42 protein-coding genes and 3 pseudogenes (1 of these 45 only partly in view) are annotated in these 43,195 nt (G+C 55.9%); 14 read left to right on the top strand and 31 right to left on the bottom strand.

Going from position 1 to position 43,195, the window contains the following annotated elements:
• Positions 1-788 (top strand): hypothetical protein (locus tag IPM58_09610; GenBank protein ID MBK9307320.1); only part of this gene is annotated, 788 nt, incomplete at its 5' end.
• An 874-nt stretch (positions 789-1,662) separates the two neighbouring features.
• Here IPM58_09610 and IPM58_09605 read toward each other — a convergent pair.
• The 11 genes and pseudogenes from IPM58_09605 to IPM58_09555 form a co-directional block, all read right to left on the bottom strand.
• Positions 1,663-1,980: a hypothetical protein gene (locus IPM58_09605; protein MBK9307319.1), complete on the bottom strand. Its 318-nt coding sequence runs from the start codon at positions 1,978-1,980 to the stop codon at positions 1,663-1,665.
• Between the two features lie 1,185 nt (positions 1,981-3,165).
• Entirely contained in the window at positions 3,166-3,348 is a 183-nt protein-coding gene (locus tag IPM58_09600; protein ID MBK9307318.1) for a hypothetical protein, read from the bottom strand.
• Complete coding sequence (locus IPM58_09595; GenBank protein ID MBK9307317.1) at positions 3,338-3,712, bottom strand: hypothetical protein; 375 nt, start codon at positions 3,710-3,712, stop codon at positions 3,338-3,340. The genes IPM58_09600 and IPM58_09595 overlap by 11 nt, the downstream gene beginning before the upstream one ends.
• Positions 3,713-3,834: 122 nt before the next feature.
• Positions 3,835-4,284 (bottom strand): annotated as a pseudogene (locus IPM58_09590) (D-tyrosyl-tRNA(Tyr) deacylase).
• A 9-nt stretch (positions 4,285-4,293) separates the two neighbouring features.
• Complete coding sequence (locus IPM58_09585; GenBank protein MBK9307316.1) at positions 4,294-4,812, bottom strand: methylated-DNA--[protein]-cysteine S-methyltransferase; 519 nt, start codon at positions 4,810-4,812, stop codon at positions 4,294-4,296.
• 13 nt (positions 4,813-4,825) lie between these two features.
• Positions 4,826-6,439 carry a murein biosynthesis integral membrane protein MurJ gene (gene murJ / locus IPM58_09580; GenBank protein MBK9307315.1) on the bottom strand — a complete coding sequence of 538 codons (1,614 nt, stop codon included), beginning with the start codon at positions 6,437-6,439 and terminating at the stop codon, positions 4,826-4,828.
• Between the two features lie 226 nt (positions 6,440-6,665).
• The gene (locus tag IPM58_09575) at positions 6,666-7,976 is read right to left on the bottom strand and encodes a hypothetical protein (protein ID MBK9307314.1); all 1,311 of its coding nucleotides are present in this window, start codon (positions 7,974-7,976) and stop codon (positions 6,666-6,668) included.
• A gap of 804 nt (positions 7,977-8,780) precedes the next feature.
• On the bottom strand, positions 8,781-9,284 hold the full coding sequence (locus IPM58_09570) for a polymer-forming cytoskeletal protein (protein ID MBK9307313.1): 504 nt from the start codon (positions 9,282-9,284) through the stop codon (positions 8,781-8,783).
• A gap of 120 nt (positions 9,285-9,404) precedes the next feature.
• On the bottom strand, positions 9,405-10,067 hold the full coding sequence (locus IPM58_09565; GenBank protein ID MBK9307312.1) for a TPM domain-containing protein: 663 nt from the start codon (positions 10,065-10,067) through the stop codon (positions 9,405-9,407).
• The gene (locus tag IPM58_09560) at positions 10,054-10,896 is read right to left on the bottom strand and encodes a TPM domain-containing protein (GenBank protein ID MBK9307311.1); all 843 of its coding nucleotides are present in this window, start codon (positions 10,894-10,896) and stop codon (positions 10,054-10,056) included. Before IPM58_09560 ends, IPM58_09565 begins: the two co-directional genes overlap by 14 nt.
• Positions 10,897-10,962: 66 nt before the next feature.
• Positions 10,963-11,565, bottom strand: a complete 603-nt coding sequence (locus IPM58_09555) for a LemA family protein (protein ID MBK9307310.1) — start codon at positions 11,563-11,565, stop codon at positions 10,963-10,965.
• A 98-nt stretch (positions 11,566-11,663) separates the two neighbouring features.
• Here IPM58_09555 and IPM58_09550 point away from each other — a divergent pair, with 98 nt between their 5' ends.
• Positions 11,664-11,969 (top strand): hypothetical protein, encoded by a 306-nt coding sequence (locus IPM58_09550; protein ID MBK9307309.1) that lies wholly within the window; start codon positions 11,664-11,666, stop codon positions 11,967-11,969.
• Between the two features lie 15 nt (positions 11,970-11,984).
• On the opposite strand, the gene IPM58_09545 is transcribed toward IPM58_09550, so the two are convergent.
• The 7 genes from IPM58_09545 to IPM58_09515 all read right to left on the bottom strand — a co-directional run bounded on the left by IPM58_09545 (position 11,985) and on the right by IPM58_09515 (position 19,890).
• A complete protein-coding gene (locus IPM58_09545; GenBank protein MBK9307308.1) occupies positions 11,985-12,506 on the bottom strand; it encodes a PilZ domain-containing protein in 522 nt (173 codons plus the stop codon).
• A 167-nt stretch (positions 12,507-12,673) separates the two neighbouring features.
• Entirely contained in the window at positions 12,674-13,462 is a 789-nt protein-coding gene (locus IPM58_09540) for a succinate dehydrogenase/fumarate reductase iron-sulfur subunit (protein ID MBK9307307.1), read from the bottom strand.
• Positions 13,463-13,511: 49 nt separating this feature from the next.
• Positions 13,512-15,425, bottom strand: coding sequence for a fumarate reductase/succinate dehydrogenase flavoprotein subunit (locus IPM58_09535; protein MBK9307306.1), 1,914 nt, complete (start codon positions 15,423-15,425; stop codon positions 13,512-13,514).
• Positions 15,425-16,102, bottom strand: coding sequence for a succinate dehydrogenase cytochrome b subunit (locus tag IPM58_09530; protein MBK9307305.1), 678 nt, complete (start codon positions 16,100-16,102; stop codon positions 15,425-15,427). Before IPM58_09530 ends, IPM58_09535 begins: the two co-directional genes overlap by 1 nt.
• Before the next feature lie 134 nt (positions 16,103-16,236).
• Positions 16,237-17,487, bottom strand: a complete 1,251-nt coding sequence (locus IPM58_09525; protein ID MBK9307304.1) for a diguanylate cyclase — start codon at positions 17,485-17,487, stop codon at positions 16,237-16,239.
• Between the two features lie 43 nt (positions 17,488-17,530).
• Positions 17,531-19,402, bottom strand: a complete 1,872-nt coding sequence (locus tag IPM58_09520) for a response regulator (GenBank protein ID MBK9307303.1) — start codon at positions 19,400-19,402, stop codon at positions 17,531-17,533.
• A 41-nt stretch (positions 19,403-19,443) separates the two neighbouring features.
• Positions 19,444-19,890 carry a hypothetical protein gene (locus IPM58_09515; GenBank protein ID MBK9307302.1) on the bottom strand — a complete coding sequence of 149 codons (447 nt, stop codon included), beginning with the start codon at positions 19,888-19,890 and terminating at the stop codon, positions 19,444-19,446.
• A gap of 578 nt (positions 19,891-20,468) precedes the next feature.
• On the opposite strand from IPM58_09515, the gene IPM58_09510 reads away from it, so the two are divergent.
• The gene (locus IPM58_09510) at positions 20,469-21,401 is read left to right on the top strand and encodes a UDP-3-O-acyl-N-acetylglucosamine deacetylase (GenBank protein ID MBK9307301.1); all 933 of its coding nucleotides are present in this window, start codon (positions 20,469-20,471) and stop codon (positions 21,399-21,401) included.
• A 293-nt stretch (positions 21,402-21,694) separates the two neighbouring features.
• Here IPM58_09510 and IPM58_09505 read toward each other — a convergent pair whose 3' ends face one another.
• The gene (locus IPM58_09505) at positions 21,695-22,210 is read right to left on the bottom strand and encodes a winged helix-turn-helix domain-containing protein (protein MBK9307300.1); all 516 of its coding nucleotides are present in this window, start codon (positions 22,208-22,210) and stop codon (positions 21,695-21,697) included.
• A gap of 245 nt (positions 22,211-22,455) precedes the next feature.
• Between IPM58_09505 and IPM58_09500 the strand changes: the two genes are divergently transcribed.
• The 3 genes from IPM58_09500 (at position 22,456) to IPM58_09490 (ending at position 24,007) form a co-directional block, all read left to right on the top strand.
• Positions 22,456-23,232 (top strand): inositol monophosphatase, encoded by a 777-nt coding sequence (locus IPM58_09500; protein ID MBK9307299.1) that lies wholly within the window; start codon positions 22,456-22,458, stop codon positions 23,230-23,232.
• Positions 23,233-23,335: 103 nt separating this feature from the next.
• A complete protein-coding gene (locus IPM58_09495) occupies positions 23,336-23,617 on the top strand; it encodes a hypothetical protein (protein ID MBK9307298.1) in 282 nt (93 codons plus the stop codon).
• A 57-nt stretch (positions 23,618-23,674) separates the two neighbouring features.
• A complete protein-coding gene (locus IPM58_09490) occupies positions 23,675-24,007 on the top strand; it encodes a carboxymuconolactone decarboxylase family protein (GenBank protein ID MBK9307297.1) in 333 nt (110 codons plus the stop codon).
• Positions 24,008-24,083: 76 nt separating this feature from the next.
• Here the strand turns inward: IPM58_09490 and IPM58_09485 are convergent, their stop codons facing one another.
• From IPM58_09485 to IPM58_09475, 3 genes are all read right to left on the bottom strand, one after another.
• Positions 24,084-25,937, bottom strand: a complete 1,854-nt coding sequence (locus tag IPM58_09485; GenBank protein ID MBK9307296.1) for a RiPP maturation radical SAM C-methyltransferase — start codon at positions 25,935-25,937, stop codon at positions 24,084-24,086.
• Between the two features lie 37 nt (positions 25,938-25,974).
• Complete coding sequence (locus IPM58_09480; protein ID MBK9307295.1) at positions 25,975-26,325, bottom strand: 4a-hydroxytetrahydrobiopterin dehydratase; 351 nt, start codon at positions 26,323-26,325, stop codon at positions 25,975-25,977.
• An 80-nt stretch (positions 26,326-26,405) separates the two neighbouring features.
• Positions 26,406-27,404, bottom strand: coding sequence for a chromosome partitioning protein ParB (locus IPM58_09475; protein MBK9307294.1), 999 nt, complete (start codon positions 27,402-27,404; stop codon positions 26,406-26,408).
• A 23-nt stretch (positions 27,405-27,427) separates the two neighbouring features.
• Here IPM58_09475 and IPM58_09470 point away from each other — a divergent pair, with 23 nt between their 5' ends.
• Positions 27,428-28,117 carry a hypothetical protein gene (locus tag IPM58_09470; GenBank protein ID MBK9307293.1) on the top strand — a complete coding sequence of 230 codons (690 nt, stop codon included), beginning with the start codon at positions 27,428-27,430 and terminating at the stop codon, positions 28,115-28,117.
• Positions 28,118-28,619: 502 nt separating this feature from the next.
• Here IPM58_09470 and IPM58_09465 read toward each other — a convergent pair.
• The 3 genes and pseudogenes from IPM58_09465 to IPM58_09455 form a co-directional block, all read right to left on the bottom strand.
• The gene (locus IPM58_09465) at positions 28,620-29,060 is read right to left on the bottom strand and encodes a hypothetical protein (protein ID MBK9307292.1); all 441 of its coding nucleotides are present in this window, start codon (positions 29,058-29,060) and stop codon (positions 28,620-28,622) included.
• A 49-nt stretch (positions 29,061-29,109) separates the two neighbouring features.
• Positions 29,110-29,891, bottom strand: a pseudogene (locus IPM58_09460) (polyphosphate kinase 2 family protein).
• Positions 29,892-29,995: 104 nt separating this feature from the next.
• Positions 29,996-30,691, bottom strand: coding sequence for a formylglycine-generating enzyme family protein (locus tag IPM58_09455; protein MBK9307291.1), 696 nt, complete (start codon positions 30,689-30,691; stop codon positions 29,996-29,998).
• 445 nt (positions 30,692-31,136) lie between these two features.
• Here IPM58_09455 and IPM58_09450 point away from each other — a divergent pair, with 445 nt between their 5' ends.
• Complete coding sequence (locus tag IPM58_09450; protein MBK9307290.1) at positions 31,137-31,586, top strand: hypothetical protein; 450 nt, start codon at positions 31,137-31,139, stop codon at positions 31,584-31,586.
• 9 nt (positions 31,587-31,595) lie between these two features.
• A complete protein-coding gene (locus IPM58_09445; protein MBK9307289.1) occupies positions 31,596-32,438 on the top strand; it encodes a mechanosensitive ion channel family protein in 843 nt (280 codons plus the stop codon).
• 72 nt (positions 32,439-32,510) lie between these two features.
• Here the strand turns inward: IPM58_09445 and IPM58_09440 are convergent, their stop codons facing one another.
• Entirely contained in the window at positions 32,511-33,551 is a 1,041-nt protein-coding gene (locus IPM58_09440; protein ID MBK9307288.1) for a c-type cytochrome, read from the bottom strand.
• A gap of 320 nt (positions 33,552-33,871) precedes the next feature.
• On the opposite strand from IPM58_09440, the pseudogene IPM58_09435 reads away from it, so the two are divergent.
• Together IPM58_09435 and xth are read left to right on the top strand one after the other, a co-directional pair.
• Positions 33,872-34,780, top strand: a pseudogene (locus tag IPM58_09435) (LysR family transcriptional regulator).
• A gap of 84 nt (positions 34,781-34,864) precedes the next feature.
• Complete coding sequence (xth, locus tag IPM58_09430; GenBank protein ID MBK9307287.1) at positions 34,865-35,638, top strand: exodeoxyribonuclease III; 774 nt, start codon at positions 34,865-34,867, stop codon at positions 35,636-35,638.
• A gap of 74 nt (positions 35,639-35,712) precedes the next feature.
• Here the strand turns inward: xth and IPM58_09425 are convergent, their stop codons facing one another.
• Positions 35,713-35,868 (bottom strand): hypothetical protein, encoded by a 156-nt coding sequence (locus tag IPM58_09425; protein ID MBK9307286.1) that lies wholly within the window; start codon positions 35,866-35,868, stop codon positions 35,713-35,715.
• 351 nt (positions 35,869-36,219) lie between these two features.
• Between IPM58_09425 and IPM58_09420 the strand changes: the two genes are divergently transcribed.
• Positions 36,220-37,497: an NAD(P)/FAD-dependent oxidoreductase gene (locus IPM58_09420; GenBank protein ID MBK9307285.1), complete on the top strand. Its 1,278-nt coding sequence runs from the start codon at positions 36,220-36,222 to the stop codon at positions 37,495-37,497.
• Positions 37,498-37,552: 55 nt separating this feature from the next.
• Here IPM58_09420 and IPM58_09415 read toward each other — a convergent pair whose 3' ends face one another.
• Both IPM58_09415 and IPM58_09410 read right to left on the bottom strand, forming a co-directional pair.
• Positions 37,553-38,377: a hypothetical protein gene (locus tag IPM58_09415; protein ID MBK9307284.1), complete on the bottom strand. Its 825-nt coding sequence runs from the start codon at positions 38,375-38,377 to the stop codon at positions 37,553-37,555.
• Positions 38,378-38,710: 333 nt separating this feature from the next.
• Positions 38,711-39,007, bottom strand: coding sequence for a hypothetical protein (locus IPM58_09410; GenBank protein MBK9307283.1), 297 nt, complete (start codon positions 39,005-39,007; stop codon positions 38,711-38,713).
• 247 nt (positions 39,008-39,254) lie between these two features.
• On the opposite strand from IPM58_09410, the gene IPM58_09405 reads away from it, so the two are divergent.
• Complete coding sequence (locus IPM58_09405; protein ID MBK9307282.1) at positions 39,255-39,476, top strand: LPXTG cell wall anchor domain-containing protein; 222 nt, start codon at positions 39,255-39,257, stop codon at positions 39,474-39,476.
• Positions 39,477-39,536: 60 nt separating this feature from the next.
• On the opposite strand, the gene IPM58_09400 is transcribed toward IPM58_09405, so the two are convergent.
• Both IPM58_09400 and IPM58_09395 read right to left on the bottom strand, forming a co-directional pair.
• Positions 39,537-39,902: a hypothetical protein gene (locus IPM58_09400; GenBank protein MBK9307281.1), complete on the bottom strand. Its 366-nt coding sequence runs from the start codon at positions 39,900-39,902 to the stop codon at positions 39,537-39,539.
• 709 nt (positions 39,903-40,611) lie between these two features.
• Positions 40,612-42,276 (bottom strand): hypothetical protein, encoded by a 1,665-nt coding sequence (locus IPM58_09395; GenBank protein MBK9307280.1) that lies wholly within the window; start codon positions 42,274-42,276, stop codon positions 40,612-40,614.
• 516 nt (positions 42,277-42,792) lie between these two features.
• Here IPM58_09395 and IPM58_09390 point away from each other — a divergent pair.
• Positions 42,793-43,195: the beginning of a glycosyltransferase family 4 protein gene (locus IPM58_09390; protein MBK9307279.1), read on the top strand. Its footprint extends 686 nt past the window's final position; 403 of the gene's 1,089 nt are visible here — the first part of the coding sequence; the start codon lies at positions 42,793-42,795; its stop codon lies off the right edge, out of view.

Raw genomic sequence — 43,195 nt, 5'->3', positions numbered from 1 at the left:
GGAGCGGCTCGGCTTCGACGAGGCCAAGATCGACGGGCCTGGGCAACGTCCTGGGACGAGTCGGCAGCGGCCTGCCCGTCGTCGCGCTCGACGGCCACATGGACACCGTCGGCGTCGGCGACCACTCCAACTGGACCTGCGACCTTCCAGGGCGAGGTGCGGGCGGTGTCGCCCACGGCCGCGGGTGTGCCGGCGACCAGGAGGGGGCTTGGCGGCGGCGGGTCCACCGCGGGGCGCATCCCCAAGCATCTCGGCTTCGACGGCGACCTGCGCCGGGTCACCGCCACCGTCATGGAGGAGGACTGCGACGGCCTGTGTGCTGGAAGTACCTCCTCGAGGGAAGGCGGCCTGCGCCTGACCTCGTGGTGAACACCAGGCACCGACCAACCTCGGCGTCTACCGCGGCCAGCGCGGCCGCATGGAGATGGACGTCGCCTACCAGCGGCCTTCCGCGCACGGACTCGATGCCCGAGCGCGGCGTCCAGCGCGGTCTACAGCATCGCACACGTGCCTGGAGTCGAAAGCCTGAACCAGTATCTGGCCAGCGGCCTGATCGTTCTCGGCAAGGGCAACGTCACCATCTCCGAGATCCGTGCCGACGTCCCGTCGCTCTGCGCGGTCGCCGATTGCGGCACCCTCCACCTCGACCGGCGGCTCACCGTCAGGGGAGACCACGACGCGTCGGCCGTCGCCGAGAGATCGAGGCGCCCTGGTGCGCGGGCACCGGCGCCAAGGTCACGGGTGCTCGCCTACGCGGGTCGCGGCCTGCACCGGCCTGCGTTACCTGATGGAGAAGTACTTCCCGACCTGGGTGCTCCAGGCGACCGTCCGGCGGTCGCCTCCGCGGGACGTCGCCACCGATGCGCTTCGGCGCCGCACCCGTGTTCGCGGTGGACCTTCTCGACCAACGGCATCGCCATCGGCGGGCTGCCGGCGTCCCGACGTCGGCTTCGGCCCGCGCGACGAGATCTGGGCCCACACCCCGACGACCAGGTGCCCATCGCCCACTCGAGCCCGCCTCGGCCGTCTACGCCCTCTCCGGGCGCTTCCCGCCGCGCAAAGGGCCGACGGCGACCGCATGAGCCATTGGCGGACCTGCCGTCGACCGGTTCGCGTCGCGCCCGGCTCTCCACGGACGCGACTTCCTGCTCACCTGGCGGACGGTCGCGACGACTGCTCCGCCCGCGCTCGCCGTCGCCGGGGCCCTGCGGAGATCCACCGCGTCGGCCTCGCCGCGCTTCTTCGACAGCGGCCTCGCCGTGTCGCAGTTCCGCGACAAGTCGACCCGCACCTGGCCTATCTCGTTCGCGTCGGCCGCAACCTGCTCGGCCTCGAACGGAAGACCTCGACGGGGTCGAGTCGCAGATCGCCCACGGCGACCGCGCACGAGACCTCGGTCATGATCGCGTTCCCTCTGCGACGTGCTCTGCATCCGGGACGACATGTACCTCGGCGCAGGCCACGCCCTCATCGCGCGAGGTCGCGGCATCGCCCTCGACAGCCACCTCGCCGCCGCGTTCTGCCCAGCGGCCGCCGGTGGTCAACCTCCAGTGCGACCTCGACCACCCGACCCGGTCGCTGGCCGACCTCTCGCACCTGGTGCGGATCTTCGGCAGCCCGCGCCCCGCCGGCAAGCGGCTGGCGATGACCTGGCGCACTTTCCTACGGCAAGCTGCTCTCGGTGCCGCAGGGCGTCGTCGCCTTGATGACCCGCTTCGGCATGGAGGTCGCGGTCGTCCACCTCGCAGGCCATGAGCTGGTCGGGAGAGGCTGCCGGGGCGGCGTTGCCGCTTCGCCGCCGAGAGCGGCGGTTCCTTCACGGTCACCCACTCGATGGAGGAGGCCTTCGGCGCTGACGTGGTTCACCTGCCGGAGCTGGGCGCCGATGGCGCAGGGATGTGCGCGAGCGCCCGAAGCTGCTCCGCGCCGGCGACCGGGCGGCGCTCGCCGAGCTCGAGCGCGAGGCGCGCCCGCCAACAACGCGCGCCACGTCTCCTGGGAGTGGGACGAGAAGAAGATGGTGCCTTCACCCGCGGCGGCTCGGCGCACTACCCGCACTGCCTCCCCGCCGACGTCAGCGACGTCTCCCGCTCCGCGGGCGAGGTCAGCAAGGCGGTTCCTCGAGGGCGCGCGGCTCGACACTCATCGCGAGGCGAGCCACAAGCCGTTCGTCATCGCCGCGATGGATCTCGCCACCCGCTTCGCCGACTCCGGCCGGCGTTCTCGCCGGAGTCGTCGAGCGCGCTGCGCCGCGGCGCCGGAACTGGACGCGCCGGCTCAGGCCTCGCCGCCGAGCGCCTTGTGGTGAGCTGGATCTGGCTGGCCTGCCCGTCAGGCGGAGCTCGACGCTCGACTGCCGCGCCCGGTAGAGCGCCTGCTGCGCGACGAGGACGCCGAGGTAGTCGTCGATGCTGGCGCGAAGCGGAGCTCTGAGAGCCGCAGCGTCTCCCGGAGAGCGCCGCCACCAGGGCACTTCTGCGCCCCGCGCTGCGCGGCGAGCGTGCCTCGAGCGCCAGGGCGTCGGCGACCTCGGCGAACCCGGACCGGATCGCCTCTTGCGGGCGGCCACGGCCATCTCGCGCTCGATCTTGGTCGCTTCTTCAATCAAGGCGCGGGGCCAGCGTCGCGAAGACCGGCATTCCGACGAGCGGCGCGAAGGTCCAGCTCAGGGTGCCTGAGGCGAACAGGCTCTCGACAGCTTTCGGGCGACAGTGTGCCGAGCGCCGCGGTGAGCGAGATGCGCGGGAAGAAGGCGGCGGAAAAGCGCGGCGCTGATGTTGGCGTTGGCGGCGCAGCAGCCGGTGCCCGCCGCCAGGATGTCGGGGCGGCCGCTGAGCAGGGACCTCCGAGGGAAGGCCGGCGGCGATCTCGGCGCTGCGGCGAGCGCCCCGATGCCCTCCGGTTCGAGCCTGGCGCGAGCGGCCGCCGAGCAGCAGCTCGAGGGCGTGGCGGTCGACGGCGAGCAGGCCCGCGATCTGCGCGCGGTTCACCCGCGCCGCCCCGACCTGGCCTCGGCCTGGCGCAGCTCTCGAGGTCCGACCCGATGCCGGAGTCGCGGATCGACCGGATCAGGTCGAGCGAGGCGCGCTGCAGCCTCGCCTGTCGCCCCGGCCAGGCGCAGACTCCGGGCGTCGGCGGCGAGCCGCAGGTAGCTCGACGCGGTCGTCAAGCCACCAAGGCCGAGCGCGCCGCCTGGGCTCCCCCTCGGTGGTGGCGAGGTACTGCCTGAACGCGCTCGCCGAGAGGCTGCGCAACCGCCCGAAGAGGTCGATCTCCCCAGGCGAGAATCCGAAGTCGACTCGCGTAATGCTCGGCGATCTCGGCCTCCCCGAGTCGGTCATCTTCCATACCCGGGCGCGCGTCCTGCTCGCCTGCAGGCCGAAGCTGGCGAGAGATCGGCGCGCTGGATGCGATAGAGCGCGGACACCTGCCTGACGTTGAGCGTCGCGAGGCGCAGATCGCGGTTGCCGGCGAGCGCCTGCTCGACCACCGCGCGCATCCGCTCGTCGCAGATCCACGACCGTATCAACTGGTGATTCTGCTGGCTTCTAATCTTATAGAGCTGATCCGTATGGGTAAATTCCACCAGCAGATTGGAGACATAGGAGGCGACCTTGGCGTCAGGCCAACCGAGATGTTCCGTAAAACTTTTCTCGGTCAACGCGCCGAAGAGTTGCCGGAGTGGATGACGTGGAGGAACTGGAGTACCCATCGCCACTCCTGCGAGTCCGATCTGATCTGCGGTCAGTATACCAGATCTCGACCTCGAACCAGTTCTCATCCTTGTGGATCGTATGAACGTATCGGAGACGCGCGGCTCAACCTTGAGTCGATCTAACGTCCCGGCCGACTGTCTACCATAAAGGTGACCGGGCCGTCGTTCACTACGCCGACCTGCATATGGGCCGCAAAGACTCCCATGTCGACTTTTATCCCACCTTCACGCAGCCTCTGCGCAACCTGGTCATACAACTGCTTGGCCTGATCCGGCGCGGCAGCTTCGTCGAAACTCGGGCGACGCCCATTCGCAGTGCTACCCAGCAGCGTGAACTGTGAGACCAGCAACACAGAACCACCTACGTCCGTCAGGGATCGATTCATCTTGCCGTGATCATCCGAGAAAATGCGGAGGTTTCTGATCTTGTCGACCACGAATCGTGCGTCCAATTACTGATCACCTTTCGCGACACCCAACAGAACCATTAAACCACCTTGAATCCGTCCAACAGCGGTGCCATCGACCGTCACCGACGCCGTCGTTACACGCTGCAGGAGTGCCTTCATCGTTTCGGATCACCCTCGTAACAGCTGAGTCAATGTTCCTTCAAGAGATAACAACTTCCGTTTCATGGGAAGCCCTCCGGAAAATCCACCAAGCGAGGCATCGTGTGCGACGATCCGATGACAAGGAATCATGATCGGTAACGGGTTCGCCCCGACCGCGTTCCCCACCGCACGGGCATAGTGCGGTCCACCCACTCGCGCGGCAATCCATTGATACGATCGAAGCTTGCCGTAGGGCACACGTTGCAAGGTCCGCCACACCTGACGTTGAAACATCGTACCGTAGGAGAGATCGAGTGGTACATCAAACGTGTCACGTTTCCCAGCAAGATAGTCGAGTAGCTGCCAACGGGCAGCTTCCAGTTGTGGAGACACTCCTTGTTCCCATGCCCCAGAGAACTGTGCCCTGAGGTCAGACTCGGCGGCTCGCTTTGACCGTTTAGGCAATACGATGGCCTGAATCCCCTTGGGAGATTCAGCAAGCCCCATCCACCCCCAAGATGATTGAAAGATCATCGCGCGCTGCATGCTTCGCTCCTCGTTATTTCGCCAATCTGCCGAGCTTTCTCTGCACCATGCTCCATACGACACCAAGTTCCTCCGATCGAAACCAGGCATGCACTCCAAGATACCCGATAACACTGAATCCAATCCCGACCACAAGCATCGCAGATTTCGCGATCCATTCGGCTGGATGACTCCATATCTGTGCATCCGCCACCCACCAACAGGCTACTACGATCGGGAGACAGCCCACCAGTACCCGTCCAGCTGAGTTGACGACCGATTTCCACTCCACGCCACCCAGTCGCCGATTTAAAATAACCACGAGAATTCCGCCGTTGATCATCGCGGCCAGAGCTGTGGCGAGGGCCAGTCCTCCCGCCCCAAGATGTGTCATCAGGACCACTGACAGCACAATATTCGCCACCACGGCAATCGCCGCCGAGATTGCCGGTGTGGTCGTATCTTTCATGGAATAGAAGGCCGACACAATGATACGCACCCCGGCGAACGCCCAGAGGCCCACGGCATAGCACAGAACGGCAAAGGCCGTTTCAGCCGTGTCATGCGCTGTAAACGTCCCATGCTCGAAGAAGAGGTGCACGATCGGCGTTCGTAACAGGATCAACCCCACCATCGCTGGGAGGATGATGAAAAAAATCATCCGCAAACCAAACCCAAGGGTCGCACGCAGTTCATCCAGGGCGCCGCGTGCCGCTTGCGCCGACAGAGTCGGCAGGATCGCTGTCGCCAGGGCCACGCCGAAAATTCCGAGAGGAAACTGGATCAGCCGCATGCCATAAAATAAGTAGGTTGGGCCGCCGGCAAAAAACGACCCCAGAATCGTACTGACAGTGATATTAATTTGGGTTACCGACAAGCCGAGTAGCGATGGAATCATCAGCCGGCCGACCTTCCGCACACCTGGATGACCAGGATTGAACTTGAACCCGAATAGCATCCGGCGAGTCTTGAGCCCCGGCAACTGCATCGCAAACTGGGCCGCCCCACCGGCGACGACACCAATGGCCACCCCAAGGATGGGTTCAGGCATAGTTGGCGCGAGAAACATCGCACATCCGATGATGAAGATATTGAAAAAAACCGGAGAAAACGCCGGGGCCGCAAAGGCTCGCAGAGAATTCAAGATCCCCATCGCCAAGGCAGCGAGACTAATGAAAATGAGGTAGGGGAACATGACTCGCGTCAGGACGACGGTCAAGGTCATTTTCTCCGGATCATCGTGAAACCCCCACCCAATGAGCCACGCAATCCAGGGAGCCCCAAGAACCCCGATCAGGGTGACGCCGGTCACAATCGTCAGCAGCGTCGTAAAGGCCGCACTCGCCAGCTCCCAGGCATCCTGTTTCGACTTGATCGTGTGATATTCGGTAAAGACGGGAATGAAGGCAGCGGACATCGACCCCTCGGCAAAGAGTTCGCGGAGCAGGTTTGGAATGCGATAGGCGACAAAAAAGGCGTCCGCAGCCGGAGTGGCACCGAAAAGCCCGGCAAGGACCATGTCACGAATGAACCCAAGGATACGGCTAGAAAACGTGGCAACGCCGATCATCCCAGCCGCTTTGACGACTGATTGATTCTCATCCTGGAGCTTAGGTGGAGCACCGGACGTCACGGTGGGTTCTGACATGGGCCGGATTCTAGCGGAACGACAGCGAGCCGTCTATCCACTAGCAAATACATTATATCGGATGAGCTCCCAGACTCTCCAAAAACACTTCTCATACACTCATTGACGCTTTACCCTAGTCTATTGAACAGGGTTGGTATCTACGATGGGGCACGCCTGTATGCGCACCACAAGCAGACCATGTAAAATTGGAATCCTGTTCCAGAATCCTCTACCAGTCACCCCATCATCTTTTTATGACCCGAACGGAAAAGTTTGAGGGAGCGACAGAGGGAGTCTTCCGAGAGAATCCTTGTATCAATGGGTGAGGATAGGCATAGGGAGCATACCCAGGTTTAGACAGGTAGAGAAAGTCTCGCCCCTCTCGCACCACTGATGGAGCACGAGATATTGCTTTGACCACCTCTGTATTGATTTGATTGTTCCAGATATAGATCGGATCAGCTTGGTGCCTTGGCCAACCAACCGGCTCTGCAGAAGCGCCTGAAAGTAAGACTCCTACGCCCACCCCAGGTTGATCGATACATCGTGTTGCGTTCAAATCCCATACAGTTGGGCATTTCCCCCATGGGTGATAGCTGCCAGTATTGCGGTGATATCGAAGCTCAACGATGTTTGGAACGCTCCCGTTCGTGATCGTAGCGCTATTGTTGAAAACAACCCCGGTTCCACCACGGATCGTAATGAGCGCAGGATACGCGTTTCTCAGGATATGTGGGGTCGCGGGACTGTACATATCCCACACCCACGTATTGTTGTAGTATTCAAACTGCCGTGCGCTCCGCCATCGGCCACTAGTTTCAGTCCCGTGATTCCCCACCTTCACAGCGTTGAATTGATTGTACCGCACCACAATACGATGCCCAGACCACCCATCGATGGCCGGGTAGAAATACCCCTTTGTTCGATCCTGCGTAAAGGTATTGTTTTCAATAAATACGTTCCGTTCGGTGCCGAGCGATGATTCTGCTGCCCATGATTGATCCCCATATCGTTCGTGATGAACATAAATCGCATATCCGTTCCTCGCTGATAGATCGAAGTGATTGTGATCCACCACTCCCCATAAATCGCCGAGTAGTCGTAAGCCCGGCGTTTGTGTAGGAATAAACTTGTTATTATCGACGCGAAATGAATGCGATGCACCATCCAATACGACGATTCCTTTCACAGCAGAATCAGCGAGTGTTCCTCCTTGGAACGTAAAACCCGTGAGCCGAGCTAGTCCGCCACTTGGAGGCGTCCACCACAGGAGTTGAGGGACATTTGGATAGCGGGCTTTACTGATTCCATCGATGATAACGGTCCTACGGAATCCTTCACCACGGAGCGTGAAATATTTTCCCTCAATTCTTAGGTTTGTTCTCCAGGTGCAGCGACCAGCCGGAACGAGCACGGTGTCGCCGTTACGTGCCAGGTTCACGGCATCACCAACATGGGTCCGTGAACAGCTTGCTGCACGAATAGTGGCCGCAACGGAGGGAACAGTAGTCACTACCAATAAAACTGTTACGACAACCGCCGATAGATACACCATGCCTCCTCCATGCGTTGAAGTACTCCCACAGCTGAACGAACATTCGCACACATTACATAGTGTTCCTAGCCATACAGGCTATATTGAGCCACATTCAATACCTGCTCGAGTCCTCAAGGAACTGTATGAGAAAGGCTGCCGCCGTTCCCCTAACTTAACCTACAATGGTTTTATGTCTTTTGGCGCAGAGGAGCACCCGATCAGCCACTATAGATAGCGCGATAATTTACGTATGTTGCACTATAGCTGTGTGCTCGATACCGTCGACCATCTGAATCTGGATCGGCATCAGATCTCTTCACAAACTTTTTGGCTTTCAACTAGCTATTCATAAGCACGATTCGTACCACAACAATTGTGACGAACCAAATCAGTGCCGTGATTATAGGATCAATCTTAAACCAACACCTTAGGCCTGCGGCAGCAAGCATGGCGCAGCTCGATAGAAGAGGTATAAGTGGAAAACTGTACTACTTTCCATTCAACTGAATTCATCTGTTAGAGAATCCATCGAGGCCTAGTGGAATAACCTTGGTGCATGAAGACCGATTTTGAATCAACTCGCTTCTGTACTTGATACCCTGAAGTGAGCGCCCACCGGTGGAGCACTGGACGTCACGGTGGATTCTGACCTCGACCGGATTCTTGCCGGAGCAACAACAAGGCGTCTATGGAGTAGGAATATTGCGGAAAGGCTACCGGCTGACCACCGAGAAGGGCCACAGACAATGAAGGTTCAAACAGAAAGCCACCAACTCCCGGCGCGTATTGCATCTCGCGCCAGGAGTTTTTCAACAAAGCCGTCTATGCCGCGAGTCTGATCTGAGGGCGATTGGACGCCGTGCCGACATACGGTCCCACTTCACGCAATCCCTCGGCCTTGGCCTGGGGTTTCATCTCCAGGGTACCGTTAAACACGACGCCTTCCTCCATCGACAGCACGGGGGCCGTCAGGCTGCCTTGCACGACAGCCGGAGCACAGAGCACGATCTGGTTCGTTGCGACAATGTCCCCGGTGATACTTCCATGACAGACTACGGTTCCGGCCGTCACCTTGGCCTTCAGCACCGCCTCAGGCCCAACGAGCAGACCGCCATCGGTATTGATTTCACCGTCTAACGCACCATCGATCCGAACGGTTCCGGAATAGGTGATCACACCCTTGAACTCAACATCTTTTCCGACGAAAGCCACCTCATCTGGAAGCGTCGGACCACCCTTCAACGGACTGCGCTTGTTCTCCACCCACCGTTCTCGTTCCCGCTCTCGTTCCTCGTCCGCCCCAACCACCTCGTCCTGCTTCCACATAGTATGACTCCCTTCTTATCTGTATAGGGCCACCCTAGCCGAACAGTCACGCCGAGTCTCTTATCTATCGGTTGGAGCAGGATTTTTATTGAGTGTCTTGGCGGCGTGGAAGGGAAATTCCTACGGCTCGTGGACTAATTCATTCGACAATTCATTGGGATTGTCACCTGGACGACCAGGGCAGACTTCAGCAAGCAGCACGCCACATGCCAGAATACCCTGGCATAACCCTCCGACAATATCGCCTGTTTTCAATCGGTTGACAGCAGCCTCGACGACTGATGACCACCGTTCGACCGGAACTCGTTGAAACAAGGGTTGATCCGCCAACACATAAATCTGGTGTTCTAGCAGCGACACCATGATCAACACGCCGGTCCCCTCACGAGTCTGCCCGACCGTATGTTTGATGAACGCCCGTTCAGCTCGAAGCTGTACTTTGTGTCGCATCCTATGCGTCGATGTGAGCCGGCGGATGACCGAGGCCCGCGTCCCGAACCATGCCCCCACGCCGTAGGCCAGGATGGTCGCCAGGACCAGCCAGGCCGCATTGGAAGCATGCCATGCCCAGGGAAGCCACGCTATTTCAGTGGAGAGCAGGATCGTAAGCGTCGATAACGCGAAGAGCAATCCGGCTCGATGCTGTGCATCCCGATAGAACCCAGATCGGCTCACAATCATAGGAACAATCTCGGCATTGGTACCTTGTTCCGCCACGTGCACGGCGTGGCTGACCTGATCACGCTCCTCAGCCGTGAGTTGCAGTCTCTCACCAGTTTCCACTCGCACCCCCTCCCCCAAAATCGCCTCCTCCACCGCCGAATCCTCCACCGCCTCCGAATGATCCTCCTCCCCACCCACCGCCCCGGCTACTGTACCAAATCCAATCATCCATCCCTCGGGACCGCGTTGTCCTTCCTCCTGCACCCGATACACCGATGGCCAACAGCAGAAGAAAGGTCACACCACTTGCAACAAGCGCCGGTACGAGCCAGGGAGCCAGCACTGTCGAGATCCCTGCCCCGGCCACCGGTCCGACGAATTTATGAACGTTCGTGAAGATGAGTCCAACGACGAGTCCGGCCATGACGGCCGCCACGACCTGCCCCAAAACGTCGTTCTCGAGCTGAGGTGCCGTGCGATCGGAGGCTTGGTAGGTCCCTTCAATGGTCTTCACAATGGCATTGAGCCCCTCCGCCACTCCGCCCGGAATATCACCCGCACGGAAGCGAGGGACAATTTCATTTCTGATGATTTGTGCCGACCGAGCATCGGTCAATACTCCTTCGAGACCATAGCCGACTTCGATTCGAACTTTGCGTTCTTTGATAGCCACCAACAAGAGCACGCCGTTGTCCGTGCCTTTCTGACCGAGTTTCCAGGTCGTGGCCACACGGTGGGAAAATTCTTCGATCGGATCACCTTGAAGCGAAGGAACGATTAGAACGGCCGCTTGGTTGCTCGATTGCGCCTCATGCGCGGCCAGTCGAGCCGTCAAGGACTCCACCGTGGACTTCGGTAGGATGTGGGCAAGATCGACCACCCGCCCAGTCAACTGAGGTACGTCGAGCGCAGCGGCAGGGAGTGTGGATAAGAACGTCGTGCCTGCCAGGTAACAGGCCCATGCCACGCGGCTGGCTCCTCGTCGTGTCAACGTCTCCTCTACCTCACCGTTACGTCAAAACTTCACTTCCGGCGGCTTGGCTACTGCACTCTCATCGGCCACCGTAAAGTTTGGCCGTTCGGCCAAATTCAGCAAGAATTTGGCGGTGAGGTTAGTTGGAAAATATCGGACCATCTTGTTGTACTCCGCGACCTGATCGATATATCGCTTCCGAGCCACCGTAATCCGATTCTCCGTTCCCTCGAGCTGACTTTGAAGATCTCTGAAGTTTTGATCAGCCTTAAGGTTCGGGTAATTTTCGGCGATCGCGATCAATCGCCCCAACGCCGAGGTCAGACCGGCTTGGGCCGTTTGAAAGGCCTCGAACGCCGCAGGATCTTTCAGCACCTCTGGCGTCACTTGAATACCCGTGGCTTTGGCTCGGGCGTTCACGACTCCTTCAAGGGTCTCTTTTTCATGCGCTGCGTACCCTTTGACGGTCGCGACAAGATTGGGGATAAGATCCGCGCGACGCTGGTACTGGTTGATCACCTCACTCCACGCCGCCTTGGTATCCTCGTCTAATCCTTGCAGATCGTTATAGCCGCAACCTGACACCGATACCGCGCTGATCATTCCTAGGGCAATTGCCGCTGTTGTCCACCACCTACGCTCCATCATCCCCTCCTTGAGACAAGCCGGATGCCGTGTCCCTTCATTGAACGATCATGCTACCATGGGCATCATCATTTAAGATATGCTGGTCAAGAGGTGTTATGCCTAGAAGAAAGTTCCACGAGAGAAGCGGCGGGTTTCAAGTTCGCCATCGAACGCTTGGAGTCTATCAAGGCAGCGCGATCGACCTGGCTTTCTGGCACCCATCATCGAACATGCCGGAACATGGCCTATGCCGGTTTGCGACCAGAGAGAGCGCACAGGCGTTGATCGACGTACTCTGTTCTTCGGAGTGTCTCGATCCGATGGCTGAACAAGACTTCACGATCGAGCCGTTCGATATCACCGAACATGATCGCTTGACGACCGACTACCCGCTGCCGTCTGCGTGGGAAACACCGACATAGGCGATGAGACAACAACTAGCCGGCAATCGTCGGTTCGACGGCTTTGGGAAGCGGAGAAGAGATGGATCCTGAGCGTGACTGGATAAATGTCAGCAGCCGCTTGTTCTCTTGAGCCTTACGCAGGAACTTGAATGCAATCCCGCGTGCACTGACCGACCGAACCATCGCGGCGACCTCAATGGGAGGCTCGTTTTGAACGATGATGATCTCCAAATAGAAAATGTCGTCAACATGCACGCGGGTCTCGCTCTTGATCACGCAGCCGCTTAGAGACAGATCCATCACGATACCCTCACCCTTGACCTTTCCGCCCGAAAACGAGAGACAGAGCTTGACGGGGATACGGAGATGTTCGCGACGTTCTCGCGAGTGGGAGCTCCCCATGCCCATACGCCGAGCCAAAAACCGATGAAGGCAGTGTTGACACTCGAACGGCGCCATCCAGATCAGGGCGGCAATAAACTCGCTCGGTGATTGTGGCAGTACACAAATCGCCCCACCCTCTCGGCATTGTGGACAGGCTACCTGGCGGCGCATGCCGTATGATCTCCCTTGCCCCTAGGCGGACACGGCTTCTTCTAGGCACTATAAAGGCCTTTCTCGGACAGTCAAGTTGATTGCCATCTGGAACAATCAGCCCCCATGGCCGCTTCACGCCATGGGGTGGTTGGAAGAGAATGCCCCCACACTATAATACGGGTCCGCTAGACGGACTCCGCATGTGGAGACTCTGAATCACTCGGAAGGGCGGATTCCACGATACCGGCACGAAGATATTCGCGATTGAGGGTAGCAATGAAGCGGACACTTATCCGTTTTGGGCAGACCGCCTCACATTCGTATTGATTGCCGCAGGACCCGAAACCCTCTCGGTCCATGGCCTCGATCATGGCGCCCACACGGCCTGTTCGTTCAGGCTTCCCTTGTGGTAGGAGAGCGAGATGGGAGACCTTCGCCGCAACAAACAGCATCGCTGACGCATTCTTACAGGCTGCGACACAGGCGCCACAACCGATGCATGACGCCGCATCCATGGCAGTCTCCGCTTGATCCTTCCCGATGAGCAACGCGTTCCCATCCACGGCCCCACCAGTGTTGACGGAAATATACCCACCGGCTCGCATGACTCGATCGAGGGCACTGCGATCAACCACCAAGTCTTTGATGATAGGGAAGGCCTTGGCCCGCCATGGCTCGATCGTGATGGTGGCCCCGTCCGGAAATCTTCGCATGTACAGCTGACACGTCGTGATGCCATGGTCCGGACCATGGGGGATGCCGTCGATGACCAGCGAACAACTTCCGCAGATACCCTCGCGACAATCATGTTCGAATGCTACAGGCTCTTCCCCGTTGACCAACAATTTCTGATTCACGCCGTCGAGCATTTCAAGGAACGACATACCGGGATTTACATCGTGCGCCTCATACGTCACAAACCTGCCTCCCTCATTCGCGCCCTTCTGCCGCCAGATTCTTAACGTGAAATTCATGACCTAGTCGGACATCTCCTTTTGCGCCTCACGAAATACGTTTCACGCCCTATTGATAACTTCTCGTCGTCGGCTGCACGAATTCAAAGGCCAGCGGCTCCTTGTGCAAGATAGGACTCGCTCCTTCCCGGTATTCCCATGCCGCAACGTGCGCGAAGCGGGTGTCATCCCGTGTTGGCTCACCGTCTCCCGTCTGATACTCTTCGCGAAAATGAGCCCCGCACGACTCCTGACGATGCCACGCGTCGTGGCAGAGCAGTTCGGCGAACTCCAGGTAGTCCGCCACTCGTCCGGCATACTCCAGCTCCTGGTTGAAGCAGTCCCCTGTTCCCGGAACGACGACGTCACGCCAAAAATCCTCCCGAAGCGTCGGGATCGACGAGAGCGCCAGCTTCAACCCTATTTTAGTCCGAGACATGCCACAATAATTCCACAAGAGGCTGCCGAGCTCTCGGTGAAATGAGGCCGCTGTTCGACGACCTTTCGCAGCCAACAGGCGCGCCATACGATTCAACACACGATGATGCGCCTTGCGGGCTTCTGTGTGATCTTCCGTAACAGGTGGGAGCTTCGCCGTCGCCAGGTAATGACCGATCGTATACGGTAGGATGAAATAGCCATCTCCCAGTCCTTGCATCAGGGAACTGGCTCCCAACCGATTCGCTCCATGGTCCGCGAAGTTGGCTTCCCCGATCACAAACAGTCCGGGAATCGTGCTCATCAGATTGTAATCCACCCAGAGCCCCCCCATCGTGTAATGAGGCGCCGGATAAATCCGCATGGGTGCATGATAGGCATCTTCCCCTGTAATGCGGTGATACATTTCAAAGAGGTTGCCATACCGTTCAGACACGACATCGAGCCCGTGTTGCTCGACCACACCGGCGAAGTCGAGGTACACACCGTGCCCGTTCGGACCGACGCCACGCCCTTCGTCGCACACGGCCTTCACCGCACGTGACGCGATGTCCCTCGGAGCAAGATTCCCGAATCGCGGATACCGACGCTCGAGGAAGTAATCGCGTTCTCCTTCAGAAATCTCACGCGGAGCGCGGGTATCGCCCGGCATTTTCGGCACCCACAAGCGTCCGTCGTTCCGGAGTGACTCGGACATGAGCGTCAACTTCGCCTGATAGGCATCACTCGGAGGAATTGCCGTCGGGTGAATCTGGGTAAAACATGGATTGGCAAAGGCCGCGCCTTGTTTCCAGGCGCGATACGTAGCCGTGACATTACTCCCGCTCGCATTGGTCGAGAGATAGTACACATTGCTGTAGCCTCCCGTCGCAAGCACGACGACATGAGCGGTATGGATACTGATACGTCCGGTGACCAAATCCCGAACCACAATGCCACGAGCCTGGCCGTCGACCACGATCAAGTCGAGCATTTCCGTACGTGGACGCATCGTGACTTGACCACGTTCAATCTGCCAACAGAGTGCGGAATAGGCGCCTAGGAGTAATTGCTGCCCAGTCTGCCCTCGACAGTAAAAGGTACGGGAGACTTGAACGCCACCAAAAGACCGGTTCGCCAGCTGCCCGCCATATTCTCTGGCAAACGGGATGCCGAGCGCGACACACTGATCGATGATTTGCCCACTGATTTGAGCGAGCCGATAGACGTTGGCTTCGCGCGAGCGAAAATCTCCTCCTTTGATCGTGTCATAAAACAATCGCCCCACGCTATCGCCGTCGTCTTGATAGTTTTTCGCCGCATTAATGCCTCCTTGAGCCGCAATACTGTGCGCGCGACGCGGGCTATCCTGGAAACAAAAGCATTCCACTTGATAGCCAAGTTGTCCCAAGGTTGAAGCCGCGCTCGCACCGGCCAACCCGGTCCCGACGACAATAACGGTGAGCTTCCGCTTGTTGTGAGGACTGACTAATTTCTCACTGAACCGATGCCGGTCCCATTTGCTTTCCAATGGCCCGGATGGAATTTTTGAGTCGAGTTTCGTGATCACCGCACGATCCTCAGGAAGACGGCAAGGATAATGGCAACATTGCCGAGCACCACTAAGAGCGCAACGGAAGGACCAGCCGCCTTGAATAGGCGATTCAGCGCCGCATGTTCAAGCCCAAGGGTCTGTATGCTACTGGACACGGCATGGCTCAGGTGAAAGACGAGCCCGATCTGTCCCGCGAAGTAGATCAAAACAATGACGGGGTTTTGAAAGGCATGAATCAGCTTGCCGTAGACATCGCGGTAACCGTCCGCATCGATACGATCGGGGGGCGAAGGCCCGACCACACCTGCCGTCAGATGCAGCAGATGGAAGACAAGAAAGAGCAGCACCACACTGCCAGATACCGCCATCGTTCTCGAGGCGATGGATGCTTGGCGATACCCATGGGTCGCGTACGCGATCGGACGAGCACGACGATTACGCAGGCTGAGACGGATCGCCAGTACGACATGAAGGACCACGATGCTCAACAAGCCAATGCGAGCTGTCCATAGCACGATCGGCATATCGCGGAGAAATGCCGCGTAGCTATTGAGCGCCCGGGGTCCTTCGAATACTTGGAGATTTCCCAACATGTGGAAGATGATATAGCTGACGAGGCCGAGCCCGCTCAGAGCCAACAACACCTTACTACCGACCGAGGATTGGAAATGGCTAAAGAGACGCGTCATCCGTCAGCCATTATACACTTCTCGGATTCAAGAAGAGGATGAGAAGTCCTGCCGTAGCAGCCAGGATCAAACGAGGGGCTGTATTCGATTCCTCTCGGACTCGTCCATTTCAACAGGCGTAGTAGGATGGCGTATCATTCCGCCGGTGAACTTGAGCGTGGAGTAACCCGCCGGACTTGGAGTTCAAGTTGCTCGGAAGGATGAAGCCCTGGGACCAACACGTCCATCGCCATGACACAATTCCGTCCTGCCTCTTTGGCCGCATACAGCGCCTTATCAGCTTGGTCGATCAACTCCAAAGGAGTCCGTGCTCCTAAGGCACTGGTCGATATTCCAATACTCACGGTCAGTGTCAAACCAGACGTCATTCGCACTCTGCTGCCTGCCTCTATGGCGATCCGAATCCGCACCCGTTCCGCCAGGTCAGCGGCCTCGGCCAACGTCGTACGCGCGAACATGAGGCAGAACTCTTCTCCTCCGTACCGCCCAACGGTGTCAGTCAACCGCAACCCTGCCGAGAGACAGCTAGCGACCGCTTGGATGGCTTGATCTCCGATGGCATGTCCGTAGTAATCATTCACGCGTTTAAAACGGTCGATATCGACCATCAGACAACACAGCTCATGGCCCTGTTCGCGGCTCTCGCTGAAAGCGTTCTCGAACGCTGCGTAAAACGCGCGGCGGTTCAAACACCCGGTCAGCGGATCACGAGAGGCCAGTCGCTCCAACTCACTATTTTGTCGTAGGATTTTGGCCTGTGCGGCTTCAAGGTTTGCCACGGTCCGCATCAGCGCACTGTTCATCTCTGCGAGCTGCCTGTTTGCGTGTTGAAGCTCCTCGGTTCGTTCATCGACCTGGTGGCTCAATTCATTGAGCCGTCCAACGGTCTTATTCACCAAATCCCATTTCCGACACAGCGCGGTGGCCTGTTGCAAAACTTCGATGCTGTTAAATGGTTTCTGCAGGATCAATAATTTGTCGGTTCTGCCTATACGATCCCTGATTTCCTCCCAAGGCTGATCCGAGTAGGCTGAACAGACGACCACCTGCAACGTGCTATTGACTTTCCACAGATGTTCGATGGTTTCAAGCCCATCCCATCCCGGAGGCATCCGCATATCGACAAACGCAACGGCATAGGGTCGTCCGACTTTGTCCGCGGCTTCAACCAAGGCCAGTGCCGTGCGCCCTTGATCCGCGCAATCGACCTCAAAGGGTTCATGAGGATCGATCGAGGGAGCCTCCCCAAAGAGCGCCACACGCGCTTCAGCCAAATCCTTTGACTCACTTTCAGGGTTGAAAATTCTCCGGAAGTCATTGTGGACCGACAGATTGTCGTCCACGACCAGGATTCGATGTTTATGATGGCTGTTAGAAATATGCATCGCTATCACAGCTTCAACTTGGTTCTATAAACGGTTATGTTCGCTAGGCGGCCTGCGATTTGATGGTTGGCAGCCACTGGGCAAGCGTACTTCGAATCTCTTTCAACCCTGCCGGTTTCGCCAGAAAACCATCCATACCGCCTGCAAGGCAGGCATCTTGATGACTACTGAGCGCATAGCCGGACAGGGCGATAATCGGGACTCGTGTACCGTCTGCGCGTCGAATCCCCCGTCGGCGAATTTCCGCAGTGGCGGCGAGTCCGTCCATCTCCGGCATTTCACAATCCATCAAAATCAGGTCGTATCGGAACCCTTCCAGTGCATTGATCGCCTCTCTACCAGTCCTAACCACGTCGACTGATTCCCCGCAGAGCTCCAGCATGCCACGGAAGACCTCTTGATTCGTCGAATTGTCTTCGGCCAAGAGAATACGCGCATTCGACCGTGGCTTCGTGGGAGTCCTGCTAGTCCCCCTACTGATGAATACGTCAAGGTTCGTGCACGAATCCACCTGCTTCTTCTCTCCCCCAATACCTTCGCTCGCCCGCTGTTTCTCAAGACAGACGGTAAACCAAAATGTGGAACCCCGTCCCGGGGAACTGGTCAAGCCGATGTCTCCCCCCATTAATGCGACAAGCCGTTTGACGATCGCGAGCCCCAACCCTGTTCCCCCAAATCGCCTCGTCATCGATCCATCCGCCTGGGCAAAGGGATCAAAGATCTTCTGCTGCGCATCGAGCGGGATGCCGATCCCGGTATCGCACACCGTCACTTTGAATAAGGCGTTGTCACGGCTATTCTGAATCTGCTCGATGTGAATCAAGATGCTACCTTGTTCCGTGAACTTTACGGCATTCCCCACCAAATTGGTCAGAATCTGCCGGAATCGTGCGGCATCCCCTCGCCACACGGTGGGCAGCTCGGGGGCGATCTGACATTCTAAACTCAGCCCTTTTTTCTGCGCCGGCGCGAAGAACCCATTAATAACAGCATACACAGTTGCCACCAAGTCGAACCCCGCGATGTGGAGATCCATCTGCCCGGCTTCAATCTTGGACAAGTCGAGGATGTCGTTGACGATCTGAACCAGCTGCTCGCCGGAATTATCGATGGTTTCAGCAAAATGACGTTGTTGGTCCGTCAAGGAAGTTGAGAGCAGCAGCTCATTCATACCGAGCATGCCGTTCATCGGCGTCCGGATCTCGTGGCTCATACGGGCCAAGAACTGCGATTTGGCCTGGTTGGCATCATCTGCCTCTGCCTTGGCTTCTTTCAGTGCCTCCACCGTTCGCTGTAACTCTTCGTTACGCCGTTGAAGCTCCGCGGTCCGCTCGGCCACCTGCTGCTCAAGGAGTTGGTTCGTGGCCTGGAGTTCTCGATTTCGAGTATTGACCTGTGCCACGAGGTCTTTGATATGCAGGCGGGTGTCACGCCCTAATTCCCATTTCCGTGTGAGCGATGCGGCAATCTGCTGCACCTCAATTGCGTCAAACGGTTTTCGCAGGATGAGGAACCGGTCGCTGGCTCCCAAACGTGCCGCAATCTCTGCCCACGAATGATCCGCATAGGCCGTACAGATCACCACTTGCAGCCGTCCGTCGGCTTCCCAGAGGCGTTCCACCGTTTCTAAGCCATCCCACCCGGGCGGCATCCGCATATCCACAAACGCCACCGCATACGGACGTCCCTCCCGGCGCGCCATCTGGACCAGGGCCAATGCCGCTTGCCCTTGATCGGCATAATCTAGTTCGAATCGCTCAAGGGCTTGCACGAGAGGCTCCCCGAAGAGGGCTGCTCGTACGTTATGAAAGTCTTCATTTGCGCGCTGTATTTCGAGGATTTTACGAAAATCCTCCTGAATCGACGGATTGTCGTCGACTACCAAGACTCGAAGGTTTTTACTTCCCGAACTCATGGTCATTCATCCTATTTAGTTCGCGACGAAGCTCATTGTTACTATTGAGGTCCTCGAACTACGTTCCAACTCAACGACAGATCGGCTGAAAATATGTTCCGTTCGGCAGAGGTAAAGGGTTCGAGCACCTGCCGCCCAGTAAGCAACGACTGGGCAACACCGCCGGGGAAGTTGTTCCGACCATCAAATCCGGCGTTCGCGGCCAGACGGGGCAGCATGGCGTAGTGGGAGAGATCAAGCTGCGTCTGCGCCAGCATCTTGTGCATCAGCTCGACGCGGGCGTCGAGGTTGTATTTTAACGCTCGCGCCATGGCCTCGTAGAGATCTACTGGGCCATTGAGCGGCTCTTGCTCTTTCGTCAAAACGGCCCGATCCTCGTTCACCCGCACCTGGACCTCGCCTTCCGTCAACGGGATCGGCTTGATGGCGCACCCGTTCCCACTGACGACGGCCATGACCATCAGGACCAGCGGGAAAATCCGGCTCACGCGACATATCCCCCCGGTTGAAGCATTGCCCTTTATCGCCACGCGCGTGATCCTTCCTCTCATGGAAGAAATATCGTCCCTGGTTTCGGACAGGGCTTTCCCGTTACAATGGTCTAGCGCCTACCTGATAGTGCGTACCGTAGAGACAAGGGTACGCAACTCTTCCCGTTTGTCATCATTTTTTCATTTTTGCTGCTGTCTTCTATCAATGAGGTCACCGACCGGATTCGTGGCTGATCGACTGGCCAAGCAGAGGCGATGAGAGAATATTACGACTTCTCTTGAGGCTTATTCAGAGGATCAAGCAGGTGTGAGGAGTCTTGCTTATTGGTCAGGCACCTTGACGGGAAATATCGATACGCTTGCATTAGTTCGCATAACTTATTAAATCATCAACATATTAGCGTATCTGCTCTAATAGCAGGATTTCCGAAATACACACTTGTGTCTTTTATGATACAGCATGAATTCTGACATATTCATATATTTTTCTATATTAACAATATTTTACGACACATTAACTTTGGCATAAGCATTGCTTATGTTGCTAGCAGGCTGATTATCACGATGGAGGACCTGTGCGCAATCAACAAACTTTAGCATCGACCATCACATGTTCCGGCGTTGGACTTCACTCTGGGCAATCCGCATCCATTACACTACGCCCGGCTCCGCCTGATACGGGAGTGGTGTTTGTCAGTCGACAGGGTGATACCGATGCATATCTTCCCGTCTCCATCGAACATCGGATTCCCACTGAACTGTGCACCGCCATCAGTGGCGGAGGCTTCCAGGTCCAAACCATCGAGCATTTGCTGTCGGCGCTGGCAGGACTCCACGTGGACAACGTTTTCATTGATGTCACGGCCAGTGAAGTCCCGGTTATGGATGGAAGTGCGGCACCGTTTGTCCGCCTGATTCAAGCCGCGGGAATCGTTCCGCAAGATCGGAAACAACCGTTTCTCAAGATTATGTCTCCCCTTGAAGTGACCGAAGGATCAAAGCGGGTAAGGATCGAACCATCCCCAACCCCACGCATTACCTATTCAATTCACTATGAACATCCTCTGATCAAGACTCAGACGTACGAGCATGACTGCTCTGTTGGTGCATTTGAGCGCGAGATCGCCGAAGCGAGAACCTTCGGGTTTCTCCAGGAAGTTCAGGCCTTGTGGGCTCGTGGACTTGGGAAAGGCGGAACACTCGATAACACTGTCGTCCTGTCTGGAGACGGCATCGTGAATGACTCCGGTCTCCGATTTAACAACGAGTTTGTCCGTCACAAAATCCTTGATCTGATCGGTGACTTCTCTCTCCTTGGGATGTCCTTTATCGGCCATATCATCGCAGACCGCTCGGGACATGCACTCCATACACGTCTCGTCCAACAAATCCTCAAGCAGCCTGAGAAGTGGGTGCTGTTAAATGCCGACCCAATAGTCGAGGGAACACGTTTGATTTCGCACCGATCTCGTTTCCAGCCAGCTGTGGCACTTCAGGCTGCTTCCTAATTCACAGTCGCTTCCTTTCCTGAAATCAGGTAGGGGGCGCTACGCGTTTACTAGCGTAGCCCTCTATCGATTACGAGACGGAGCTCGTCTTGCTTCGCAGAACCTTTAGACTTTTTTGAACTCGTTAGGTGGGAGCGTCTGATCCGAGATAGGTTATGGATGGTGCGCCGGAAGCAAGCAACTGTGCCCCCGGCGCATCACATCATGGTGGTGATTACTTCTTCTTCTTCTTTGCTGCTTTCTTTGTTGCCAAGAGTCTCACCCCCCTTCGCCGTTGTAAGTTAGGACCAACTCTACACAGCCTTGATTAGCATGTCGTCTACAGCTTCAAACGTATTGGGGCCGACCTTTCTGAACCGCTTATCACGCTTCAATGACGTCGCAATCGACGTTAACGGGGTCTTCCCTTTGATTTGCAATCCGCCCTCAATCAACCGTTGCACAAGCTCTTTGGCATGCATCGCTCGGTTCGATTCCCGGAGTATTTCATAAGCGGCTTGAGGAACACTTTTCCCGACATACTTACTCCGCCCAAGAAGAATTTCTCGGGATTGATCAGTGACATCCATCATTTGTGGAGCTCGAATCCCCTTGGAATCATCAGCTGGAATGATTTGATTTGACAGGCTGGCAAGCTTGGCCTTGTCGGCCTCGACGCGGTAGAGGGTTTCCGCAAGCTCCAGATACTTCTTAATGGTCGCGATTTCATCGTCCAGTCGACGACGCTTCTTCTCTAGGTCCTGAAATCGGCTCTTATACGCGTTGATCCGTTGTTCCAGACCAACAAGAATGTCCTTTAATTCTTCCACAACGTCTTATCCATTCCAGATTCAAAGCATGCTTGCTTTATAGCAGTGCTTGTAATCTTTGTCAAGATACTATATTTAAATAATACATTGTCTACTAGGTTGTTTTCTCTGAAAGCAAGTAATCCTTTGCCTATCCATGATCATAAGGCTTGTTCCGACAAGACTAGCACAATTCGTGCGAGCTGCAAGTCTGAACAATGGTAGAATCTCACGTGCCCATCTCCTTTGACCCACTCTCCGCGGATATGCTGCTAGAAACTGCCGTTACTGCGGGTCGAGCAGCCGGAGCCCTCCTTCTCAACTATACCGCAGCCGGTTTTCACGTCGAGTACAAGAATCCGATCAATCTGGTAACGGATGCCGACCGTGCCGCTGAACAATGTGTGATCGACCATATTCGAAGCCGTTTTCCTTCCCATCGCTTTTTGGCCGAGGAGCGTGGCAGCGTTGAGCATGCCCCTTCACCCTATCTGTGGATCATCGATCCATTGGATGGGACCACCAACTTCGCGCATGGCTACCCAGCCTACTGCGTGTCCATCGGGCTTGAATACAAGAAACGCTGCATCCTCGGTGTCATCTATGATCCCTCACGAAATGAGCTATTCACTGCTATCGAGCAGAGGGGTGCGAAGCTGAACGGCCGATCTATCCACGTATCGGAGACTAGGGCTCTCGACCATAGCCTCTTGGTCACAGGCTTCGCCTATGACATCCGGGAAACACCGCGAAATAACCTCGATCACTTCTGCACGTTCGCCCTGAAAGCCCAAGGACTCAGAAGAACCGGATCCGCCGCCCTTGATCTCTGCTACGTGGCCGCAGGGCGGTTCGATGGGTTCTGGGAAGTGCGGCTCAACCCATGGGATATGGCGGCGGGAGCAGTGATCGTCCGAGAGGCCGGAGGACGGCTCACCAACTTTAGCGGCAAGGACCTGTCCATCTATGAACAGGAGCTGGTGGCGAGTAATGGCCACATCCATGAGGCAATGTTGACCGTCTTGAACCAAGCACCTCCATAGACGTACAACAGGAAGGGTTCCACATCTCCTAAGGACTACGCAGATATACAACCACGGCGAGGATGCGGTATGCTCCTCAGCACGATCACACTGAGGTCGATCTATGGCACGCGCAGTTCCCCCACCTGAGCAGGCAAGCGGCGATCTTTCCGGCGATAACGCCCCCGATTCGACCAGGGACGTGGAATTACTCCGCGTGCTCGTCAACCGAAAAGGAACGCAGGTCGAAGCTCAATGGGCCATCCACCCCCAACTGAAGCAAGACCTACTCCCCAATGAATGGCAAGAGGTGGTAGACCTCATGTCAAAAGCCACGACCATCGTCGGCCATCGCTTTTCCAAAGCTCTGGCGGAGGCCGACCCGATGCCTCCAGGCAATGCCTGATTGCTCCATCGATCCGTTCGATTCCATCCCACGCGCAATCACTCTAAGGAGGCTCCTATGGACTCGTACTATCATTCGCACGATTTGGAAAAGTTTGCAGATATTGGGAAAGGCAACAAAGCCCTGTGGGAGAAGTTCAAGAGCTACTACGACGCGGTGTTCGCCGAAGGTGCGCTTACGGAGCGAGAAAAGGCGCTCATTGCCCTCGCCGTCGCCCACACCGTCCAATGTCCCTACTGCATTGATGCCTATACACAAGCCTCGCTGGAGAAAGGATCAAACGTCGAGGAGATGACCGAAGCCGTCCACGTGGCCTGCGCCATCCGCGGCGGCGCCTCACTGGTCCACGGCGTGCAGATGAGGAACGTATCAGAGAAGTTGTCGATGTAGGAGGCGCATAAAAACCTCTCGCTGGTGATCCTTGTCTGAGCCCGAGCTGACGGTAGCGGCGGAGCGAGGCCAAGCATTATAGGTATGGATTTTCTGGAATCGCCAGCGTGAAGTATTTGCCGCGCTCTTCGTACAAGACACGCTGCGCCGTGAGGTCGTTGAGGATAGGCATCAAGACTGCATCGCTGCAATCGGCTCGTTCCGCGACGGCTGCTCGGATTTGCTCTGCGCCCTTCGCTGACTCGTTACAGGTTTCAATCACCAACGCCGCCAATCCTTCATACCGTCGCCGAGTCGGCGACTTTGGATTACGCCCATCGTAGATGGTTACATAAGTTGGCGCCTTGGAGTAATACAGGAACGGCTTGTCGCCGGACCTATGCATCCGCTGCCAATTTTCTATTAAAGCGACCAACCCCTGAGACAGGTGCGGATCGACCGGCCAGCTGTCGAGCTCATACTCGAAATCGTAGGCGATCTTCTTCAAGTCGACTTGCCGGGCGTCGTACACATATTCATACGCCATCCCCGGCCCGGTGATGCGGATACCGTACTCGTGTGGTCTGGTGAAGTAGGGACTGAAGCGCTGAAGCCAGAATTTTCCGGTGGCTTCGGGCGGCTGAAGGTGTAGCAGTGACGGGATCAGATCCAGCTGCCGCTGGTAATCCTCGTTGGTCTCGCCGGGAAATCCCAGCAAGATATTCCACGACACCATCACGTGATAGTAGAGGCTCCACTTGAGGCAGACGATGTTCTGCATCGGCATGACGCCCTTGTCCATCGCGCGCAGTTGATTGACACTGAGACTCTCCAAACCCGGCTGCATGCACTTCACCCCACCCGCCGCCAAGGTCTTGATCTGGCGCTTCTGCAGGTTGCTCTTGGTTTCGATAAAGACGTCCAGGTCGCAATGGTCATCAGCCAGCTTGCCGAAGAGGTTGTCGATATAGCTCATATCGATGATGTTATCGACGAGACGAAAGCGGACCGCATCGTAGCGCTGCGAGAGATGAGCAATCTCCTGTATGACTTGCTCGGGTGTCTTCGCCCGGAATTTCATGCTCTGCGCATTGAGCCCGCAGAACGTACAATGATGCTTCTCCCCCCACCAACAACCACGCGAGCCCTCGTACAAGAGGATCCGATCGAGCCCCTGTGCCTTGCCGCCTAGCTCGGTGAGCAGCCGATAGTAATCGTCGTAATCAGGCGGGCCGGTCTTGGCAAAATCGGAAAAGAGCGACTCATTCGGCGTGAGCATAATCTTGTCGCCCTGCCGATAGGTCACGCCGTTCGGATAGTCCCCTGAGTTACCGGCCAGAATCTGGCGGACTAACGGTAAGAAGCTGTCCTCCCCCTCCCCGACCACGACGTGGTCGATGAAGGGGAACGCCCTGAAGTGTTCCAGCCCCATCTCGCCGTCGAAGTTGGCGCCACCAAAAACGATGGTTACATCTGGATACAGATCCTTGATGAGTTTGGCCATCGTGAGGCTGGCGACGTTCTGATCGAAGGTTGATGTAAAGCCAACCAGTTTGTACTGCTCCCAATCGATCGACCGCAGCGCCCAGGTCAAGTACTGCGGGGCAATGCGGGTTGCCATCTCCTCGAAATAGCCAACCGGCTTTCCACTCTCCTGCGCGATCTGTTCGAAGACCGGCTTGAATATGTGTGGGTACTCGGATCGTTTCGGGTTCTCCCCAAACAGGAGAGAGGAGAAGAGCCACTCACCGAAGAGCGCCCGCTTCTCACAAATCGCTTCGTGCAACTCCACACCGATCAGGTGGGCGAACCTGACGTTCAAATGGTGACAATCGACAGGAATACCCTTGGACTTCAGCAGTGCCGAGAGCGTACCGAGTTGGATGGACGGATACTTGGCGTAGCTGAACGGCATGTTGACGAGCGCAATCTTGGCTGCTTCGCTCATCAAATACCTCGTATATTCATGGCAGGCAACTGTCTGGTGCTTAACCAGCGGCAGCCCGAAACGGTTCAAACTCTCGATCGGCTTTTGCCGCCAGGTAGAAATCGCTCTCCGTCAGGCCGTTGATCTTGTGCGTCCAGATTTCAACCTTGCACTTACCCCAAGCGAGGTAGAGATCCGGATGGTGGCCTTCAGCCTCCGCGATGGCACCAACCTTGTTCACATAGGCAAGCGCCTGTGCAAAGTCCGGGAAGGTAAAGAGCCGTTCGAGATGCCCCTGCCCATTGAGCGACCACCCACGACCCAGTTCTTTTAGTAACGCTTGCGCACGATCATTCGGCACCGGCGGGACCCCGCCACGACAGGGAATGCATTTATTGTCGGCAAGACCCATGGTGTCCTCCTTCAGGCAAATCTAACGAATCATTGTAAAGGGGCATTTGGTCGAGAAACAAGGCGAAGACACGGGACAGGCTATTCAGAGTCGTCCGGCGTACCGCCTGACTTCGCCAAGTCATCTAGTTTGACTTTATCCGGATTGAACTTGGTCGCAGCCTGGGTCATGCGCTCGAGCGCCTCGTCGAACGACAAGGCGGGGGCGTCTTTGGGACGGAACCGAATGGGATTCACGCGGGCCACCACGAAGCTCTTCAGATAGGGACTGGTGAGGCCCTTGGCCTTGAGCGCCTCGACTTGCTTGACAATGAGCTCATCCAGCACCAGAACGGTCTTCGCCTGCTGCTGACGGACACTGAAGGCCGCATGCATCGGCTTTTTCAAAAATTCATCCACCCGCTTCAACACCGGATGGTAGGCCCCTCCGCTGAATCGAGGGCGTTCTTCGTAACAAAGCCCCAGGGTAATCAGCGCCGGCTCCTCGAACTCCAGGGCGTAGATGTCCTCCGTTGCGTGATCGAGCTGCGCGAGTTCACGATACATGCGGATGACTTCCAACGCTTTCTCTCGGAGATTATGCGCCTTCTCTGTATTCAGCGCGAGGATCTGGTAGGCCGCAGCAGCTTCTGGAACGACGATCGCAATGATGCTCTTCGCTCCGAGCGTCCGCATGGCCGACAGGCGATGGTTGCCGTTCGGCGTCCAATACTTTGCCGCATGGTCGGGCTTTACGATTCGCACAGCAATGATGGGATCGAGAAAACGCCCGATTTTTCCGATGACCCCTTCCAACTTTCGAACATGTGTGTCGGAGATATTCCGTTGATAGGGTGTCGGCTCAACCAATTCGATCGGCAAGGCAGCCAGCACGACCCAGTGCCCACCATAGGGTTCACGATACATCGAAAGGACTTTCCCATCGTCCTGTTCAATGGCATGATGCAGCTCGGCCACGACCCCAGGCGGCGCAGCTGCTTGGAGTTCATCGGCTGCCAAGCCTAGCGAGGTACCGGTCGGTTTTCGACGTCGCCTCGCGCCTTTGGGTAATGGTGGTTTTTTCGATTTTCTTTCGGCCATTGGTGATATGGTAGGACAGCGCCATGGCAAAAGAAAGCCCCCATCGTAGGGTCCTTCGCATCGGGCACCGAGGAACCTGCGGCTACCAGCCTGAAAACACGCTCGCATCGATCGAACATGCCATCACACTTCGCTGTCACTTCACGGAAGTCGATGTCCGGAGGACTGCTGATGAAGCGCTCGTGCTCCTGCATGATGAACAAGTCAACCGCACGACCAACGGCCAGGGACCCATTGCCGACCTCACGCTGAAGGACACCCAGCAGTTGGCGGCTGGTAACGGACAAACGGTTCCCACGCTCGAAGAGGCACTCACCATGGCCAGCGGTCGAATCGGGTTGATTCTGGAATTCAAAGTGCCAGGCCTGGCGTATGATGCCTGTGCAACGGTTCGTGGCAGCGGCTTCAACGGCCCTATGATCTACGCATCGTTCCTCCACGAAGAGCTTCAACATGTGCGAAGGATTGATCCGCAGGCTCTGACATTGGCGTTGTTCAAGCGGCTTCCCGAGAATCCCAGTGCCATGGCCCTCAATCTGCAGGTAACCCATGTCGGTGTCCGTATTGATACAGTAACCAAACCCCTCCTGCGTAACCTCCACGAGGCAGGCTTGCTGGTGTTCGTCTACACTGTAGACAACCCGACTGCTATCAAAAGAATGAAGATGCTCGGCGTGGATGGCATCATCTCCGACTTTCCAGACCGTGTGTGAGATCCAGTGTAAAAAGGTGTCTGTCGGGATTTACCTGTGCAGTGAGAAGTCGGCGGCAAACATAGCACGGGCGACCCTGCACTATGGTGGGAGGTCGCCCGTGTGTGGCGCTTGGGACGCCTTAGGATGATGTCGGTTGTCGCGGCCCAAAAGACCCACGCGATACTGATGATGTCTGGTTTCCAGCTGGGGGAGACCTCGTCAATCCCAGATACCTGTATTCCTCACGCTCCCGAAACTCTCTCCGCATAAACGGCTTTCGCCCTTTTGATAAGGACCGTCTGTGCCGATGTGGCACTGCCAGCGAAGAACCGGTCAACGTGACCAACGAGAAACCCACCCAAGTATCGGTGGGCCTGATGGGCCAGGTGGCGTCGTATCGTCCATCTCCACCCTCCTCTCGTCAAGAAGTCATCGAGAGACCTGGATGATAGCCGCGCGGTCTACCCGATCTCTCGAACTGCGATTGATAGAATAGGCCGCATTTTCTTCATTACGCTCATTATAAATTCTTGTCAAGAGGCCGACCGAATCTTTTTGCCCCGACTCGCAGTACTGAACAGATCCCAACTAAGGCAAGATCTTCAAGCGGGGAATACCAACGCAGCGGTTGTGGGAAGAACACGCCGTAGCAGCCACAGTTGGGAAGATCGAGCCCACGAAGCAACGTCACGATGAGCCCAATCGCATACACCCCATTGAGACCCATCGCAATGAACGCCCCAGCGGGAAGCTGCCACCCGACTAGAATCCAGCCGGCCAGCACCCATTCAATCCCGGTGATCCCGACCGCGAACGGCCAGAGTGACCATTCTGGAAAAAGTCGATAGGTGATCAGCACATCGACAAAGCCCGGCATATCGAGAGATTTGCCGAGTGCCGAGGCCAAGAGTACTCCCCCGATCAACAGACGACAACCCCAGGTCACTAGAGTCCAGGTCATGGGAACCTTTGGCACAAGCAAGAAGGAGGAGCGCGGCGCTCATTCGCGGCTAAACGATCTTCAACCTCTTGAAATCCACACCCTCAGGCGCCGGTGGGGTCTTAAGTTTCAGGTCTTCCATGGCATCGACGACGCAATCCGCTACGACCAGATTGCGGTACCACTTCCGATTCGCCGGGACAATATACCAAGGTGCGCAAGCGGTGCTCGTCGCAGCCATAACGTCTTCAAAGGCCTCCTGATAATCATCCCACAATTTGCGCTCTTCAAGATCTCCGGAGCTCCACTTCCAACGCTTTTCAGGATCCGCAATGCGTTCTTGCAACCGCTCTTTCTGCTCATCTTTGGAAATATGGAGAAAGAACTTGAGAATGACCGTCCCGTTTTCAGTCAGGAGCTCTTCGAACTCCTTAATTTGGTTGAAACGATGCTTGGCGATTTTGTCGGAGACCCACCCATGGACTCGCGTGATGAGCACATCCTCGTAGTGCGATCGATTGAAGATGCCGATCTGTCCCTTGCGCGGAACTTCGCGATGCACACGCCACAGAAAGTCGTGAGCCAATTCATGGTGGGACGGCCCCTAAAAGCCACCCTACCCCCCCCGGCCCTTTTCCCGCTGGTATCCATCCCCTGCAGTACAATGAGCAGCGAGCGTGTCCCATTGGCATACAGCCGCTCTTGCAGTCCATCAAGCTTCGCAATGAGCTTGGCCGTTTCCGCTTTCGCGCGATTCTTCCCCTGTGCGCTCTTCTTGTACTCCCCCGTCTCATCCGGGTCGTACTGCTTCAGCGATAGTTTTGCACCAGGCTTCACACGATAGTGTTTCACTGAATGCCTCCCTCGTCAGCGGATGGGAAATGCCACAGCATGATGGCTCATCCCCCCCATGCGATACTCACGTGATGAGAAGGTATGCGTGAATTGCTCTACCGCTACGGTTGTTTCGGCGCATCTTGTGCGCACCGGAAGCCGACGTTGGGGTCCTGCTCCGTCGGATCGGCTTTGGTACGAAACGACGTCCGCAGCCTATATGGCGTATTGATATACGATCCTCCACGCTGAACCTTGGCCGTTCCTTCGGCCGGTCCACGAGGATTGATCGCTGGATTATTGATAAAGCCGGAGTAAAAGTCTTCGGCATACCAGTCCATCACCCATTCATACAGATTACCGGCGAGATCTTGTGCGCCGTAGGGACTCTGCCCCATATGATGATCTCCGATGACAGACACCGCTTCCACACCACCTTCCTTCAACCCATAGACGGCATGGACCGGTGTCGGAGGATCATTGCCCCACGGATACACCCGCTCGTCGGTTCCACGTGCAGCTTTCTCCCATTCTGCCTCGGTGGGAAGCCGCTTGCCGACCCACAGGCAGTACCCCATCGCATCCATCCAGTTCACCCATCGCACCGGGCGATCGGCATGGATCACCGGCGTTTCTTTATCGGAAAATCCCCAGGGCGGCTCACTTTGAATGGCCTCGACATACTTGGCAAACCGTCCATTTGTGACTTCAAACTTATCGATATAAAATGCCTGCAGACGGACGCGATGGGCAGGCGCTTCGTCCTCATCGCCCTTCTCGCTCCCCATGATAAAATCCCCCTCTGGCACCAGCACCATTGGCGCTCCATCTCTCTCGAAATGGTCACGACCGTTCGACTCCGCATGCGCTATCTGACCAGTCGCGTTGGCCAGCGGTTTGCTCTTAGTCCTTACCCTGTCATCACCGTTGGACCCCGAGGGTTTCGCTGAGACGGAGAACGGACCGGGCTTCAGCCATGTCTGGGAGACCGATTCAGGTTTCGTGGTTCGACCTTCAGTGGCCGATGTGAAACCAGCTATAGGAGACAGGACGCAGAAACCTGCCAGGGATATGCCAAGAATTCGTCGAGCAACCATATCTTCGCCCCTTGAAGTAAGGTACCTAAAATGTTTGCTTAAATCCACCTACCTCCGATGCCTGTCTCAATTCTCACTGCACCGCTGTGTCGAGCAGGAAAAGGATTGCTCGGAAGGGCGCGCGGAGTTGCACTTACCGGTCGTCCGGTGTAGCGTATGCTTCAGCATGCTGGCCTTGATTTCGCGCTCCATCAACCATTCACGTCCCATTATAGCGGGTATCGTCCTCGTTGCGCTGACGATCGGCTTCACCGGCTGTGGTGGCCCCTGGCGAGACACCTATCTCAAGAAGGGGGTCGGACGACTGACGCAGGAAGATATTCGCGAACGACTGGGCCCACCCCATACGGCTAAAACCCCCGCGCTCGGCGGAGATAGCCTCTGGACCTATCGATTTGCCCTCAGTGAACAGGAACTCACTACCTGGAATCCCACCTTTGTCGCGGATGCTTCGAATTCGGTTACAAACTTGATGGGCAAGGGCGTCGAGGGAGCGGCCAAACCAATCTTGTACTGCTACCGGTATCTGTTGACGTTCTCCGAAGAGAAGGTTCTCAAGCAATGGAAACGAGAGGAATGCGTTCCTGGTACCCGGGAGACGCTGACCTCGAAGTAGGGAAAGAGCGTGACCTCAGACGGATGGTTTTGGATCGACAGCTCGGTGGCCCTGGACGGTTTGAAGTCTCTCCTCCTCTTGCTGGTCCTCCTCATCGCCAGAACACTCATTGTACGGTGGTTGGCCAACAATCCCACGCTTTCGATGGAATCGAAACGCCGTTGGGTGGTCACGACCAGAAATTCCGTGGTCTTCGCCTTTCTCCTGGGGCTGGTGATCATCTGGGCACACGAACTCCAGGCCTTTGCAGTCTCGATCGTCGCGCTGGCTGCCGCATTAGTCTTGGCAACCAAGGAGCTGATCTTGTGTTGGAGCGGCGCCGCACTTCGCGTGGGAGGCAAGGTCTACACCGTCGGTGATCGAATTCAAATCGCGGGCCACCGCGGCGTGGTGTTGGACTACGACATCTTTGCAACCAAGTTACTGGAGATCGGCCCTGGTCAATCCGCCCATCTGTATACGGGACGCGTAACCATTTTCCCGAACAGTTTGTTGTTCACTAACCCGCTGATCAAAGAGAATCCGCAGCAAGAATATGGGCTTTACACGTTGACCGTTCCAATCAGGAACGAGGAGGATTGGCAAAGAGCGGAAGGGGCTCTCCTGGAGGCAGCCAAGCACGAATGCGCCTCATTCATGAATGAAGCGGTTCGGCAAATGAAGCTCCTCGAGCAGGCCAATCTCCTGGAAGCCCCCTCGCCGGAACCACGCATCACGATTCAATTGCCGGAATCCGGCAAGATGCATCTCGTCCTTCGATTCCCCGCTCCGGACCGAGGTCGCTCGCGTATCGAACAAGCCATTCTGCGTCGCTACCTTTCACGATCTATCACTCCCCCTTTGCCGACCTGAGAAATGAGCGAGGGCCTTCCGCCGGGTCGACGGAAGGCCCTCGCTTCAACTCCCCTTGAGACGATGGCCGAATTACTTCGGAAATGACTTTGGCGCGGAGACGTGTTGCCAGCCTTCGCCGTTGAGCGACTTGAGCATGGCCACAAGATCATACTTTTCCTCGTCCGTCAGTTCCAAAGAAATAATCGTATTATCTTGGTGTGGATTCTTGACTCCACCTTTATTGTAGAAATCCACCACTTCGGCAAGAGTCTTGAACCGTCCGTCGTGCATGTACGGCGCAGTGCGGGCGATTTCCCTCAACGTCGGAGTCTTGAAGGCACCGATTTCCTCAGCATTTTGAGTCTCCATGTACCGACCAAGATCCACAGTGTTCGTGTCCCACCCGATTCCCAGGTTATGGAACTTCTCGTCGGTAAAGTTAAACCCGGAATGACACCGCGTACAGCGAGCTTTGCCGCGGAAGAGCTCCAGACCACGTTTTGCTGAATCACTCAAAGCCTTTTCATCCCCGCCGATATCAAATTTGTCGACGGGGCTGTTCCCGGACAGGACGGTCCGCTGAAAGCTGGCGATCGCACGGCCGACATCGCCGATCTCGATATCACGACCGAACACATTCTTAAACAGTTTCCGGTAGCCCGGGATCTTTTTCATTTTCGCCACCATTTGATCATGGTTGGCAAACCCGTGTTCGACCGGGTTGATGAACGGCCCGATCGACTGATCCTCAAGCGTAGCCGCCCGGCCATCCCAGAACTGTGCCTTGCTGTAGACACGATTGAACGACACCGGCGCGCTACGTCCACCCTTGAGTCCGTTGATACCGGTCGATACCGGCATCCCGTCTGCAAAGCCCTTCTTCGCCACGTGGCAATTGGCGCAGGCGATGGTATTGTTCTTTGACAACCGTTTGTCGAAGAAGAGCATCCGCCCCAACTCAACCTTCTCTTTCGTAAGGGGATTGTCTTCCGGCACAAAGGTATTGGGATCTTCCAGTCCTTGTAACGTGGGCAACTGAAGTGGCTCCCCCGCACCCACAGGTATCGCGGAAGCCATCCCCAATATGAACACCCCGGTCAGCATGACCTTGCCCAACTTTGCTCGTCTCATCACATCCTCCCTTCTTCAGGCTTATATATGGGATCCGTGACTCGCCCCAACTAGCCGTTGCGTCACTGTTCTCGGTGTCTGGCTCTTTTCCTAGGGGCAATACGTGCTTGTCATAACACGACATGGACTACCGACTCAATCTATCGGCGTTCAACCGCCAATACGTGCTGACGACCTTTTAGACCCTTTCCTTGGGGGTTCCTGATTGGTTACGCTTGTCTTGGTCCCTCCGAACAGAGTAGCCCGCTTCTTGATCATAAGTCCAATTGATAATTCTAAATGTACTGATTCTCATGATTTATGAGCAGGGATGGTAGTCAGTGACGCTGACTGAATTGCAATACATTGTCGCGGTGGCGCAGGAACGGCACTTCGGCCGTGCTGCAGAGAAAGCCTTTGTGACTCAACCGGCGTTGAGCCTCGCGATCAAGAAACTGGAACAAGAGTTGGGCACGACGATCTTCGAACGGCGCCGGAATCGGATTGAGCTGACCGCACTTGGAGAACAGATCGTCCATCAGGCCCAGCGAGTTTTGGAAGAGGTCGAGCACCTAACACTACTCGCGGCATAAGGGAAGGATCAACTCAATGGAAGACTGCGGCTCGGCGTCATCGCCACCGTGGGACCCAACATCCTTCCAGACTTGGTTCCGCCACTGAATACGCGGGCACCGAAGATGCCGCTGGAACTGGAGGAAAACCTCACACAGAATCTGCTCGGAATGTTGAAGAATGGAAAGCTTGATGTGATCATGATCGCGCTTCCCTTCGATGAGACGGGAATTCTTACCACCGCCTTATACGATGAACCCTTTCAGATTCTAGTTCCCACCGGACACCCGTGGCACAAGAAGAAGGTGATCGACTCCGGCCAATTAGCATCTCAGAAGATCCTTCTTCCGCATGCCGGACATTGTTTCCGTCAACAGGTACTTGAGACATGCCCCGAGCTAAGTCGCTCGGATGCAGAAGGTTGGCAGGGGAACTCCCTGGAAACCATCCGGCAGATGGTCGTCTCCGGGTTTGGGATTACCGTGATGTCCTGCAGCGCCCTGACATCCAAATACCGGAACAACCGGTTGATCGCGATCAAATTCGCAGACCCGGTACCCGGTCGTCGAATCGGGCTCGCATGGCGGCGCGGGTTTACCAGGCCTCAAGTCATCGACGTCATGCGCAGCGCCGTCCATTCCTTGAAGATTCCAGGCCTCATCATGTCGACCGATTAATTACTCTATCCTTATCACACGCTCCAACTTGTTGCCTGAGATCGCTTTTGATAGGATGCACGGCATCGCTTGAGCAACTTGCAGATGAAAATTGCCACCTTCAACGTCAATTCCTTACGTAAGCGCCTACCCATCGTGCTCGAATGGCTCGATCGGCACAAGCCGGATGTCCTGTGCCTTCAAGAAACTAAAGTCCAAGATAGCGAGTTTCCATTGCTGGCCCTGGCTCCCAGTGGGTACGAAACGACCTTTCGAGGGATGAAATCCTATAACGGCGTGGCGATTCTCAGCCGGGAAAAACCGGACGCTGTCTCGTACGGATTCGACGACGGAGGAGACCCGGAAGACGCTCGCCTGCTCCGAGTCGTCATCAATGGAATTCCGATCATTAACACCTATGTCCCGCAGGGCTTTGAGATTGATTCTCCCAAATACACCTACAAACTCGCTTGGTACGAACGGCTACGTGGCTATTTTGACACTCATCTTTCTCCGCAAGCTCCAGCCATTTGGTGCGGCGACATGAATGTCGCCCCACGACCGATGGACGTCCATAGCCCGGAGAAACATCTCAAGCACGTCTGCTACCATGAAGCAGCCCGGAAAGCGTATGAACAGACGGTGGCCTGGGGCTTCCAGGATGTGTTCGTGAAGCTCTACCCAGCGCGTCAGCAATATACGTTTTGGGACTACCGCGCACCAAGTTCCCTGGCCGCCAACAGAGGTTGGCGCATCGACCACATAATGGCGACGGCACCTCTGGCAGACAAGTGCCTCCAGGCGGATGTGGATGTCGAGCCGCGGCGAGCGAAAGAGCCTTCGGACCATACCTTTTTGTGGGCAGAGTTTTCGGTCTGACCGCACACGCGACATCCACTCCATCCGAGGCACATACTCCTATACCTCGGATCCCGGTAGCATGCCGGCCGTTCTTACGCTGCCTTGGCCCGGATGTGATTACTGCGATTCTGTTCAATCAAGGGATCGATAATCAGCCCGCAGTTGAGACAACGAAGGACGACAGCGCTGGACGATACAGCCGGCTGGCGTTCTTGAATCATGAGACCTTTGCATTTTTGACAGGTCATGGCGCTCCTCCTACTGAGATCAACAATGCTCAAGATGTAACATCGTGACATTAACTTCGTGTTAACGGTCAGTTAAAACTCATTAATGTTATTTCCCTTTTCCTTCATCTCATCCGTGCGATACAAGATCTAGCAGCTTTTTATCCTATGAAAGCTACAGCCTGTGGCCAACGTCTCATCGCAACCAGCATGGCCCATGACAAGAGAATCAGTTCGGCCCGGCAAGAAGGCGAATCCATACACGCAAGAATTCTCACTCTAGTAAGGCAACCGTATGGCAGCGCTTCCTGAATTATTAAAAATATCGTGCGCCAATAGCCGACATATCTGTCTCAGAAAGCAGAATGGGGAATGATTGAAGACTCTGTATCGGTCGCCGTTGTCGGGGCCGGAGCAGCAGGACTGACCGCAGCTATCGCTGCAGCAGAGACCAAGGCGCCATTGCCCGGACGCGTTGTGTTACTGGATGGAGCGAATCGCTTAGGAGCTAAGATTCTTGTATCCGGTGGCGGCCGTTGCAACGTCACCCACGACGCCGTCACACCAAATGATTTCTTCGGGAATCGTAATATTATCCGAAATGTGCTGGCGGCGTTTTCAGTTCAACAGACCATCGGGTGGTTTCTGTCCCTGGGAGTCGACCTGAAACACGAACCAACGGGAAAGCTGTTTCCTACCACCGATCATGCCAGAACTGTCCTCGATGCTTTACTCAATCGCGCACGAGACACCGGAATCACGATATGCCCCGGCCATCGAGTGAGCCACATCTCTCGATCGGGTTCAGAATTCCGCATTGATCACTCCCACGGCTCTCTGCGCACCACCCGCCTCATTCTCGCCACCGGCGGTCGTTCACTCCCGAGAACCGGGAGCGATGGATTCGGATATCAGCTAGCTCGAAATCTGGGCCATCGCGTGACTCCGACTGTGCCGGCGTTAGTCCCTCTCGTATTGGAACATTCCATGTTTCATGCAGCGCTCTCAGGCCTCTCCCATGAGGTAGAGTTGGTCACAGTAGTTGAAGGCCGGGAGACTGATCGCCGCACAGGCAGTCTGCTCTGGACCCATTTGGGAATCAGCGGTCCCGTCGTCTTGGATGCCAGCCGTTTCTGGACTATGGCGACATACCACGGTGTGCGCGTGGACCTCTGTGCCAACTTCGTACCAGGTCAAACACACGACGAAGTGAAAGCTTGGTTCCTTACTCAAGTCGCCGAATACCCAAAACGCTCCCTGACAAGAAGCCTGGCACTGTTGATCCCGGAACGATTTGCACGTTCTCTCTGTTTGTATTGTTCCTGTGACCCACAGCAATCCATGGCTCAGGTCTCACGCATTGACCGCAATCGATTACTCGACGCATTGACCAGATTCCGATTTCCCGTTGAACGAGACCGAGGATGGAACTTCGCTGAAGTCACCGCGGGTGGTGTACCGCTGGATGAGATTAATTATCGCACTATGGAATCAAAGGTGGTTCCAGGACTGTATCTCACCGGGGAAATGCTCGATTGTGACGGCCGAATCGGAGGATTCAATTTTCAATGGGCTTGGTCCACGGGGTGGCTCGCTGGACAATCCGCCGCAGGAAATCTTCCTACTCAGAGCAAGTCGCCACGTGATTGATGAATGATCGGGTGGGCGGTTCTCGAATGAGGCTTAGTCGATCCATGGTCAACGATCACCACACACCCGCTTCCGCTTCTGAACAAGCCTTCGCCTTTGGAAGGAGTTGATAGGTGGTGTCGCCATCCGTCGCATCCGGTTCGCTGGGAGACAATAAAGTCACCTGGATCTGCTCCTCACTGGACACATCACCCTCGGTTCGCAATACTCCCTCGCGGTTCAGAATCTTGGTCGCGTTGGTTCGCGAAACAATCGGCGGGTACTCCCTGAATTGATTGGCTGAGACATAAGGAACTTGAATCGTAACCGTGCGTTTCTTGTCATAGATAAAATCGCGCATGTTGTCGTCGATAGGAGTTTTTAGGCTGACCACCACGGAACTCTCGGCCGGAACAGTCCCCATCGAAATCACATAGAGCGGTCTCGCACCGATCGGTGCCTCTCTATTTCCCATGGCTCCCAAATTCGGAGCCGTCGAGACCTTCGTCGCCGGATTGATAGCGGGAGACCGAACTCCGACTCGTAGATCGGTAATAGCCCGATCGGATGTATTCTCCAGCAACAGCTTGACCACCACCCAGGCCTCTGAAGCGGGCGCGATGGCGCGCCCACTGAGTACGGATTCTTCGGTGCGATGAATACTGCAGCCGGACACAAGATTGCGTTTTTCAAAGAAATAGAGGGTATTCATCCCTTGCGATTGCGCAGCTCGCTCATAGGTGTAAAAGGCAACCCCAACCTTAATCATCGTCGGCCTGAACCAGGCAACGACTGTAGGGAGCACGAAAGGCACAAAGGCGGCAAATAGGCCGACCATCACGATTTTGTTGAAGATGGTTTGTCCCCAGAACCAGTTCCAGGCTCTTATTAGGATGCCCATGAACTCCTCACTGTAAATTTGATCGTTATCACCTTATCAACATACGCCCTTCGAACAACTTCAGACAACCATGTTTCTGCTCTACCAAGCTATCGCCACCGACCAGCCGACCTGGCTCACATATCGCCCCGAGGCAACTATCTTCCCAAGCCCCTGTTATGGACCATTCCACGCGGGACACCGGGATGGCATCCTAGAACAGACCTCAGCGCATAAGATCGCACAGCTTCGATCAGATAATCGGATAGATTGGATGGCAGGAGCAGTAGTGTGTCGACGGAGTAAGAGCCCTCCGCATCAAAGGATGGGAAGACGCGGGAGGGCATGAGCGGACTATGGAGCTCCCGTCTGAAGCTGGACCGCACTCACCCCATACGGACTCGTAAAGGCCACCACCTTGTCTCCCGGCTTAAACTGGGCACCCAGTTGCGTCTGTTGCGTAAGTTTCAGAATGTGGAGCCCACCTCTGTCATCCCGAATGACCATTGTTCCAGGAATACCCGTCGTAACCGTCACCACGACCCCCTGAATAGGGCCTGATGTCGATGGACAAGCCGTATCAGGAAGACCGACGAATGGGAGAATGACAAGGCATAAACCGTAGAGTATGTGTCGTGCGAGACGGCGCATGGCAATGTTTCCTCCTTCCCTGTGAGAGAGGCTATTCCCCACCCAAATACAATCTTCAGGGATCGATACTCATGAAGAGACAACTCGATTGGATTTTATCAAGATGGTCATCGGTTGCACACCGTACTGCATGACGAACATGTATCGTATCCTCCTATAGAATGCGACCGCTCCTCGTTATACAAATTCACCTTGACCAGATCCAGCTTCATCCACCATGCTTATGGTAGATCGGATCATATTAGCTATGTTGGAAAAACAGAGAAAGGAGGCTCAGAACACAGAGAGGAAGATCTCGTTTCGTTGGAAGGTGCTTCAGGCCCTGGGCGTCATCCTGATCGGACTCGGCCTTCTTATCGACTGGCCTCCTCCACAGGAAGCCAATCTGCCGGACACAACCTCCTTTTTTGTAATCCTTGGCCTGTTCATTATCGCCACAGGATTCCTCCTAGCACTTCGTCGGGAGTAGCTACGCAGGCTTGTTAGCCTCTCCACAAAAGCCGTCGAGTCACCAGCTACCGAACGAGAACTAGCAGTCTTCAAATAATCGCAGCTGGTTCGGACGTCCTGCTGCACTCATCCACACCGGAACCTTGAGCTGTTTCTTTGGCTTGTGAGAAGACGGCCCTGCGGCCAGCAGAGCTTGCGCTGAGAGCCAGGTGCCGATCAGTTCAAAGGAAACCAGATCGTTCTCTCGAAGATTCAAGCTCCACTCTGTAATGGCTCTCCTCCGCGCACCTACCGGCTGTCCCAAGTACCGTAGCTGGAAGAACCATTCGCCGGACAAGCTGATGCCAACTCGGTGAACAACGGCAATAATGCCTCTATGATCACCGGTAGTTTGTCTGAGATAAACGCCAAGGGCAATGTCCTCAGAAGTTACCATGGTAACCATTGGTTACATCATTCATGCTGCAAAGTCAAGCTAAGGAGTGCGGGAATGTTGGCGAGATCAAATCGACTTTACGCCAACCAACCGTGGCTCTTACTTGCTGAACTGATTTTCGCGTACCTGTATGTGAGTGGCCCTGCCTGGTAGGTTGGGGAACTTTCCTCCAACGTAGGATGGTGCACAACAGGGGCTGCGAGTAGCTTATGCCCTTGTTGGGCATTGGCGTGAACTCCCCACAAATGGAGGTGAGGTATGAGGCTCTTCTCGGTAGGCTGTTTGTTGGTTTTGGGTGCCGGACTATTGGGCTGTACTAATCGGCCCTATGTAGTTTGTCGTGGCGAGGCGTACTGTACAGCACCAGTGACACATGACGAAGCGATGCATGCCGCACAGCTCAAAAAAGCCTGGGCAGACGAGGCGTTCTACGTTCGCCCTGGTCAGTAAAAACTCACGACGAGTAGTAAAAAGAGAGGCCCGGCAACTGCCTGAGAAATCAGGCAGCCCGGGTTTTTATCAGCTTCGATGACCAGCTCTGGAAGACTCACTAGAACTGCAGAACCGCCGATGGTAGGAACCGGCCACCTCCTGACAGAGTCTGCAACACACTTCTTTCTCTCGCGACTGGTGGCACCTCGCCTAGCTGATCTTATCAAATCCCTCTCTGTCTGCCTTTGAAGCTCCCCAAGGATGACGATGGCTTAGCAAGCCCCCTTTACAATCGGCTCAACACGTTCTTCGTGATCTGGATTGCGGCAGGATTGAGGCGAGAGGAGCGGAGTTGCGGCACGTTGTACTCATCAAGTCCCCAACTCCACTGCATCGTCCCGGTCGCAAACACCTGCGCGCCACTTGGCCATCTGTACATCACCATATGGGAGATCGCGCTCTCGATCGTTGGATTGCGGGCATTCGGTAATTCCACGGCTAGGGATGTGCACAAAATCTCTGTGCCGGGAGGTTGATTCCCTGTCACACCATCGACCTCAAAGCCCAGCAAGCCAGGCAATCGCGATCCATTCCTCAGTCCGGTGTCATGAAATACCCAATGAGAGGGGTTACTGACCACCATGTCATCCGCAACATACTGGAGCAGAAACCGCACGCCCATCAAGGCTTCTTCAGATCTGGACACAGGAGGGTCTTTAAATCGGGTCGTCACCAGATGGTCATTTGATGCAGTACTGTCCGTAAACAGGGGGTCCTCCCGGAAGCGCTCTTTCCACCCCACCAAGACGCGATGATCGGCTCCCGTGGCGGGGCTCTTCTCCAGTCGTATCTGCCAATCTAAGGTATTGGCTCCGATGAAGACTAAGTTCCCTCCCGCTTCTCTAAACGCACGAATATTCTCTCGCATTCCCCATGACCAATATTCATTATGTCCGCTCGAGATATACGTGCGAGCGCGTGCGAGTACTGAAGCAGAGGCATGCAGATCGATATTGGTGATATATGTGACATCGTACCCCTCGCGTTCTAGCCACCGAACCAAGTTGTAATCCCACCCGGCACTACTCGTGGGGTAGAACTCGGCCACCGGTAAAAAATTGGTCAAAAATTCTCCAGCTCCCATGCCAAGCGCAACATTGGAATTCGTACTTCTCGCATACGGACAATTAAATGATACCTTGACGGCTGCGGTACCACTTGAAGACCCCCACGGGAGTTGACTGCCACTTCCATACGAGTACAACGACCTCCCCCCCCAAAAGTTGTAGGCCTGGTAGGTCGTGACGGGGAGCTGGAACACATAGTGGGCCGACGCTTCGTCATCCCGCACGACAAAGATGATGTAGCTCTGTCTCCTGTTCGTAGCCTCGGTCAGCTTGGCAAGATAGACCCCGGATGTCCAATTGTCTTCTGTCACCAGCGTAAATGGGTTGATCCAGTCACAATCGACGAGCCCTGTGGTGGGATCTGGCGGTGGAACGATTTGCCGAGTGCCATCGACTTGAATCGGGCCCATGACCCGTCTTCCGCCTAGTCCCCCATACCAGCCCATACGAAACACATCGATCGTGTAGCTCGGCGCTGTTGTGTTCACGTAGAAGCGGATTGGTTTCCCATGGTTCACACTTGCGGCTGACGCGTAACCCTCTATTTCACGATTCGTGGCCGGAAAGATGAGTTTCCACCCGGTGGTACCGGTACGCTCATTTTCCCGTGCGATCGCATTCGGAGTTGGAGCAGGAGGCGGGGGAGGGTTGACCGGAGGGGGGGGAGATACGACGGGCGGCGGAGGTTCAACCGGAGGGGGAGGAGCTTCGCCTGGGGGTGGCGAGGATACGACCTGGGGAAGACTATCCCCTTCTCCACCACAAGCGGCTGTCAACAGAACAAACCCCGCAAGAATTGTCGACAAATACATGGTTTTGTTCATTTGAGATCCTTGTATGGCCACCCTCCTTATTCCGTAATCGATTTATTACTAGAGCGCAATCTTCATACATCTAAGTATTTTTATTATGGTCTGGTTTACGTATTACTCGGAACCCCTCTTAAGTAGGGGGGGGTATCTACAGGAGAACCGGTTGAGGTCATTGTCCAAATAGTGAGGCCCATCTGGCCTCACTCCTTTTCAAGTGAGGCATTTTTTCAAGGTGCGACAGAAGGTGGTTTCCATTGCTCTCTCTTCGGGTTTCCTAAGTCGCTCCCTCAATTCCCCCTCGTTGAGTCGAAGAAGTTCTCCGATATCTCAATCAGAGGTCGGCTTTGTTTACAGGCGGACCCTTTCTCAGCCTTGGAAGTGGAACGCCTCCTGCATAGTTCTTGTACGTGGTTCCTACTGAAATAGGATCTATCGCTGTCGTAGAGATCCATTTTTTATCACCGAGCGTCAAACTCTCGCTTCTAACCAGCTTTGACACTCATCACGATTTGCTAAACAGGAGAAAACATGAAGATCGCTCAGATTGCACCGTTGTGGGAAAGCGTGCCCCCACAGCGCTACGGAGGCACCGAACGGATCGTTTCCTACATCACCGAGGAGCTGGTACGTCAGGGACATGATGTGACGCTGTTCGCCAGCGGTGATTCCGTGACCGCTGCGCGGCTGGAAGCGATCTGCCCTCAGGCACTCCGACTGAATACCGGGATCTTCAATCGCGATGCCCCACAGATGTTGTTGCAGGAGCGGGCATTCGGAGCTATGGCCAAAGAATTCGACCTGATCCATTCGCACTTGGATTTCCTCGCGTTTCCGATGTCACGACGGTGTGGGATTCCGGTGGTAACGACCTTGCACGGGCGTCTGGACCTGCCAGAGCTCGTGTCCGTGTTTCATGAATTTTCCGAGATGC

The sequence above is a fragment of the Nitrospira sp. genome (assembly GCA_016715825.1).
Taxonomy (GTDB): domain Bacteria; phylum Nitrospirota; class Nitrospiria; order Nitrospirales; family Nitrospiraceae; genus Nitrospira_D.
Note: the sequence above shows the minus strand (reverse complement) of the source record. Positions and strands in the feature narration are given on the sequence as shown.

Bases quoted from the DNA above. Each gene is read 5' to 3' on its own strand.
- IPM58_09600 (MBK9307318.1), bottom strand. From the start codon at position 3,348: ATGGAAGATGACCGACTCGGGGAGGCCGAGATCGCCGAGCATTACGCG.
- IPM58_09595 (MBK9307317.1), bottom strand. From the start codon at position 3,712: ATGGGTACTCCAGTTCCTCCACGTCATCCACTCCGGCAACTCTTCGGC.
- IPM58_09585 (MBK9307316.1), bottom strand. From the start codon at position 4,812: ATGCAGCGCGCGATGATCTTTCAATCATCTTGGGGGTGGATGGGGCTT.
- murJ (MBK9307315.1), bottom strand. From the start codon at position 6,439: ATGTCAGAACCCACCGTGACGTCCGGTGCTCCACCTAAGCTCCAGGAT.
- IPM58_09575 (MBK9307314.1), bottom strand. From the start codon at position 7,976: ATGGTGTATCTATCGGCGGTTGTCGTAACAGTTTTATTGGTAGTGACT.
- IPM58_09570 (MBK9307313.1), bottom strand. From the start codon at position 9,284: ATGTGGAAGCAGGACGAGGTGGTTGGGGCGGACGAGGAACGAGAGCGG.
- IPM58_09555 (MBK9307310.1), bottom strand. From the start codon at position 11,565: ATGGAGCGTAGGTGGTGGACAACAGCGGCAATTGCCCTAGGAATGATC.
- IPM58_09550 (MBK9307309.1), top strand. From the start codon at position 11,664: ATGCCTAGAAGAAAGTTCCACGAGAGAAGCGGCGGGTTTCAAGTTCGC.
- IPM58_09545 (MBK9307308.1), bottom strand. From the start codon at position 12,506: ATGCGCCGCCAGGTAGCCTGTCCACAATGCCGAGAGGGTGGGGCGATT.
- IPM58_09540 (MBK9307307.1), bottom strand. From the start codon at position 13,462: ATGAATTTCACGTTAAGAATCTGGCGGCAGAAGGGCGCGAATGAGGGA.
- IPM58_09530 (MBK9307305.1), bottom strand. From the start codon at position 16,102: ATGACGCGTCTCTTTAGCCATTTCCAATCCTCGGTCGGTAGTAAGGTG.
- IPM58_09525 (MBK9307304.1), bottom strand. From the start codon at position 17,487: ATGCATATTTCTAACAGCCATCATAAACATCGAATCCTGGTCGTGGAC.
- IPM58_09520 (MBK9307303.1), bottom strand. From the start codon at position 19,402: ATGAGTTCGGGAAGTAAAAACCTTCGAGTCTTGGTAGTCGACGACAAT.
- IPM58_09500 (MBK9307299.1), top strand. From the start codon at position 22,456: ATGCTGCTAGAAACTGCCGTTACTGCGGGTCGAGCAGCCGGAGCCCTC.
- IPM58_09495 (MBK9307298.1), top strand. From the start codon at position 23,336: ATGGCACGCGCAGTTCCCCCACCTGAGCAGGCAAGCGGCGATCTTTCC.
- IPM58_09490 (MBK9307297.1), top strand. From the start codon at position 23,675: ATGGACTCGTACTATCATTCGCACGATTTGGAAAAGTTTGCAGATATT.
- IPM58_09480 (MBK9307295.1), bottom strand. From the start codon at position 26,325: ATGGGTCTTGCCGACAATAAATGCATTCCCTGTCGTGGCGGGGTCCCG.
- IPM58_09475 (MBK9307294.1), bottom strand. From the start codon at position 27,404: ATGGCCGAAAGAAAATCGAAAAAACCACCATTACCCAAAGGCGCGAGG.
- IPM58_09470 (MBK9307293.1), top strand. From the start codon at position 27,428: ATGGCAAAAGAAAGCCCCCATCGTAGGGTCCTTCGCATCGGGCACCGA.
- IPM58_09465 (MBK9307292.1), bottom strand. From the start codon at position 29,060: ATGACCTGGACTCTAGTGACCTGGGGTTGTCGTCTGTTGATCGGGGGA.
- IPM58_09455 (MBK9307291.1), bottom strand. From the start codon at position 30,691: ATGGTGCTGGTGCCAGAGGGGGATTTTATCATGGGGAGCGAGAAGGGC.
- IPM58_09450 (MBK9307290.1), top strand. From the start codon at position 31,137: ATGCTGGCCTTGATTTCGCGCTCCATCAACCATTCACGTCCCATTATA.
- IPM58_09440 (MBK9307288.1), bottom strand. From the start codon at position 33,551: ATGAGACGAGCAAAGTTGGGCAAGGTCATGCTGACCGGGGTGTTCATA.
- xth (MBK9307287.1), top strand. From the start codon at position 34,865: ATGAAAATTGCCACCTTCAACGTCAATTCCTTACGTAAGCGCCTACCC.
- IPM58_09425 (MBK9307286.1), bottom strand. From the start codon at position 35,868: ATGACCTGTCAAAAATGCAAAGGTCTCATGATTCAAGAACGCCAGCCG.
- IPM58_09420 (MBK9307285.1), top strand. From the start codon at position 36,220: ATGATTGAAGACTCTGTATCGGTCGCCGTTGTCGGGGCCGGAGCAGCA.
- IPM58_09415 (MBK9307284.1), bottom strand. From the start codon at position 38,377: ATGGGCATCCTAATAAGAGCCTGGAACTGGTTCTGGGGACAAACCATC.
- IPM58_09410 (MBK9307283.1), bottom strand. From the start codon at position 39,007: ATGCGCCGTCTCGCACGACACATACTCTACGGTTTATGCCTTGTCATT.
- IPM58_09405 (MBK9307282.1), top strand. From the start codon at position 39,255: ATGTTGGAAAAACAGAGAAAGGAGGCTCAGAACACAGAGAGGAAGATC.
- IPM58_09400 (MBK9307281.1), bottom strand. From the start codon at position 39,902: ATGGTTACCATGGTAACTTCTGAGGACATTGCCCTTGGCGTTTATCTC.
- IPM58_09395 (MBK9307280.1), bottom strand. From the start codon at position 42,276: ATGAACAAAACCATGTATTTGTCGACAATTCTTGCGGGGTTTGTTCTG.